The 44,825-nt window shown below is 69.8% G+C and carries 42 protein-coding genes and 3 pseudogenes; 16 read left to right on the top strand and 29 right to left on the bottom strand.

Annotation, left to right across the window (positions count from 1 at the left end):
• Nucleotides 1-306 precede the first annotated feature (306 nt).
• Nucleotides 307-1,596, top strand: a complete 1,290-nt coding sequence (locus ACFYO2_RS45030; RefSeq protein ID WP_388362057.1) for an FAD-dependent monooxygenase — start codon at nucleotides 307-309, stop codon at nucleotides 1,594-1,596.
• Between the two features lie 435 nt (nucleotides 1,597-2,031).
• Here the strand turns inward: ACFYO2_RS45030 and ACFYO2_RS45025 are convergent, their stop codons facing one another.
• Nucleotides 2,032-2,439, bottom strand: a complete 408-nt coding sequence (locus ACFYO2_RS45025) for a hypothetical protein (protein ID WP_388362054.1) — start codon at nucleotides 2,437-2,439, stop codon at nucleotides 2,032-2,034.
• A 328-nt stretch (nucleotides 2,440-2,767) separates the two neighbouring features.
• On the opposite strand from ACFYO2_RS45025, the gene ACFYO2_RS45020 reads away from it, so the two are divergent.
• Entirely contained in the window at nucleotides 2,768-3,985 is a 1,218-nt protein-coding gene (locus ACFYO2_RS45020) for an ISAs1 family transposase (protein WP_388362050.1), read from the top strand.
• 243 nt (nucleotides 3,986-4,228) lie between these two features.
• Here ACFYO2_RS45020 and ACFYO2_RS45015 read toward each other — a convergent pair whose 3' ends face one another.
• The gene (locus ACFYO2_RS45015) at nucleotides 4,229-4,663 is read right to left on the bottom strand and encodes a DUF4345 domain-containing protein (protein WP_388362047.1); all 435 of its coding nucleotides are present in this window, start codon (nucleotides 4,661-4,663) and stop codon (nucleotides 4,229-4,231) included.
• A 104-nt stretch (nucleotides 4,664-4,767) separates the two neighbouring features.
• On the opposite strand from ACFYO2_RS45015, the gene ACFYO2_RS45010 reads away from it, so the two are divergent.
• Nucleotides 4,768-5,373 (top strand): TetR/AcrR family transcriptional regulator, encoded by a 606-nt coding sequence (locus tag ACFYO2_RS45010; RefSeq protein WP_388362044.1) that lies wholly within the window; start codon nucleotides 4,768-4,770, stop codon nucleotides 5,371-5,373.
• 215 nt (nucleotides 5,374-5,588) lie between these two features.
• Entirely contained in the window at nucleotides 5,589-6,494 is a 906-nt protein-coding gene (locus ACFYO2_RS45005) for an alpha/beta fold hydrolase (RefSeq protein WP_388362041.1), read from the top strand.
• A gap of 4 nt (nucleotides 6,495-6,498) precedes the next feature.
• Here the strand turns inward: ACFYO2_RS45005 and ACFYO2_RS45000 are convergent, their stop codons facing one another.
• Nucleotides 6,499-6,948 (bottom strand): hypothetical protein, encoded by a 450-nt coding sequence (locus tag ACFYO2_RS45000; protein ID WP_388362038.1) that lies wholly within the window; start codon nucleotides 6,946-6,948, stop codon nucleotides 6,499-6,501.
• The gene (locus ACFYO2_RS44995; RefSeq protein ID WP_388362035.1) at nucleotides 6,945-7,484 is read right to left on the bottom strand and encodes an RNA polymerase sigma factor; all 540 of its coding nucleotides are present in this window, start codon (nucleotides 7,482-7,484) and stop codon (nucleotides 6,945-6,947) included. The genes ACFYO2_RS45000 and ACFYO2_RS44995 overlap by 4 nt, the downstream gene beginning before the upstream one ends.
• Before the next feature lie 293 nt (nucleotides 7,485-7,777).
• On the opposite strand from ACFYO2_RS44995, the gene ACFYO2_RS44990 reads away from it, so the two are divergent.
• Entirely contained in the window at nucleotides 7,778-8,182 is a 405-nt protein-coding gene (locus tag ACFYO2_RS44990; RefSeq protein ID WP_388362032.1) for a PaaI family thioesterase, read from the top strand.
• Complete coding sequence (locus tag ACFYO2_RS44985; protein ID WP_388362030.1) at nucleotides 8,175-8,852, top strand: TetR/AcrR family transcriptional regulator; 678 nt, start codon at nucleotides 8,175-8,177, stop codon at nucleotides 8,850-8,852. Before ACFYO2_RS44990 ends, ACFYO2_RS44985 begins: the two co-directional genes overlap by 8 nt.
• On the opposite strand, the gene ACFYO2_RS44980 is transcribed toward ACFYO2_RS44985, so the two are convergent.
• The 5 genes and pseudogenes from ACFYO2_RS44980 to ACFYO2_RS44960 form a co-directional block, all read right to left on the bottom strand.
• Entirely contained in the window at nucleotides 8,840-9,070 is a 231-nt protein-coding gene (locus ACFYO2_RS44980; RefSeq protein WP_388362028.1) for a Tn3 family transposase, read from the bottom strand. The two genes, ACFYO2_RS44985 and ACFYO2_RS44980, sit on opposite strands and share 13 nt — an antisense overlap.
• Nucleotides 9,067-9,932: pseudogene (locus tag ACFYO2_RS44975) on the bottom strand (OB-fold nucleic acid binding domain-containing protein); the annotation flags it as partial. The pseudogene ACFYO2_RS44975 and the gene ACFYO2_RS44980, both read right to left, overlap by 4 nt.
• Nucleotides 9,933-9,995: 63 nt before the next feature.
• A pseudogene (locus ACFYO2_RS44970) lies at nucleotides 9,996-10,711 on the bottom strand (prepilin peptidase).
• A gap of 211 nt (nucleotides 10,712-10,922) precedes the next feature.
• Entirely contained in the window at nucleotides 10,923-11,300 is a 378-nt protein-coding gene (locus ACFYO2_RS44965) for a fic family toxin-antitoxin system, toxin component (RefSeq protein WP_388362024.1), read from the bottom strand.
• A complete protein-coding gene (locus tag ACFYO2_RS44960) occupies nucleotides 11,297-11,545 on the bottom strand; it encodes a plasmid mobilization protein (RefSeq protein WP_388362021.1) in 249 nt (82 codons plus the stop codon). Before ACFYO2_RS44960 ends, ACFYO2_RS44965 begins: the two co-directional genes overlap by 4 nt.
• Before the next feature lie 1,131 nt (nucleotides 11,546-12,676).
• Between ACFYO2_RS44960 and ACFYO2_RS44955 the strand changes: the two genes are divergently transcribed.
• Nucleotides 12,677-14,824, top strand: a complete 2,148-nt coding sequence (locus ACFYO2_RS44955) for a protein kinase (protein WP_388362018.1) — start codon at nucleotides 12,677-12,679, stop codon at nucleotides 14,822-14,824.
• Nucleotides 14,825-14,826: 2 nt separating this feature from the next.
• Nucleotides 14,827-17,112 carry a protein kinase gene (locus ACFYO2_RS44950; protein WP_388362015.1) on the top strand — a complete coding sequence of 762 codons (2,286 nt, stop codon included), beginning with the start codon at nucleotides 14,827-14,829 and terminating at the stop codon, nucleotides 17,110-17,112.
• A gap of 6 nt (nucleotides 17,113-17,118) precedes the next feature.
• On the opposite strand, the gene ACFYO2_RS44945 is transcribed toward ACFYO2_RS44950, so the two are convergent.
• The 3 genes from ACFYO2_RS44945 to ACFYO2_RS44935 all read right to left on the bottom strand — a co-directional run bounded on the left by ACFYO2_RS44945 (nucleotide 17,119) and on the right by ACFYO2_RS44935 (nucleotide 21,505).
• Complete coding sequence (locus ACFYO2_RS44945; protein WP_388362012.1) at nucleotides 17,119-18,042, bottom strand: serine/threonine-protein kinase; 924 nt, start codon at nucleotides 18,040-18,042, stop codon at nucleotides 17,119-17,121.
• Between the two features lie 82 nt (nucleotides 18,043-18,124).
• On the bottom strand, nucleotides 18,125-20,032 hold the full coding sequence (locus tag ACFYO2_RS44940) for a P-loop ATPase, Sll1717 family (protein ID WP_388362010.1): 1,908 nt from the start codon (nucleotides 20,030-20,032) through the stop codon (nucleotides 18,125-18,127).
• A 942-nt stretch (nucleotides 20,033-20,974) separates the two neighbouring features.
• Nucleotides 20,975-21,505 (bottom strand): RNA polymerase sigma factor, encoded by a 531-nt coding sequence (locus ACFYO2_RS44935; RefSeq protein WP_388362008.1) that lies wholly within the window; start codon nucleotides 21,503-21,505, stop codon nucleotides 20,975-20,977.
• A gap of 601 nt (nucleotides 21,506-22,106) precedes the next feature.
• Here ACFYO2_RS44935 and ACFYO2_RS44930 point away from each other — a divergent pair.
• Nucleotides 22,107-22,340 carry a hypothetical protein gene (locus ACFYO2_RS44930; RefSeq protein WP_388362005.1) on the top strand — a complete coding sequence of 78 codons (234 nt, stop codon included), beginning with the start codon at nucleotides 22,107-22,109 and terminating at the stop codon, nucleotides 22,338-22,340.
• Nucleotides 22,341-23,313: 973 nt separating this feature from the next.
• On the opposite strand, the gene ACFYO2_RS44925 is transcribed toward ACFYO2_RS44930, so the two are convergent.
• Both ACFYO2_RS44925 and ACFYO2_RS44920 read right to left on the bottom strand, forming a co-directional pair.
• Nucleotides 23,314-24,426: an alkene reductase gene (locus ACFYO2_RS44925; protein ID WP_388362002.1), complete on the bottom strand. Its 1,113-nt coding sequence runs from the start codon at nucleotides 24,424-24,426 to the stop codon at nucleotides 23,314-23,316.
• A 112-nt stretch (nucleotides 24,427-24,538) separates the two neighbouring features.
• Entirely contained in the window at nucleotides 24,539-25,888 is a 1,350-nt protein-coding gene (locus ACFYO2_RS44920) for an aldehyde dehydrogenase family protein (protein WP_388361999.1), read from the bottom strand.
• A 173-nt stretch (nucleotides 25,889-26,061) separates the two neighbouring features.
• Here ACFYO2_RS44920 and ACFYO2_RS44915 point away from each other — a divergent pair, with 173 nt between their 5' ends.
• Complete coding sequence (locus ACFYO2_RS44915; RefSeq protein ID WP_388361996.1) at nucleotides 26,062-26,985, top strand: helix-turn-helix domain-containing protein; 924 nt, start codon at nucleotides 26,062-26,064, stop codon at nucleotides 26,983-26,985.
• Nucleotides 26,986-27,197: 212 nt separating this feature from the next.
• Here the strand turns inward: ACFYO2_RS44915 and ACFYO2_RS44910 are convergent, their stop codons facing one another.
• The gene (locus ACFYO2_RS44910) at nucleotides 27,198-27,806 is read right to left on the bottom strand and encodes a TetR/AcrR family transcriptional regulator (protein WP_388361994.1); all 609 of its coding nucleotides are present in this window, start codon (nucleotides 27,804-27,806) and stop codon (nucleotides 27,198-27,200) included.
• An 88-nt stretch (nucleotides 27,807-27,894) separates the two neighbouring features.
• On the opposite strand from ACFYO2_RS44910, the gene ACFYO2_RS44905 reads away from it, so the two are divergent.
• The 4 genes from ACFYO2_RS44905 to ACFYO2_RS44890 all read left to right on the top strand — a co-directional run bounded on the left by ACFYO2_RS44905 (nucleotide 27,895) and on the right by ACFYO2_RS44890 (nucleotide 29,628).
• Nucleotides 27,895-28,614, top strand: coding sequence for an SDR family NAD(P)-dependent oxidoreductase (locus tag ACFYO2_RS44905; protein WP_388361991.1), 720 nt, complete (start codon nucleotides 27,895-27,897; stop codon nucleotides 28,612-28,614).
• Between the two features lie 147 nt (nucleotides 28,615-28,761).
• Entirely contained in the window at nucleotides 28,762-28,890 is a 129-nt protein-coding gene (locus tag ACFYO2_RS44900) for a hypothetical protein (RefSeq protein ID WP_388361989.1), read from the top strand.
• Between the two features lie 96 nt (nucleotides 28,891-28,986).
• Nucleotides 28,987-29,148: a hypothetical protein gene (locus tag ACFYO2_RS44895; RefSeq protein ID WP_388361986.1), complete on the top strand. Its 162-nt coding sequence runs from the start codon at nucleotides 28,987-28,989 to the stop codon at nucleotides 29,146-29,148.
• 30 nt (nucleotides 29,149-29,178) lie between these two features.
• Nucleotides 29,179-29,628: a hypothetical protein gene (locus ACFYO2_RS44890; protein ID WP_388361983.1), complete on the top strand. Its 450-nt coding sequence runs from the start codon at nucleotides 29,179-29,181 to the stop codon at nucleotides 29,626-29,628.
• 133 nt (nucleotides 29,629-29,761) lie between these two features.
• Here ACFYO2_RS44890 and ACFYO2_RS44885 read toward each other — a convergent pair whose 3' ends face one another.
• The 7 genes and pseudogenes from ACFYO2_RS44885 to ACFYO2_RS44855 all read right to left on the bottom strand — a co-directional run bounded on the left by ACFYO2_RS44885 (nucleotide 29,762) and on the right by ACFYO2_RS44855 (nucleotide 34,935).
• Nucleotides 29,762-30,001 (bottom strand): integrase core domain-containing protein, encoded by a 240-nt coding sequence (locus ACFYO2_RS44885; protein WP_388362060.1) that lies wholly within the window; start codon nucleotides 29,999-30,001, stop codon nucleotides 29,762-29,764.
• A 64-nt stretch (nucleotides 30,002-30,065) separates the two neighbouring features.
• Nucleotides 30,066-30,167, bottom strand: a pseudogene (locus ACFYO2_RS44880) (hypothetical protein); the annotation flags it as partial.
• 35 nt (nucleotides 30,168-30,202) lie between these two features.
• On the bottom strand, nucleotides 30,203-30,631 hold the full coding sequence (locus ACFYO2_RS44875; protein WP_388361981.1) for a hypothetical protein: 429 nt from the start codon (nucleotides 30,629-30,631) through the stop codon (nucleotides 30,203-30,205).
• Between the two features lie 234 nt (nucleotides 30,632-30,865).
• The gene (locus tag ACFYO2_RS44870) at nucleotides 30,866-31,828 is read right to left on the bottom strand and encodes a sugar phosphate isomerase/epimerase family protein (protein WP_388361978.1); all 963 of its coding nucleotides are present in this window, start codon (nucleotides 31,826-31,828) and stop codon (nucleotides 30,866-30,868) included.
• Between the two features lie 74 nt (nucleotides 31,829-31,902).
• On the bottom strand, nucleotides 31,903-32,922 hold the full coding sequence (locus ACFYO2_RS44865) for a Gfo/Idh/MocA family protein (protein ID WP_388361976.1): 1,020 nt from the start codon (nucleotides 32,920-32,922) through the stop codon (nucleotides 31,903-31,905).
• A 90-nt stretch (nucleotides 32,923-33,012) separates the two neighbouring features.
• On the bottom strand, nucleotides 33,013-34,032 hold the full coding sequence (locus tag ACFYO2_RS44860; RefSeq protein ID WP_388361973.1) for a sugar ABC transporter substrate-binding protein: 1,020 nt from the start codon (nucleotides 34,030-34,032) through the stop codon (nucleotides 33,013-33,015).
• Between the two features lie 120 nt (nucleotides 34,033-34,152).
• A complete protein-coding gene (locus ACFYO2_RS44855) occupies nucleotides 34,153-34,935 on the bottom strand; it encodes a TIM barrel protein (RefSeq protein WP_388361971.1) in 783 nt (260 codons plus the stop codon).
• 181 nt (nucleotides 34,936-35,116) lie between these two features.
• Here ACFYO2_RS44855 and ACFYO2_RS44850 point away from each other — a divergent pair, with 181 nt between their 5' ends.
• Nucleotides 35,117-36,151 (top strand): LacI family DNA-binding transcriptional regulator, encoded by a 1,035-nt coding sequence (locus ACFYO2_RS44850; RefSeq protein WP_388361968.1) that lies wholly within the window; start codon nucleotides 35,117-35,119, stop codon nucleotides 36,149-36,151.
• A 487-nt stretch (nucleotides 36,152-36,638) separates the two neighbouring features.
• Here the strand turns inward: ACFYO2_RS44850 and ACFYO2_RS44845 are convergent, their stop codons facing one another.
• From ACFYO2_RS44845 to ACFYO2_RS44825, 5 genes are all read right to left on the bottom strand, one after another.
• The gene (locus ACFYO2_RS44845; RefSeq protein ID WP_093911856.1) at nucleotides 36,639-37,061 is read right to left on the bottom strand and encodes a hypothetical protein; all 423 of its coding nucleotides are present in this window, start codon (nucleotides 37,059-37,061) and stop codon (nucleotides 36,639-36,641) included.
• A complete protein-coding gene (locus ACFYO2_RS44840) occupies nucleotides 37,058-37,327 on the bottom strand; it encodes a hypothetical protein (RefSeq protein WP_388361965.1) in 270 nt (89 codons plus the stop codon). Before ACFYO2_RS44840 ends, ACFYO2_RS44845 begins: the two co-directional genes overlap by 4 nt.
• A 263-nt stretch (nucleotides 37,328-37,590) precedes the next feature.
• The gene (locus ACFYO2_RS44835) at nucleotides 37,591-39,162 is read right to left on the bottom strand and encodes an integrase (RefSeq protein ID WP_388361962.1); all 1,572 of its coding nucleotides are present in this window, start codon (nucleotides 39,160-39,162) and stop codon (nucleotides 37,591-37,593) included.
• Complete coding sequence (locus ACFYO2_RS44830; protein ID WP_388361959.1) at nucleotides 39,159-40,871, bottom strand: hypothetical protein; 1,713 nt, start codon at nucleotides 40,869-40,871, stop codon at nucleotides 39,159-39,161. Before ACFYO2_RS44830 ends, ACFYO2_RS44835 begins: the two co-directional genes overlap by 4 nt.
• Before the next feature lie 38 nt (nucleotides 40,872-40,909).
• A complete protein-coding gene (locus ACFYO2_RS44825; protein WP_388361956.1) occupies nucleotides 40,910-41,236 on the bottom strand; it encodes a hypothetical protein in 327 nt (108 codons plus the stop codon).
• A 192-nt stretch (nucleotides 41,237-41,428) separates the two neighbouring features.
• On the opposite strand from ACFYO2_RS44825, the gene ACFYO2_RS44820 reads away from it, so the two are divergent.
• The gene (locus ACFYO2_RS44820) at nucleotides 41,429-42,130 is read left to right on the top strand and encodes a 2-phosphosulfolactate phosphatase (RefSeq protein WP_388361952.1); all 702 of its coding nucleotides are present in this window, start codon (nucleotides 41,429-41,431) and stop codon (nucleotides 42,128-42,130) included.
• A gap of 58 nt (nucleotides 42,131-42,188) precedes the next feature.
• On the opposite strand, the gene ACFYO2_RS44815 is transcribed toward ACFYO2_RS44820, so the two are convergent.
• The gene (locus ACFYO2_RS44815) at nucleotides 42,189-42,650 is read right to left on the bottom strand and encodes a hypothetical protein (protein WP_388361949.1); all 462 of its coding nucleotides are present in this window, start codon (nucleotides 42,648-42,650) and stop codon (nucleotides 42,189-42,191) included.
• On the bottom strand, nucleotides 42,647-44,587 hold the full coding sequence (locus ACFYO2_RS44810) for a site-specific integrase (protein ID WP_388362062.1): 1,941 nt from the start codon (nucleotides 44,585-44,587) through the stop codon (nucleotides 42,647-42,649). Before ACFYO2_RS44810 ends, ACFYO2_RS44815 begins: the two co-directional genes overlap by 4 nt.
• Nucleotides 44,588-44,825 lie beyond the last annotated feature (238 nt).

Raw genomic sequence — 44,825 nt, 5'->3', positions numbered from 1 at the left:
CCGAGCATCCGGTAGCAGTGCACGTGCAGCTCCCGCCGGTGCCGCTCCGCCAGCCCTGAGAACGCCGGCTCATCGACCTCGCCCAGACCGCTCACACTCAGGCGGCGGCCTAGCTGACAGGCTGGTTCGCGTGGTTTACACCAGTTTGGGTTGATGTGAGTCTCATCGGAGTTGGCGTTTCTCATCAATGTCTGCCGTGACCGATGAGTTTCGTGCGGATCCGTGGTCGACACGGCTGGATACACCGACAGCAGTGGGCCTGTGCCTGGGACGTTCCAGCGCGGGAGGAAGCAGATGGAGGCTGTGATGAGCGTCGACGACTCCGAGCACGAGCACACCATCCAGACTGGCGAGCCGGGGACGCGGGTGAGCGGTCCCAGGGTGTTGGTGGCGGGAGCGAGCATCGCGGGACCCGCGCTGGCCCACTGGCTGCGCCGGCGGGGGGCTGAGGTGACCGTGGTGGAGCGGGCTCCCGAGCTGCGTCCCGGCGGGCAGGCGGTGGACGCGCGCGGGGTCGCCAAGGAGGTCATCGGGCGCATGGGGCTGGACGCGGCGGTGCGCGCAGCGTGCACCGACACCGCCGGCGCGCACACCGTGGACGCGAACGGGCAGGTGCTGGAAACCTTCCGTGCCGACGACGACGGTGGCGACGGGTTCATCGCGGACATCGAGATCCTGCGCGGGGACCTGTCCCAGGTGCTCTACGACGACACCCGCGACGGCGTCGAGTACGTCTTCGGCGACCGAATCGCCGAGCTCGCCCAGGACGCGGACGGGGTCGACGTGGTCTGCGCGGGCGGCAACCGGCGGCGCTTCGACCTGGTGGTCGGGGCAGACGGGCTGCACTCGGAGCTGCGAGCGATGGTCTTCGGGCCGCATGAGCGGTTCCTCCGCCACCTCGGGCACGTGCTGGCCTTCTACAGTGTGCCCAACGAGTTCGGGCTGGACCGCTGGCTGCTGGAGTACCAGGACCAGGAGTCCGGGCGCTCCGCCCTCCTGCGGCCCATCCAGGACGCTACCCGGGCGATGGCCATGTTCTACTTCCCCTCGGCTGACTTCGACGTCGACCACCGTGACGTCGCGGCCCAGAAGGTCCTGCTGCGGGAGCGGATGGCGGGCCTGGGCTGGTTGACCCCGGACATCCTCGCGCACCTGGACGACACTCCGGACTTCTACCTCGACCAGGCCGCCCAGGTGGTGATGGACCGCTGGTCGAGTGGACGGGTGGGGTTGCTCGGGGACGCGGCGTTCAGCTCGTCGCCGATGTCCGGGCAGGGCACCGGGCTGGCCCTGGTCGGTGCCTACCTGCTGGCCGGAGAGCTGGCCGCTGCCGGATGGGACCCCGACGCCGGGTTCGCCCGCTACGAGGCGCGGATGCGCTCGTTCGTCGAGGCCAACCAGGAGATCGGCGGGTTGAACGCCCGCAGCCGCGACGTCCCCGGGCCAGACGCCGAGCCGCGCCCTGATTTCGCCAGCGAATGGTTCACCGAGCTGGTCGGGCGCGCGATCAACGGCGTCGAGCTGCCCGACTACGCGGGGGTGCCGGACTCCGCAGCCCCGGCCGGATCGCCGATCACCTCGTCGGCCAAGTCGTAGGTGTCACATAACGTGTCGAGAGAGACCACGCTTCAGTAGGACACCGCCGGACGACCTCCGCTCATGCCGCATGGTGCGCGTTGGAGCGCCCGTTCGGCGGCCAGGCCACGTTCCGATGAGGCGGTGTTGGCTCGGAAAACTACAAGATCGATGAGATTCCACCGCGCGGGGTCTCTGTGGTTCTGTCACTTGCCTGGTCGGCGCTCACCGAAGCTGACAAGACCATTGGGACATCGACCCCGTGACGTCCAAGCCCATTGATCCCCAGCCGGATCGCTCGCCCGTCTTGTCTCAAGGCAGTTGTCAGTGTGCGCAGCTCGCCGACATGGCTCCCTGACACGATGGATGAGAACGGACATCGATGCCGCGGTGGTGGCGCGGTCTCTACTCGGGGTGCCGGTAGGAGCCGTGCCACCCGCCGCAATCTGGGGAGGGTCAGGTTGTGGGGCCTTCGTCCAGCCAGCGGGCCACCGCATCGGCGAAGGCCTTCCGATCCATCCACAGTCGCTCGCCCGCCAGCTGATAGCGTTCCCGGGCGCTTCGGCGCCAGACTAGGATCTTGCCGGTTTCGACGGCGTGCTCCAGCCCAGGCATGTCGAGCAGCTCACTATATTGGTTCAGCTCTTTCCTTGCTCCGGCCGTCGTCAGGCTCCGGCCCCCGTCGGCATACGCGGCCTCCTGTTCGGCGTGCGATTTGTTCAGGCAGTCCAGCGCGCCACGGAGCATTTCGTAGTCCTCCATCGCCCGAAACTCCCACTCGGTGTACGCCTCGACACCAGTCTCCTGGTGCTGCCGCTTCACAGCCTCGGCACGCGAAAGGGCGTGGACCAGTTTGTCGAGCATCTGTTCGGCGGGGGCGCGGGGGGGGCGGCGTCGCAGGTCTCCTGCATCTCCCGCAAATTCTCCACCAGGGCGCTGGCGCGGCCCCTGACGTCCTCGGCGGCCTCGGTCCCCTGGAACGCCAGTATCCGGACCGTCAGGTAAGCGGCCTCGACGGCGGTCAGGATGCAGGGCTCCGTCGTTCTCGCGGTCAGCCCAAAGTCGCCAGTATGGGCCCGATACCCCAAGTCGGCGGTGGTGGGCGGTTCGTGATGGGCGGCGGATACGCCTGCAGGAACGGCTTCCGGTGATCATGGAGTGTCGAGTTCGCTGATCACCACAACGGAAGACCGTGCCTGCTGCGCCATCATCACTCATCCCCGCCGGGCTGGGCCAACTCGCGGGCCGTGATCCGGCCTGCCCCGACGAACTGCCCGACCTGCTGGCCCGGCTGTCCCCCCTGCCCGACCCGCGCCGCCGCCGGGGCCGGCGCCACCCGCTGCCGTACGTCCTGGCCGTGGCCGCCTGCGCGGTCCTGGCTGGAGCGAAGTCCCTCACCGCGATCGCCGAGTGGGCCGCCGATGCCTCTGACCGGCTGTTGTTTTGCTGCGGGGCCGCGCTGCGCGATCCGGACCGTCCCTGCCGGGCGCCCAGCAAGGCGACCGTGCGCCGGGTACTGCAGCGCATCGACGGCGACGCGTTCGACGCGGCCATCGGCGGCTGGCTCACCGCTCGTGCCGCCGCCTCCCGCGCCGCCGACCAGGACAGACACCCGCCGGCCCGCCCGGTGCGGGCAGCGGTCGCGGTGGACGGCAAGTCCCTGCGCGGCGCGATTCGCGCCGACGGCCGCTGCGTCCACCTGCTCTCCGCGCTGCGCGGCGACGGCATCGTGCTGGCCCAGCACGAGGTCGACGCCAAGAGCAACGAGATCACCGCGTTCCGGCCACTGCTGGACCCGCTGGACCTGACCGGCGCGGTGGTGACCTTCGACGCGCTGCTGACCCAGACCGACCACGCGAAGTTCCTGGTCGAGGAGAAAGACGCGCACTACATCGCCGTACTCAAGGCCAACCACCCGACCCTGCACACGCTGGTGAAGGATCTTCCCTGGAAGGAAGTACCGCTGATGGACCGCACCCGGACCGCCGCCCACGGCCGCGACGAGATCCGCCGCCTGAAGGCCGTCACCGTGCCGAGGCTGCCGTTCCCGCATACTGGCCAGGCACTGCAGATCGTCCGCCGGCGGCGCACGGTTCGCACCGGGAAGGTGTCGCTCGAACGCGTCTACGCGGTCACCAGCCTGACAGTTCACCAGGCGACAGCCGCTGACCTGGCCGAACGCGTACGCGGGCACTGGGCCATTGAGAATCGGGAGCACCACGTCAGGGATGTGACGTTCGGGGAAGATGCCTCGCGGGTGCGGACCGGCAGTGCGCCGCGGGCGATGGCCTCCCTGCGGAACCTGGCCATCGGCGCGCTCCGCCTGGCGGGGCGGGACAACATCGCCGAGAGCCTGCGCCATCACGGGCGGGACATGACCCGTCCGCCGGCCGCCCTCGGACTCACGTGATCATTCCGCGCCGATCGCGGGAACGACGGAGCCCTGGTTGTCATACGCATCTCCGACTGATCCAATACTCGCGCCCTCTCCGAGGGACTTTTGAGACAGGCTCCGGCCTTGGACGACAGGCTGACACGCGCCTCCACCGCATCCGGTCCGCTGCCGGCGTCGACGCCACCGCCGCCCCTGTCGGCGTGGGCCTCCCAGCACCATCGTCCCGCCGGGCGCCATCCCGTCGGAGCCCGCGATCCGTCACAGGTCCCGGGCCGGGGAGCGGTACAGTCCTGCGCCACGTTCCGCCGTCCGCGGCGCCGCGCGCTCCTCGGACGGGGCGAGCCAGAACAGGACGGGCGGAAGGCCGAGCTCGATCACCGCGAGCGCGATCTGGAACCACTGCGGCCAGCCGTGGACCGCCAGGGAGATCAGCCGGCCGAGCCCACCGAGCAGGAAGGCGGCGGAGAGGGCGCGCACCGCCGTCGCCGGGATCGGCCGCTGCCGGGCGGCCCAGAGCCAGGCCAGTCCGTAGCCGACGAAGCTCGCCCCCATGAACCGCCCCCAGCTGTCGACGGTCGCCCCGGCAGAGCCCGCGCCCGGGATGGCCGCGTTGCCGAGGGCGACATGGAACAGCCCGATCGCTACACACGCCCACCCCATGAGCTGTACGAGTACGCGCAGAGTCCTGGCCATGGTCCATCACCCTGTCTTGGTCCGACGCCATAGTTGACGTGTGTCTACTAAGCTCGACATCAGCGTGAGCGAGTAAGTAGACGCGTGTCAAGTAAACTTTCGCCGTGCCTCCCCGCCAGCGCCTCAGCCCCGCCGACCGCCGCGCCCAGCTCCTCGCCGTCGGCGCCCGGATGTTCGCAGCCCGCCCCTACGAGGACGTGCTGATGGACGACGTCGCCCAGCAGGCCGGCGTCTCGCGGGCCCTGCTCTACCGTCACTTCCCGAGCAAGCACGCGCTCTTCGCCGCGGTCTACCAGCAGGCCGCCGACCGGCTGCTCGCCGAGACGAAGCTCGACCCCGCCGACTCGCTCGTCGGGCAACTCGTCCAGGGGATGGACATCCACCTCGACTACTTCGTGGCCAACCGCCACGCCGTCCTCGCCGCGAACCGGGTGCTCGCGGGCGACCCGGTCATCCAGACGATCATGACCGGCGAGTTGGACGCGCTCCGCGCCCGCCTGCTCGCCGTGCTGCCCCTCGCGGACGAGAGCGCGCGCCGAACCGTCTCAGCCGTACTGAAGAGCTGGTTGGTCTTCGTCCAGATCCTCGTCGTCGACTGGCTCACCGAGCAGACCTGCTCCCGCACCGAGCTCCGCGACATCTGCATCGGCGCCGTCCTCGGCGCCCTGCGCCCCCTGCTCCCTGCGGACCGCGTGCCGAACTGGCCCTAAGCGGCCTGCCCCGGCCCGGTCGCCGCTGACCGGACTCTCGGGTGAGCCGACCGCGGGGTCGGCTGCTGGGGCCGGGTGCCGCCGGCGCGGATGGCGGGGACGTGGATGGCGGGGACGCTCCAGCCGGGTCGCGGGGAACGTTTCGGCCCGGTCCCGCCTCCTGACATGCCGAAGCGGGCCCGCATGAGACCCGCCGCAGGCGAGAGGTGTTTCCCATGACATCGAGCACAACGTCGGCCACGGCCGCTGCCAGCAGGCCGCTCCCGAACGCCGAAGGGGCGGAGCATCGCTGGGTGGAGGTGCGCGGCATCCGGCTGCATGTCGCCGAGTACGGGACCGGGGCGGCAGTCCTGCTGCTGCACGGCTTCCCGCAGCACTGGTTCGCCTGGCACCGGGTCGCCGTCCTGTCGGCCGCCGGACCACGGCTGATCTGCCCGGATCTGCGGGGTCTCGGCTGGTCGGAGCAGACCCGGCGCGGCTACGACATCGACGGCCTGTCCGAGGACATACTCGCGCTGCTGGACGCACTCGGGCTCGACCGCGTGGGCCTGGTCGGTCACGACTGGGGCGCCCACGTCGGTTTCCGGCTGTGCCTGCGGGCACCGGAGCGGTTCAACGGCTTCCTGGCGCTCAACATGGCGCACCCGTGGTCCCGGCAGCGGGCCATCCTGCCGAACCTGTGGCGGCAGTGGTACACCGCCTTCGTCGAGTACCCGGTCATCGGCAGGGCCGTGCTGCGCCACTGGCCTGCGTTCAGTCGCTTCCTGCTGCGGCACCAGGTCGCCGACCCGTCGGTCTGGCAAGCCGGCGAGCTCGCGGAGTTCAGCGCCGCGGCCCAGGCCGGCGCGCATGCCGGGCAGGCCATGTTCTGGCAGTACGTGGTCCGCGAGATCCCCGCGCTGCTGCGCGGCACATGGCGCGGGCAGCGGCTGACCGTCCCGACCCTGCTGCTGGGCGGTGAGCGGGACAACGTGATCCCGCCATCCATGCTGGCCGGAGGCGAGAGCCACGCAGACGACCTCACCGTACGGATCGTGCCGGGCGTCGGCCACTTCCTGCCTCAGGAGAGTCCCCAGGTGGTCGCTAAGGCGATGAACGAGCTGTTCGCGACGGGCAGTTGAAAGGCTACGAGCGCAAGGCCGCCCGCTCCGCGACCTTCCGGATGAAAATCCGCCCGTGGCGGGCCCGGAGAGCGTACGCCCACTGAACCGGCCGCAGGGCGGCGGGACGCGCCGCGCCGAGCATGGCGAAGCGCGTGCCGTCACCCTCCGGAACGGCCGCCATACCCCCCACCACGAGCCGCGACTGCATCAGGCACCATCCGGGAGCCAGCCGCACCTCGAAGGCGCTGCGGCAGCCCAACGGGCCCATCGCCAGTGCGCCTTTGCGATCGGCGTCGCCGGGAGGAACGCGGAACTCGCGCAACAGGGGCACCAGGTGCGGCAGTTCGCCCGCCAGATCCGAGGCTACCGCCCACACCTTGTCGTACGGCAGCTCCAGGCGCCCCTCCGCGTACATCGTCGTGTGCAGGCCCGCGGCCAGGAGCCGCAGCCGGGTCACGGCGTCAATACTCATTGCTGCCACGCCTTCCGGAAGGCCGAACGGGCGCGGTGCAGCCGGGACTTGACCGTTCCCGGCGCAATGTCCAGGATCTCGGCCGCACTTCGTTCATCAAGCTCCTCGAGCTCGCGCAGGACCAGCACGGCGCGATGATGCACCGGCATCCGCGCAAGCACGTCCCGTACCTGTGCCGACAACTCCCCGTCGCCGACGAGACCGGGCAGGCCGACGAACTCCTCGGGATCGACCGTCCGCTCAACCGCGGTGAGCCGCGCCACCCGCACCGCCTCGCGCACGGTGACGGTGCGTACCCATCCGTAGAACGCCCGCGGATCGCGCAGTCCCCGCAACCCGACGAAGACCGCGGTCAGCGCCTCCTGGACGGCGTCCTCGCAATTCGACAGGGCAATCGGCCGACACAGCCTGGTCACGTACGGCGCCACCACGGTCAGTACCTCGTCCATCGCCAACACATCGCCAGCCTGCGCCGCCCGCACCGTCGCGGCCAGGGCGTCCCACGGCGGCTGAGGTTCTCCTGCTGAGCCGTCCATCACCGCGGACCGTACATCATCCAGGCTGAGCGCATGGCGCGATGGCGGCTCGGCACTCCATGATCACCGGAAGCCCTGCCTGCAGGCGTATCCACCGCCCGTCACGAACCACCGAATTGGGGTATCTGGCCTATACCGGCGACTTCGGGCCGACCGCGAGAACGACGGAGCCCTGGGTCAGGATCCGGAAGACTGCACAGCCCCGCAGCCTCGCGCCACAGGCGTGGACACGAACCGTGACGTCCGCATAACATGTCACCGTTAACTTAACGGCGACAACCTGAGGGGCCGCAATGACCATCACCGAGCAAGACGTCTACACCTTGACGCCGTTCGCCAGGACGCTCGGGATACGCTTCGGAGCCCTCAAGGCCGACGCTGTCACCGCGCAACTCGCCTACACGCCCGAGCAGTCCACCGTCGGCGCCGCGATGCACGGCGGGGCACTGATGGGGCTGGCCGATGTAGCCGGCGCCGTGTGCGCCACGCTGAACGGGACCGCCGACACCGCCCCCGCGACCATGGAATCCACCACCCACTTCCTGCGGCCCGTACACGGCACCGGCGCCTTCGCGACTTCCCGCCCGCTGCACGTCGGCAAGTCAACGGTCGCCGTGGAAATCGACATCAGGGATGACAAGGACCGGCTCTGCGCCCGCGTCACTCAACTCGTCGCCCTCCGGAGGCGCCATGACTAAGGGACCCGGCCAGACCACGACCGACGGCCGCGCCGGCACAACCGAAGGCCGTCGGCGCAGTCGCGCCAAGCGAGGCCACGGCGGCCGACTGAGGGACGAGCTCATCGAAGCGGCCGGCACGCTGCTCGACGACGCCGGCGAGGACGGCGTGACCATCCGCGCGGTGGCACAGGCTGTCGGGGTCAGCACCCCCTCGGTGTATCTGCACTTCGACAACCGACTGGAACTGCTGCACACCGTGTGCCTCGGTATCTGGGACGAGCTCGGCCGACGGATGCTGAGCATCAGCGCCCAGACCACCGACCCGTTCGCCGAACTCCACCAGCGCAGTGTCGCCTACATCAAGTTCGGGCTCGACCATCCCCTGCGCTACCGCCTGGTCGCGACCGGACCCGCGACAGCCGCCACTGAGCAGGTCGCCGACGCCTGCTTCCGATTCCTACGGGAAACGGTGCAGCGATGCGCCGACGCCGGCGTGTTCCACGGCGATGTGACGGCGCTGACCCGGGCCATCTGCGCGTGCCTGCACGGTGCCGTCTCGCTGCTGATCCTCCAGCCGACCTCGAAATGGCCCGACGACATCCCCCAATACGCAGACGATGCCGCCACCCTCGCCTGCCAGGGCGCCGCCGCCCTCTCACGCGCGCACCATGGCCGCTACGGAACGTGAACTGTTCTGCCCTGGGCAACGCTCCCGCTACGCCTCGCTGGCGTCCTCATCGGCCGACGGTTGGCGCAGCGGTCGGCGGCCGGCTGCGCGGGGCGGAAAAAGGGCTGGTCCTCCATGCCCAAGCGGTAGTGCTGGCGCAGTTCGCCGCGCTGGCCGAAGAAGATCCGCCGGGCCAGGCGGTGGCGGGCGTCGACGATGTTGAGCTGCTTGCCGATCATGTGCCGGTTTTGAAGTGGCCCAGACAGCGAGCTGATGTCTCATGAGACACATCAAAGTCTGGAGAACCGGGGCTGCGGTGTCCCAGCCGGCGCAGGTCGGCGGATCGGCTGCCGGCGGGCTGGAGGTCGGCGTAGGGGTGCAGGCGGGCGCCGGCGGTGCCGTCGGCGAGCGTGCGTTGGGGTGCGGCCGGTTGGGCCGGGGTGGATGCGGGGGTGGGGCTGCCGAGCAGGTCGAGGGCGGCCTGGGGGCCGTGGTCGCGGCGGGCTCCGGCGATCTCGTCCAGGTCCCACACCATCTCGCCGACGACCGTACGGCGCGGGCCGCGGGCTTCGACGGTGCCGCGCACCAGGAGCAGCCCGGAGTGGAAGACGGTGTGGGCGCAGGCCTCGTGGGAGTCTTCGAAGAAGGCGATGTCGACCAGGCCGGAGCCGTCCTCGAGGGTGACGAAGATGACCCGCTTGCCGGACGGGATGGGCGGGGTCTGGGTGGAGGCCCGTACCCCGGCGACCAGTACCTTCTGCCCGGGGATCATGCCGCGTAGGTGGGCGGCGTCGGTGGCGCCGAGCTCGCGCAGCAGCCGGTGGTGGTGCTCCATCAGGTGGTGGGTGACGTCGATGGACAGCGTCTCCAGCTCGGCACTGAGCTTGTCGCGGCACGGCGGGTCAGGTCGCCGGCGAGCGGGCCGAGGGCGCCGATGCGGATCAGGCGCTGTGCGATCGGCAGGGAGGGGCGGGCGCGTTGCCACAGGTCCTGCAGGCCGGTGTAGGGCTGGCCGGCCGCCAGGCGGGCGACTTCGTCCTCGCGGATGCCCTTGACCGTGGACAGGGCCAGCCGCACGCCGAAGCCGTGCGGCGCAGCCTCCGTGCCCCCTGGGTCAGACAGGGGACAGCACCATCTGGGCAAGGGGCGTCAGAGACTGGAAACCTACAAGGAGCCCAGGAGTACGGCGGCCAGCGACCCGGCGAGCAGGAACGGGCCGAACGGGATCCTGGTCGTCCGGTCGGCCCGGCCCGCGAAGATGAGACCGATGCCGTACACCGCGCCGAGCAGGTACCCGGCGAAGGTCCCGACCAGGACGATCGCCCAGCCGTACCAGCCCGGGACAGCGCCCAGGACGAGGGCGAGTTTCACATCGCCGAACCCAATGCCCTTGCTGAGGAGGAAGAGCACGAAGTAATTGGCGCCCAGGATGAGCGAGCCGAGCAGCGCCGACGTCCAGCTGGCGCCGGCGTCGGGCAGCACCGCGGCGACGCCGAGCAGGACGAGCGCGGCCGCGGCGAGCGGCAGGGTAAGCACGTCGGGCAACCGGTGCGCCCGGAAGTCGACGGTGGCGAGCAGCACGGCGGCCGGGGCGAGCAGCAGCCGGACCACCAACTCGGGGCGGGCCCCGGTGGCGGCCGCCAGCCGCAGACCACGGCCGTGACGGAGGCGACGGACAGGGTGCTCGACCCGTAGACGTCCCCGGCGGGGCAACGGGCACGCCCCAGCCATCCGCCGCCGGTCCCGGTGCTGGTGAGGGGATGGCCTGCCGGGCACGCCGACCGCCAGGGTTCCTCGGGCGGCACCGAGAACCGGTACGCGGGACGGGGTATAAGCACGCCCGTGCCGCATCCCCACACAGCGCTCGCCGCGATGATCAGCAACGTCTCCACCGGACGGAGCCTAATCCGTGATTAAGGGCGTCCCGATGGAGCGGATGTTGCTCGGGACGTTCGAGTACGGGGCTGCGATGTCTCTGGCCAGCCGGGTCTGCTGAGGCCTTCGCATAGAGCGGCACGCAGCCCCTGCTCGTGGTGGCGGCTGCGCGGGCGTCGGGCGGATGCCTAGACGGAGCCGGGCCCACTGCACTGCTTAGCCTCGGCCCGCCCAGCCCTTGATCTCCTCGGCGACCAGGCGCACGTCCAACCCGTCACGGGCGATCCGCTCGGCCAGGTCCCCGGCCTGCTTGAAGTCCGCTGTCACCACGACCCCGGACACCGTCAGGTACGAGGCGGCCACGACCGCCCCGAACAGCTCGTTGCCGAACTCCAGCGCCGGACAGCGGATGAGCTGGTGCATGAGCGCGGCCGCCCGGTGGTGCACCTCGGGATAGACGGGCCGGTCCATCACCTTGTCGGCGTGCCTGGCCACCGCGGCCTGAAGGGTGCCGAAGTCGGTGACGTCCGGATCGCCGGGCAGGCTGCGGTGCGCGAGGTCCAGCAGCCACGCACGGTCGATGTGCAGGATCACGCGGCTTTCCCGCGCGTCTCGTGCTTGGCGGGCGCGGGGTGGCCGAACCTCTCGGCGAAGTGGTCGCCCCACTCCTCGCTGAAGTGCGCGCCGGCGCTGAGGAACCGGTGCCGCAGGTCGTTGCCCTCGTCGGCGAGCACCGTGCGGGCGTAGTCGGGCACGTCCATGCCGGCCGCCCTCGCGCGCTCCTCGATGGTGGCGTACACGTCTTCTTCCACTCGTACGTTGATCTGCTTCTTCGCCATGCGTCCAGCGTAGCGGCTCGTACGCGCCGCTACAGCAAAATGGGCATGCGGACCGTGAAGCCTGCCGCCGTCAGCTCGGACAGGTGTTGGACGACTCTCTGCATGAGCATGTAGCCGGGGGTCGGCGACGCTCGCGGTGGACAGTTGGTCTGGCCTGCGCATTCACGCCGTCTTCCAATAGCCGGGGTCAGGCCCTGGAGGTGTCCGGCGCGGCGCGTCTGGTCGGCGGTAGGCCTTGCCTGGGTCCAACCTGGCCTTTCTCGGCCTCACCGCAGCAACGTGCTGCTACAAGCGATTCGTCCGCCTCACCACGTAGGACACCGTCAAATGCGTTCGGTGATCTCGAGGTACACCAAGCCGTTGACGAGGCGCTGCTGTTCGGTGCCGGCGAGCGTGCCGCAGCTGCCGAGGAGGGACCAGGTACCGCAGAAGGCTCTCGAAGGCGCTCCCGGAAGGTCCTCGGAGGGTCTCGGCTTTGACCCGGGTCTCTCGGAGGACGTTGCGGATGTTCCTGCGGTCGGCTCCCGGGCGGGGCGTGATGAGCATGCGCTGATCCTGCCGGGCAGGGCTGACAGTCCCGTCAAGGGCGAGGATCGCTTCGGCCCGCTCTTGACTCCCTCGGTGGTCCGGGTTTCGGCGGCGGCCGCTTGCACGCTGAGGCAATGGCCGAAGTGGGTGCCAAAGGTGCGTTCTTCGCGCTCAGCATGTCTCATGAGACACGTGGCTTGGCGCCGGCCACGTGATTGGCCTGGAGGGCAGCGGCGTTGGTGAGAGCCTGCCGGGGCGGTGGCGAAATGGAGGCTGAGACGTCTTGGCCGACACCATGCGTGAGGTCCGCCCGTCGCGGCCCCGACGCCTGATCAACGCCCCCTGGACGATGAGTCTGTCCCCGGCCCGCAAAGTTGAATGAGCGCGGTCACGCACAGGTACTAACTGCGAATGTTGGCCAGTACGGGTCGGCCTTGTAGGTGTCAGCCGGAAGAACAGACTTGGCGCCAGTACCACGCCACGGCATTGGCGCCCATGCCCCGAGTCCGCGTCAGGCGAGGTGTTGATTCGCGCGTTTGCTGTGCGGCAGGATCAACGCTCTTTAATCTGTGAGACAGACGGGCCACGGGGGAAGGGCGTTCAGTGCGGCAGCTCGACGACACCGATCCGCGCACTCTGGGCCCCTTCACACTGCTGGGCCGCCTCGGTGCGGGCGGCATGGGCACGGTCTACCTGGGGCGGTCGGCGGGGGGCCGGACCGTCGCGGTGAAGGTCGTCCGCTCCGACCTCGCGGCGGACGACACGTTCCGGGAGCGGTTCCAGGGCGAGGTGCGGGCGGCCCGGCAGGTGTCGGGCGCGTTCACTGCGCCGGTCGTGGACGCCGACACCAAGGCCGACGTCCCTTGGCTTGCCACCACGTTCGTACCCGGGATGTCGCTGCGCGACGTCGTGGCCCGGCACGGCCCGCTGCCCGAGGCGGCGCTGCGGACGCTGCTGTCCGGGATCGCCGAGGCGCTGGTCCATGTGCACGCGGCCGGGCTGGTCCACCGGGACCTCTCGCCCGCGAACGTGCTGCTGGCGCCGGACGGCCCGCACGTCATCGACTTCGGCATCTCCCGGCCGGTCGACGAGGCAGTGGTGACCGCAGCTGGAGCGTTCGTCGGCTCACCCGCGTACCTCTCTCCGGAGCAGGCGCTCGGCGAACCCTTCACTGCGGCGAGCGACGTGTTCTCCCTCGGGTCGACCATCGCGTACGCGGCGCTCGGCAGGCACCTGTTCGGCGAGGGGCATCCGGTCGCGGTGGCCTTCCGGGTGGCGAGCACGCACCCTGACCTCTCCGGGGTCCCGGACAGCATCCGCCCGTTGCTGGAGTCCTGCCTGGCCAAGACTCCGGCAGCCCGCCCGGCGCCGGCCGACCTGATCGCGTCGGCCGGGCAGCCAGAACGCCCGCCGGAGTCCGGCTCCTGGCTACCCGAGGCGGTGACCGCCGACGTCGTCGCGGTGCGGCGGGTCATGACGGAGCTGCGGGAGCAGAACCCGGCCCCTGAGAAGCCGCCCCCGCCGTCCGGCCCGCGCCGTCGCGGTGTGCTCCTCGGGCTGGCCGGGGCCACCCTGGCGGGCGCGGCCGGTACCTCGTACGCGCTGCTGGGCGGCGAGAAATCCGAGGCGGCGAAACGGCCCTCGGCCGCCGACGTGCCCGAGGCGACCCTCGCGTGGCAGCAGAACCTGCGAAAGCCCTGCCCGCAGGTGCTGACCGCCAAGGGCCTGGTCATGGGCATCGGGCTCCAGAACGTGTGGGGGATCACCACGCAGGGACAGGTCACCTGGACGGCTGACAGCGCAGGCCAGGACGTGGCCATGGCGAGCGGGACGAGCCCGAGCGCGGTCGCCTGGCTGGACGGCACGCGTCTGTACGTGGGCGGGCAGCACGCCAGTACACCTCTCGGGGCAGCGATCCTCGCGCTCGACACGACGTCCCGGAAGTTCCTCTGGAAGACCGTGCTCGACAAGTCCGCCGACACCACGGGAGTCCTGCGCTGGTGGGGAATCCGGGACGGGACGGCGTACCTGACAGTCGGGACGAAGAGCGGATCGACGTCGATCGTCGCGTTCGACCTGGCCTCCCGCAAGGTCCGCTGGTCCTACCCGAACCCGTCCGACGCCATCCCGGTCTACGGGACGCTACCGGACGCCTCCGCCAGCCCCTTCGTCTTCGGCTCCATGAAAGGGCTCACGGCGCTCACCGCCGACGGCAAGCGCGCGTGGACGCGGACCACGCCCGCCGGACTGATCGCCACCGCCGGACGCCACCTCGTCGTCGGCACCACCGATCTGCGCCTCTCCGAGCTGGACCCGGCGACGGGTGAGCCCCGCTGGTCCCAGGCCGGCATGTTGGCGTCCGCGACCCTCGGCACCGGAGTCGCCACCGACACGGACGGCACGACGCTGTACGCCTTGCGGCTGGACGACAAGAAGGGCGTCGACTTCTCCCTGCTGGCCCTGGACCCGGCCACGGGCCGTACCCGCTGGACCGCCCCCCTCCCGACCGACGGCAAGGCCATCGGGGCGGCCGGCTCCCGGCTGCTGTACGCCGACGGCAATCTGTACCGGATGGACGGCGCCTCGGTCGTGTGGGCGCTGTCCCCCTCGAACGGCAAGCCCCGCTGGAAGTACACGGGCCTGAGCAGCCGCGCCCCCATGGACCTGACCTGGGACGCCGGGAACGGCCACTTGTGCGTGACCGACGCGGAGGCCGGCACGATCGCCACTCTCAACGCGAACGGAGCGTGACCATGAGGGAGTTGGACCCCTTCGACCCGGTCGCCGTCGGCCCGTACACGCTGCTGGGCAGGCTCGGGGCGGGCAGCATGGGCACGGTCTACCTGGGTCGGTCGGCGGGCGGCCGTACGGTCGCGGTGAAGCTGGTGCGGGCCGAGCTGGCGCACGACACGGCGTTCCGGGAACGGTTCCGGCGCGAGGTGGAGGCGGCCCGGCAGGTGTCGGGCGCGTTCACCGCGCCGGTTGTGGACGCCGACACCGAGGCCGACGTCCCGTGGCTGGCCACCACATTCGTACCGAGCCTCACACTGGCGGAGGCGGTGGAGAGCGCTGGCCCGCTGCCTGACCGGACGTTGCGCGCGCTGACCGCCGGGATCGCCGAGGCCCTGACCGCCGTCCACACGGCCGGGCTGGTGCACCGCGACCTGAAACCGGCCAACGTACTGCTCGCACTGGACGGCCCGCACGTCATCGACTTCGGCATCGCGCGCGCCGTGGACGCGAGCACGGCGCTGACCGCCACGGGCCGCCGTCTCGGCACGGCTTCGTACATGGCGCCGGAGCAGGTGCGAGGTGAGCCGGTCACCCCGGCGGGGGACGTGTTCGCGCTGGGCGCGACCATCGCGTACGCGGCCGGTGGCAAGGACCCCTTCGGCGCGGCCGGGGACCCCGGGACGCCGGGCCGGGTCCTGTCGGCGGAGCCGGACCTTTGCGCCGTACCCGCGGGGCTGCGGCTGATGGTCGCGGCGTGTCTGGTGAAGGACCCGGCGGGGCGTCCGGCGCCGCACGAGATCGTCGCGTTCGTGGCGCGGGACGCGTCCCCGCAGGGCGGGGCCTGGCTGCCGCGCGCGCTGACGGAGGCGGTCGAGCGGGCGGCGGCGGTGCTGGCGCCGGCTGGGGCCGCGGACGAGGGGCCGCAGGACCCGCCCGAGCCTGCCGCCCGGCCCGCCCGGCGCAGGCTGCTGCTTGGGCTGGCCGGCGGGGCGGTCGTCCTGGCGGGCGGCGGTACGGCCCTGGGGCTCGCCATGCGGCGCGGCGAGACGTCGCAGGCGGCCGAGCGGGCCGCGCGGCTCGTCGACCCGAAGCGCTCGCTCGACACGAAGACGGTGGCGAAGCCGCTGTGGACGGCTCCGCTCGACGCGGCGCTGATCCAGCTCGTGGGCGCGGGCGACACGGTCCTCGCGATTGGTGAGAGCGGCCTTCAGGGCCACGACCGCCGCACCGGCCGACGGACGTGGGGCCCGCTGGCGAACGCCTCGGAGGCCCGGATGCTCGACTCGGGCGGCAACCCCGTCGCGTGCGCGGATGGCACGGCGTACGTGCTGGGCAAGGACGGGCTTGGCGGGAGTACCGCGCGCGCGTTGCGCGCCGTCGACGTCGCCACGGGCCGGGTGCTGTGGACCGGTGCGGGCCCCGGGGTGGGCTTCTACTTGGGGACGATGGTACCCGGTGTGTTGGGCGACCAGGTGTACGTCACCGGGACGTACAGGCCGATGGCCGAGGCCGGGACCACGGCCCGCAGAGGCAGCTCGGCCCTGGTCTGGGCGGTCGACCGGGCGTCCGGCGACCTCCTGTGGACGCGCACGGACCCGGGCGACGACCCGGCCCTCGGCGCGGGCGCTCCCCGGCTCTTCGTGCCGTCCTCGGGCACCCGCGTGCTGTGGCAGACCAGCAACCCTGACCGCAGCTCGCGCAGGCTCGCCGCGCTCGATACGACCGCCCGCGGGAAGATCCTTTGGAAGGAGCCCGCGCCGGGCGGGATCGCGAGCTCCCTGACCTGGCTCACGAGCATGACCGCCACCACGTACGACCCCGCGCACAGCTACGCGGGCGGTTTCTTCCTCTACCTGAGCGACCGCCTCTACGCGGTGGAACCGGTCACCGGCCAGACGGCTTGGCGCAGCGAGCAGCGACCGCTGCCGTTCCTCGCGGTGGTCGTGTCCCCGGACCGGAAGACCGTCTACGCGGTGACCCGCGAGTACCCGACGGGAGTCGTCGTGTACGCCTTCCACGCGGCGACCGGAGAGGTCCGCTGGGCGGGCAGCCTCCCCTCGGCCTCGAAAAGATCCCTCCAGATGGTGCTGGAGTGCGGGGACGACACCATCTACCTGTGGGTGGCGGGCCGCACCTGGGCCCTGGACATGGCCGACGGCCGCGCCCGCTGGACCTTCGACTTCGTCGGCGGCGAGACGACGAACGACCCGGCGCCGGTGGCACTGTGGGCCGGCGGCGGCAGGCTCTACGGCACGACGGACAACCGGTTGGTGGCGATCGCGGCGGGCAACTCGGCGGCCTGGTGACCGGGTCTACCGGGCCCACACCTTCTTCAGGAGTTGCCCGGCGGCCGAGTCCGCGTGCCCTAGGTGTACGACGTCCAGGTCGTCGGCCTTCAGGAGGACGCCGGTGAGGATGTCCAGCACGGTGGCGCCGTCGGCCGGGCGGTCCCCGGGGGCCTTGGCGAGCAGGTCGACGACGAGGTCGTCGAGCGCGGCGGGCAGCCCGGCCATGAGAGCGCCCGGTGGGACGGGGGCGTCGTTCATGTGCATGCGCAGGACGTTCACGAGGTTGGCGTCGTCGAACGGCGGGCTTCCGGTGAGCGCGTGGTAGAGGAGGCAGCCCAGGGAGTACAGGTCGCCCCGGTGGTCGGTCTCCGGGGCGCCCAGGGCCTGTTCGGGCGACATGTAGTGTGGTGAGCCGAGCAGTTGGCCGGGGGCGGTTAGGTGGCGGGCGCTGAGGGTGTCGCCCAGGAACTTCGCGACTCCGAAGTCCAGGACCTTGACGGTCCCTTCGGGGGTGAGCAGAGCGTTGGCGGGCTTGATGTCCCGGTGTACGACGCCCCGGCGGTGCGCGACGTCCAGCGCCTGCGCGATCTGCGCGGCCCAGGCGACGGCGACCGGCCAGGGGGGCGTGGACTCGCCGAGCCGTCGGTGCAGGGAGACGCCGGGGACGCGCTCCATCACGAGGTGGAGGAACTGGCGGCCCTCGACCGACACCTCGCCCCAGTCGTGCACGGTCACGACGTTGGGGTGGGAGAGCCGCCCGGCGAGCTGGACCTCGCGCTCGAACCGGGCCCGCGTCGCGGCCTCGTCGGTGCCGAGCAGCGGGTGGACGAGCTTGACCGCCACGTCCCGCCGCATGCGCTCGTCCTGCGCGGCCCAGACCTCGCCCATGCCGCCCGCGCCGAGCCGGTCCGTGATCCGGAACCGCCCGGCGAGCAGTGTGCCCCGCACCGGTGACCTCCCCCGCCTCGTAATCCATCACGAGTATCACCGTGCCCGGCCCGCCCCGGGCGTTCTTCACCGTTCCCGCGCACTACGTGAGACTGCCGTACGACCCGCCCGCCACCCCGCGTAGCCGTCGCGCCTCCTCGTCCAGGCGGCGGGCGACGCCTCCGACGCCGCCCGCGCCGTCGTCAAGGCCGCTGGCGCGGAGTTGGGCGGCGAAGGAGGCGAAGTAGCGCGCGGTGCTGAGGAGATGGCCCTCCATGTCCATGGACCCCGCGTCGTGGGGGATGCAGCCGACGTCGTCGAGGACGTGCTCGATCCGCTCCCTGATCATGCTCCTGACGTCCGGGGTGAGCAGCACGGCCCGGTCGACCTGGGAGAGGACGGAGCGGCAGGACCGGCGCAGTTCGTCCAGCAGGCTGTCGTCGCGGTTGCGGGCACTGCGCCCGAACACGATGGACCCGAAGCCACGGGCCTGGACGATACGGTCGCGCGCCACGAGGGGCTCGTACGGCCACAGGTGGATCGCGTCGGTCGCGCCGATCGCCTCGCGGAAGCACGGATGGATGTGGAACTCCGTCTCGTGCGGCTGCGCGGGCAGGGCGTCGTCCCCCGCGAACACCACGTCGTTGCCGCGCCGCACGCCGAGGAAGCCCACCGCGTGCAGGACGTCGACGATCCCGGTGGGCGTGAGCGTCCCCGCGTACGCGGGGAACCGCCCGTGCAGGGTCTCGCGGGCCCCCTCGAAACGCTCGGTGAGCACGGCACGGGTGACCACGTACCCGGCGTTCTGGAAGAGCGGGAAGAGGTTGGCGAGGAAGGGGTGGGCGACCAGGTACTCCTGGGACAGGTCCTTGAGCTTCCACGCGGAGAACAGCCGGCCCGCCTGACGGACGTCCGCCTCCGTGATCCGGTCCCGGCCCGGGGTCTCGCGCGCCGTGTCCAGACAGCGGTTGAGGAACTGGATGGCGTCGCGCGGCCGGGGCAGACAGCGGCGGAAGAGGTACTCGGCGATCTCCTCGCCATCCACCTCCGGCGGGAACACCTCGCGCCACAACCGCTGTTCGGTCAGCTCCGGCCCGGCGGAGGCGCGTGCACGGGCCATCGCCAGGTCGCGCAGCGCCTGCCGGGTCCAGGAGATGCGCAGTTCGTCTCCCCGGTACTTGTCGCCCTCCCCGAACGACAGCGAGTCGTAGATGTCCGAACGCAGGAACAGCAGGAACCGCGCGAACCGCCCGTAGACGCTCGCTCCGTGCCGCGCCGCCAGCAGCAGCCCGATCACCATGGAGTCGCTGTCGGGCTCGGCCGACCACACCTGTTCCAACTGGTCGACCATGAGCAGCAGGGGCTCGTGCGCGGTGTCGCAGCCGAGTTCGGCGAACGCCTGCGCCACGCCCCTCTCGACGACCTCCAGCTGCCCGCCTGCGTGCGCGCCTTCGGACGGCGACTGCGCGAGGTCGAGCCCCGCCTTGACGCCGAACGCCTCCAGGGACAGCGAGGTCTGCAGCCCCCTGGCGCTCTGTGCCAGCCGGCTGCCGAGCTGGGCGCCGGACGCGTCCGGCAACTCGCCGTTCTTCTTCAAGAACCGCCGCAGCGCCCGCACCGCCGCCGGTCTGCGGTCGTGCGCGTCCTCGGCGTGCGCCACGAGGAACCGGGCGGCGTGCAGGGCGAACACGTACCGCCAGATCAGCGCCTTGGCCGAGGCCCCCGGCAGCCCTTCCAGCTCGAACCGCCGCAGTTGCTCGCCCGCGGCGTCGTCCGGGGTGACCAGGACCCGCCCCGGGCGGTCCGTGCCGTCGGCCATCAGCCGCATGCACACGGCGCTCTTGCCGGACCCCTTGCGGCCGATGATCAGCATCTTCCGGCCCGACACGGCCGCGTCGTGGGCGGCGTTGGGCAGGAACCCGCCCCGCAGCAGCAGCCCGCGCCCGTCCCGCGCGTCCCGCTCGGCGTCGTCACGCCCGAAGTGCAGGCGGGCGAGCAGGGGCTCGTCCATGCCGTCTCCCTAGCTGTCGGAGCTGGTCAACACCATAGCCATACGGTCAAGTTCAGGCGTTCCGCCCGGCCACCGGGCACTCGAAGCGGCCAGTTCCTCGAGGTCGAACTGGGGCGGGCGGGCTGCTACTGGTCCCCCTCCGCGAGGGGCGGCATGGTCCAGCGTGCTTCCCGAGGAGTAGGCGATCCTGCAGATGGTGTCCGGTTCTGCGGCGCTGCTCAAAGTCGGGGAGGTCAGAGTGAAGCTGGGCAAGGGAACGCTGCCCGGCCAGATAGCGAGGGTGCGTGCCCGCACCATCAATTCCTGCCACGAGTCGTGCAACGACCCGCCGCAGAGCCACACCCCCGAGAACGAGTCCCGGGAGCTCGACGAACCCACCTCACCCACGTCACACCACACCCGATCCACCACCAAAGAAGCCGCCTCGTGCGCGGCACCCGCGTATCCACGACGACGCGTCCTCTGCGATGGACCTCACCGCACGCCACCCGCGCACCGGTGACCTGCTGTCCACGGTGAAGGTCATGATGCAGACCCTCGCCGCCGTCGCGGCAGGGGAAGACCGACGCCGTACGCACCGCGTACCTGGAGGGCCGGTCCATCGCCGCCCCGGCCCGCGAGCACGGCGTCAGCCGGGGCGCCATCCGCACGGCCGTCGCCGACCTCATGCCCGAGCACACCACCGCCGACAACGAGGACGCCCCGCCCCGGAGCCGCCCGTCACTGCGTGGCCAGGGCTACACCCTGCGCGGCAGCGCCAAACCCTCGGTCCACCGCCAGTTCCTCGCTCGCTGCCAGCCCCTCGACGGCGCCCGGATACCTTGGCGATCTCGGCACAGCGCAAGGCCCGCCGCGAGTACGAGAACCGCGTCAACGCCCTCTCGGGCGACATTCCGTAGCGAGTCGTCCGGAGGCCGCGCCCCTTCCAGATGTGGGCCGCAGTCACTCAGTGTTTCTTACGGGTGCTGACAGGAAACGCGGTCGGACCGTCCCGTAGGAGATGCCCATCAACTCCGCCACCCGCCGCATGGGGTGGCCGAGCACGAAGCACAGCAGAATCACGTCGTACTGACGTTCCGGCAGCCGGGCGATCGCCGTGTACAGACCCAACTTGGACTCCAGGACGGTGAACCGGGACCGGGAGGCATGGCGCACGGCGGCGAACGCGGCCGTCTCCACCAAGGCCAGGGTCCGTCCCTGTATCTCCAGACGGCGGACGACTTCCTCTTTCAGGGCAGCCCACGCGTACGCATCGACATTGGGTTGCTGCAGCACATGCGTCCGCGCCAGCTGAACGAAGACGTCTTCGACGACCTGCTCGGCCCCCTCACGGCTGTCCAACTGCACATGCGCGTACCGCAGATACGCCTTGTGCTGCCTGCTGTAGAACGCGACGAACGTAGTCGGCAGTACAGCGGCCAGATCATCGCGCACCGCCTGATCCGCCCACGGGTCGGGCTGCTGACCACTCACCGGGCCTCCCCCGAACCCCCGTCACCGGCGCCACTCCGCCGTCTCGCGGTCTCCCCCCGCCGGTACTGGGCGGCGAGCTGCGCCACCCCGACCCGTACACCAGCGCTGAGCAGGCGCCTGCCCACCGCGCGGACGTCACCTGCGAAAACCCGCACGGCGACCACCCCCGTCAGCAGGCGAGCAGCCATATCGAGATCCAATTGCCTCGAAACCCTTCCCGTTCGGCGGCCGTTGCCGACCCCCACCGTCGACACGGAAGAGCGGTAGCGCCCTCACCCATCAGCCAAGCGAATCGAGGAAGCAAGTGTGCACGCCGACCCAGGAATTCTTACGTACCGTATACATTCCATCACGCACACGCCCCCGAGTCGTCGCGTGCGCCGCCCCCACGCCGAACGGCGCCGCTGCAGATCTGCAAGCCTCATGCCGCAGCGGCGGCCGCCACCAGCTCGGGGAACCGCTGCTCCCAGCACGTGCGTAGCGGCTTACCCACGGCGATCCGCAGCCGCGGCCGCCATCGGTGGGATCCCGGCTTGCGACGTCGGCCTCCCTGATGCTCATGTACTGCGATGCGGCGGCATCTATCGTTGACCATGGGCGATTGGGGGTCGTCGTAGTGCGGGACACGCGGCTGGTGCACGCGGCAGTGATCGGGGATGAGCACTCGGACGTGCCCGTCGTACTGCCGACCGAGGCCATCGAGCTGGACGGGTTCCGCCGCTCGCATGCCCACGACACGTTCTGGTGCGGGCTCCTGCTCGGCGGCTGTGGAGCCCAGCTGGCGCACAAGTTGTACGTCGACAGGCAGTGTTCCCTGTCAAGTCGTGCGTGTTGAGGGGCTCTCAGCCCGCTTGCCGGCCTCACGGGGTCCACTTCGGGAGGCCCCTCACGGGTTCCGGGCTGCGTCAGCCGGCCTGGAGCGCGGGATAGATCTGCTCGACGCGGTCGCTGCAGGTCAGGGTGTGCAGGCGCTACCCGAGAAGATCTCGATCTTCACGCCGCCAAGCCCCACCTGGCCGGGGAGATGATCGTCGCCGCGTTGGACGCCGGAGTGACCGCGTCGTGGGTGACCGGCGACGAAGCCTACGGCCAGGACCCGCAGTTGCGCGCACGCCTGGAGCGGGGAGCGAAGGGCCCGCGCGTCTACGACTGGGCGTGGCTCCACACCGGCACCGGTGTCCATCGTCACCTGCTGATCCGACGCAACCGGACTACCAGTGAACTCGCCTTCTACCTGTGCTGGTCGCCCACTGAGGTCGCCCTGTCCGAGTTGGTCCACGTCGCCGGTGGAGTGCTTCCAGGCCGCCAAGAGTCAGGTCGGCCTGGACGGTGGCGCCGCTTTTGTTCCGTAACCAGCCCGCCTCGTCACCGGACAGGGTGAAGTAGTCCACCACCCCATCCAGACCCAGATGCCGTCCCGCCGACAGCCTCTTTCGTCACCCCCGTTCCCAGCGTTCGGGCTGGACGGTATGGGCGCCGGTGTACAGCGGGGACGGATATCGGCGACGGACTCCCTTACGAAAGGCGGACCTGGTGGATGGGCCGCCGCCGGAAAACTGTCATAGGCGTCAGCTGTGGCCGAAGGCCGCCGCGGTGGCCGCGCACAAGAGCGATGTGCTCGACGAGGTCACCGAACGCAGGCTGACCAGGAACTTGCGGACCGTCAACGCCCTGACGGACCCGACGGTCCTCGAGCCGGTGATCGCCGGTGTGACCGCGGGCTCAAAGAGGCGGGCACAGTGTCGCCGGTCGGGCGCCTGTCCATGGGTGAGTGGGGCTGCCGCATGGACAGGCGTGACTGTGGTGCTTCAAGCCGCTTCGAGGAAGGGGTAGTCGGTGTAGCCCTCGGCGCCCGGCCCGTAGAACAGTTCCGGCCGCGGCTCGTTCTCCGGGTGGCCACCCTGCCAGCGCTCGACCAGGTCGGGGTTGGCGATGAGGGCCCGGCCCACGACCACGGCGTCGGCGTGGCCGGCCTCGATCTGCTGGAGCGCCTGCTCGCGGGTGGTCTGCCCCCCGAAGGGGCCGCTGTTGACGATCAGCTTGCCGTCGAAGCGCCGCCGCAGCTCCTGCACCAGGTCGCCGCCCGGCTCGGCGTGCAGTACGGAGAGGTAGGCCAGGCCCAGCGGGCGCAGTTGGTCGAGCAGGGTGCCGTAGGTGGCCAGGACGTCGTCCCGGTCGGTCTCGAAGACGTCCCCGAGGTCGACCTCCGGCGAGATCCGCAGCCCGACCCGCTCGGCACCGACGGCCTGGGCGATGGCCGTGACGACCTCGACGACGAAGCGGGCGCGGTTGTGCGGCGAGCCGCCGTATCCATCGGTGCGCTGGTTGGCCGCCGGGGAGAGGAACTCCTGGAGCAGGTAGCCGTTGGCGCCGTGGATTTCCACGCCGTCCGCTCCCGCCTCCATCGCCCGGCGGGCCGCGGTGACGAAGTCCTCCAGAGCTGCACGGATCTCTGCGGTGGTCATCGCTTCCGGTACGGGGTAGGGCTGCTCGCCCTTCTCGGTGAACGTCTTGTTGTCGATGGCGATCGCGCTGGGGGCGAGGATGCGGCGGCCGCCGTTGATGTCGGGGTGGGTGCCGCGGCCGGCGTGCATGATCTGCAGGACGATGCGGCCGCCCTCGGCGTGCACCGCCTCGAACACCCGCTGCCAGCCGGCCGCCTGCTCGTCGGTGGCGATGCCCGGCTCACCGACATACCCCTGCGACGCGTGATCGGGGTAGGTGCCCTCGGTGATGATCATTCCGACGCTCGCCCGCTGCCGGTAGTACTCGACCATCAGATCCCCGGGGATGCCGGAGGAACCGGCCCGGACCCGGGTCAGCGGTGCCATGACGATGCGGTTGGCGAGCTCGATCTTCCCGAGAGAGACGGAGGAGAAAAGTGACGGGACGGGCGAAACTTCTGAAGTGTTGACAGGCATGGGTTGCTTTCTTTCTGCACTACGGAGGAAAACGGGATGAAGGTCAGCGACGCAGGGGGTCCACGCTGTCCCGGCGGATCGGGGTATGGGGGCGTCGGCAGAAAGCGCGAGGCTAGCTGAGCGGGACGTCCGCGACACCCTTGAGGTGGCTGAACGTCTCGAGGGAGTACCGGCCGTGGTACCGGCCCATGCCGCTTTCGCCGACGCCCCCGAAAGGCAGGCCGGGCATGAGCAGTTGCATCACCGGCTGGCCCCAGGCGACGCCGCCGGAGGACGTCTCGTTCACCAGGCGCGACTTGGTGGCCTCGGACTCGGTGAAGGCGTAGAGCGCGAGTGGCTTGTCGCGTTCGTTGATGAAGGCGATGGCGGCATCGAGGTCTTCGACTTCGACGACGGCGATGATCGGGCCGAAGATCTCTTCCCGCATGACCGGCGACGCGGGGTCGACATCGGTGAGCACGGTCGGTGCGATGAACAGGTCGTCGCGATCGTGCCGGCCCCCCACCGCCACCTGGCCGGAGTCCAGCAGAGCGGTGAGCCGGTCGAAGTGCCGCTCGTTGATGATCCGGCCGAAGCCGGCCGAGGTCTGCGGGCTGGTGCCGAACTGAGCTTCGATAGCCGCACGCAAGGCGGGAACCAGTGCGGCGGCGGTGGCGGGATCGGCCAGCACGTAGTCGGGGGCTATGCACTGCTGCCCCGCGTTGCCGAACTTGGCGCCGACCAGCCGCTTGGCGGTCTCGTCCACGTCGGCGTCGGGCGCCACGAAGACCGGCGACTTGCCCCCGAGTTCGAGCGTGACGGGGGTGAGGTTCTTGGCGGCTGCGGCCATGACGATCCGGCCGACCGTGCCATTGCCGGTGTAGAAGATGTGGTCGAAACGCTCTGCCAGGAGGGCCGTGGTCTCCTCGGCGCCCCCCTCGACCACCGAGAGCACGTCAGGGTCGAAGTACTCTCGCAGGAGGCGTGAAGCGACCGCCGAGGTGTGCACCGAGATCTCGCTCGGCTTGGCCACCACGGTGTTCCCGGCGGCCAGTGCGCCGATGATGGGGTCGATGAGAAGGTGCAGCGGGAAATTCCACGGAGCGATCACCAGGACCACCCCGAGCGGGTCGTACGTGGTGTAGGCCGTGGTCGTGGGACCACCGAAGTGGGCGGGAACCTCCACCGGGCGGGGCTGAAGCCAGCTCTCGAGATTCGCCAGCGTCTCGTCGATGTCGGCGACGGTGAAGTCGATCTCCTGCGTCTTCGCCTCGGCGGGGTTCTTCCTCAGGTCCGCCCAGAGCGCTTCGATCAGCTCCTGCTCGTTTTCGACCAGCAGTGCCCGCAGCCGCTGCAGCTGGTTGACGCGCCAGTCCAGTCCGCGGGTGACGCCGGTGTTGAACGTCGCACGAAGGCGGCCGACCACCTCCGCGGCCGTTTCGCTCTGGTGCGTCCTCGACTCGGTCGCCTGTGTTGCGGTCATGGGGTGTGCTCCGTTCTTGATGCAAGCCACGCCCCGGCTGCCTTCCAGCCGGGCACGGTCTCCAGCGTGCTGGGCGGTCCGGTATTCACCCAGGTCACGGCTTTGCGTATGCCGGCGATGCCTACCACTGGCTGGGTCAGGCTGGTGTGCGTGCGACCGTGGATACTCGAGGCATGGACGAATACCCCGAACCGGTGCACGAGCCCGCCGCCGGCGCGCTGGACCCGCGTGCCGAGCTCAGCGAGTTCCTGCGCACCCGGAGGGCCCGGCTGAAGCCGGAGGACGTGGGGCTGCGGAGCTTCGGACGGTACCGGCGAGTGCCGGGGCTGCGCCGCGAGGAGCTGGCGCAGCTGGCCGGGGTGTCCGTGGCGTACTACACGCGGCTGGAACAGGGCAACGGGCGGCACGTGTCGGCGGAGGTCCTCGACGCCATCGCCCGCGCGCTCAGGCTGAGCGACGCCGAGCACGCGCACCTCACGCACCTGGCGAAGCCGAAGCAGCAGAAGAAGAAGCCGGCCGGCCGCGCCCAGCACGTGCGGGGCCCCCTGCGGACGCTGCTGGACACCATGGACGGCGTCCCGGCGATCCTCGTGGGGCGGCGCTCGGACATCCTCGCCTGGAACCGGATGGCCGCGGCGGTCTTCGGCGACTGGGCCGAGCTGCCGGCGCACGAGCGGAACTGGGCACGGCTGGTGTTCCTCAGGCCCGAGTACCGCGACCTGTTCGTGGACTGGGAGCACAAAGCGAACAACGTCGTCGCTCAGCTGCGCATGGACGCCGGCTCCCATCCCAACGACCCCCGGCTGTCCGCGCTGGTGGGCGAACTCTCCGTGAAGAGCGAGGAGTTCCGGCTGCTGTGGGCCACCCACGACGTCAAGGACAAGTGCTACGGCATCCAGCGCCTGCACCACCCGCTCGTCGGCGAACTCGACCTCCACCCCGAGTCATTCCACCTGGCCGACGACCACGAACAGACGCTGGCGACGTACCACGCCGAACCCGGTTCCCCGTCGGCGGAGGCACTACGACTGCTGGCCAGCTGGGGCACCGACGCGACAAGGGCGGGAGCCGGGATGCCGCCGGCACGCACGGCTTGATGAACAGTTGATCATCGGTAGTTGACTGCGCGCCTCGGCCCCGGCACGCGCTGTCTCGCCAGCCCCTGTCGAAGCGTCGGCATCCCGCGCACCCTCGGAACCGCCCACTACCGCCGCACCCGCAGCTCGTCCGCCCGTCGCGCCAGTCACGCCGGCCTCGCGCGAACCACGGAAAACCGAAGTACGTGCGCAGATCCGGGCTGACTGGCTGACTACGGCTTTGGCCAGCTGCCCAACGCGAGATTCGCGACTTGCAGCAGCTCAGGGCGGGAACTACCACTCGCGGCCTGGACGGCAATCCCATTGGCGACTGTTCTCAGGTAGAGCGCGAGAAGATGAGGATCTGTGGAAGGCGGAAGGTCACCGGCGTCCACCGCCTGTTGAAACCGGCGCGTCAAGTGGGCTATCCCGTCCTCACGCCATGCGATGAGTGCGTCTCGGACCGGGCGGCTCTCATCCCCGGTAGCCAACGCACCATGCACGCCAAGACAGCCCGTGGGCAATCCCGGCATGGTTGCCGCCTCGACCGTCCCGTGGAGCACGGCAGTAGCCACTGCTGCACTTGTGGGCTCTGCCAGAGCCCGAGCGAAGTAGGAGGTCAAGCCCTCGGTGTACCGCTCCAGCGCCTTGTAGAAGAGGTCTTCTTTGCTGCCGAACGCCCTGTACAGGCTGGGGCGGCTGATACCCATCGCCTCGGTGAGGTCGTCAAGGCTGGCACCCTCGAAACCCTTTGACCAGAACACCAGGACTGCACGATCGAGTGCCTCGTCGATGTCGAACGCGCGAGGCCTGCCAGGAGGGACCGGTGTCGTCGAGGTCATTTCTTCATCCTACCCCTTCGGTACCGATCGGTACGGATGTGCTAACGTGTTTCGTACCAATCGGTACGCTATACGGAGAGGCGACATCATGTCACAGACCGTACTCATCACGGGCGGAACCTCAGGCATCGGCTTGAGCCTCGCGCAATCCTTCGTGGAGCTCGGGGCGTCTGTCGTCGTTTGCGGGCGTTCGCAGGCTGCGCTTGACCGATTCGCGCAGGCACACCCGCAGGCGCTGGCCGTGCAGGCTGATGTGACGAACGCAGCTGATCGGGCAGCGTTGTTGCAAGCAGTCGCTGATCGCTTCGGGAGTCTGGACGTGTTGGTCAACAACGCCGGTACGTTCGAGGAACGAGACTATGCAGTCGGCAAGAACCCCAATGCGACTCTCGATGCCGAGGTGGCGTTGAACCTCACCGCCCCCATCCACTTGACGGGTGAAGTGCTCGAGCGATGGCCATCGCCCGACGCGATCGTATTCATCACCTCAGGGTTCGCTCTGGTCTCGCCCACTCGCGCACCTACCCACGGCGCGGTGAAGGCCGGCCTGCACGGCTTTGCGGATGGCTTGCGCCGTCAACTCGCCCCGCAGGGCACCCATATCCTCGAGGTCCTCCCCCCGTCCACGGACACGCCCATGAACGCCGAAGCCACGGGGAAGAAACTGACTCCCGAGCAGGTGGCGGCGGTCACGATGAAGGCTCTTCGGCGGGGGCGGAACATGGCATTCCCCGGTCAGACGAAAGTCATGCCCGCCATGCTGCGCATCGCGCCGGGCACACTGCGACGCGTCGTCGCCGAGCTCTGAACCCCATAGAAAACCCTGTTCCCGCCGTCATCGGCGACGAACGCGTAGCACGCCACACACCGCAATCTGCGCCCGCGCGGAGTGGCGGCCATGGTCGTCGAATACCCCGTGGTGCCAAGCGGCTCTGCCAGACTGCGCCTACAGGTCATGCCGTCCCACACGCCCGAACAAGCCGGGCAGGCCGCCGCCGCGATCGCCGCCGCGGTGTCCGAGGCCCGAACCGCCATCGACAGCCTCGACGCCGCTTCGGGCCTCGCCCGCCCCGACTCGCGCTGAAGCGTCCCAGGATGAGCGGCCTGCCGGAGTCGCGTGGTTGCGGCTCCGGCAGACCGCCCGGTGTGTCAAAGCGCGGGATGTGATCTTCCGTCATCGGTGACGCCGGCAGCGGAAACCCTGGCCTACGCCCGAACTGCCCCGCGCGGTGAGGTAAAACGATACGACGCCGACCATTTCGAATTCTACCTGGGGGAGCCGTTCGACGCCGTCGTTGTGGACCAGGTCGAATTCCTGACCCGCCACCTCCTGAACAACTGACCGGCCCGTTCCGGATTGAAAGGATTCTCCATGTCCAAATTCCCCCTCCACCTGGTTCCTTCCCGCAGAGCGCTGACGACCGGGCGCTTCATCGTCGCGGCCACCCACTTGTTCACCCCGCGGCTGGCCGCGCGGTTTTTCCAGCTCACGGCTAGCGGTACCCCCGCGATCCCTTATTCGCGGATGTTCGCGATCCGCAACGCTGCTCTCGGGCTTGGACTGCAACGGATGGACAGTTTCACCCGGCCCCAGCAGCAGCAGTTTCTTGCGGTGAACATCGTCATGGACTCGGTCGATGCCGCCGCTTTCCTGGCTGCGGGCCTGCGGCGCGACGTCAGCCGTACCTCGACCATGCTGTCCGCCGCCGTGGCTCTTTCTGCGGTGGTAGCCGGTACCACGGCCCTCATCGAGCACAAGCAAGCGGCCGCCCAAGAAACGGAGCCAACAGCGATGGCGCCATCGAACAGCGACTGGAAGTGACCGCACCGGCGTGGCACCGCAGCTGATCCACCGCACCGCCTCCATTGGCTGGAGGCCGCCGAGGACGGGTTGGCGGTCTCTGTCGAGTTCAGCATCAGTCCCGATGTCAATGCCCCGGTTTCGTGGACCCTTCCTATGCAGCCAGCTCCTCGGTGAAGCCGGCCCGGTAGCCGTGTTCGTAGTCGATCGGGCTCTTCCAGCCGCACACGCTGTGTAGCCGACGTGCGTTGTAGAAGCCGGTGATCCACGTGGCGATCTTCAGCCGGGCCTCGGTACGCGTGGCGAAAGTGTGCCGGTGGATGTACTCGACCTTGAGCACGCTGTTGAACGCCTCGCTGACGGCATTGTCGAAACACGGCGTGACCCGGCCCACGGACTGGGTCACGCCCGTGTTTCCGGCAGGTCTGGCGGAAGCGGCGGGAGGTGTACTCGCTGCCGCGATCACTATGGAAGATCACGCACTTGACGTCGCCGCCGCGGGTGGCGACGGCCATGTGCAGGGCGGCGACGACCAGTTCGGCGTCGTGGAGTTCGCCCATCGCGTAGCCGAGCAGGCGGCGGCAGAACAGGTCGATCACGGTTGTAGGTAGAGCTTGCCCTCACCGGTGTCGATCTCGGTCATGTCGCCGCACCACACCTGGTCCGGTGCGTCGGCGGTGAAGTCCCGGCGCACGAAGTCCTGGGCGGCTGCCCGCCGTCCGGGCCTGCTCAGGCTGCGGCGCCGGCGGATCTCACCGCCCGGTTGGGGGAACTCGACGCGGAGAGCGAGAACTTGCGCATCACCCGCAAGACCCTCCTCGACATCCCCGCACCGGCCCCCACCGACGAACCGGCCCGACCCGACGTCCCGGACCACCCCGCCTACCAGCAGATCCTCACCACCTTCGCCGACACCGGAAAGCCGCTGCGTGCCCGCGACCTCTGCCAGGCCCTCGACCTGCCCATCGTCCCGAAGAACACCGAAGGCATCCGCTCCAAGCTGAAACGCCTGGTCACGGGGCATCCTCACCGAACCCGAGCCCGGCCTGTTCGCTCAGCCCTGCCCCTGACCGTCCACTCGCCCCGCCGACCAGGGCTCCTAACCCAGGCCCAACCCCGAAACGGACATCAGCTCACATCCCGCACTCTCAGTTCCTCATGCTCGGCGGTGGTCAACCCGTCGTCCCGCTCGCCGCGGTCGACCTCGGCCTGGCGGACCCAGCCGCGCGGAACTTGTTTCCGTGCGGCTTCGGACGGCTCAGATCTCCTGGGGCTTGTAGGAGCTGGGGTCGCGCAGGATGACGCGGCGCAGGAGATCGACGGTTTTGGTGACGCCCTCGACGGGGGCCACAAGAGCGTCCTCGTGCTCGATGCTCAGGACGTCGTCGTAGCCGGCTCGGCGCAGGGCGAGGCAGAAAGCGCGCCAGAACGCGTCGTCGTGGCCGTAGCCGAGGGTGACGTAGTTCCAGGAGCGTGCCTTGGCGGCCATGACCGGCAGCGTCTCCAGCCTGCTGGTCAGCGCCTGCCGGGAGGGTTCCAGCCGGGTGTCCTTGGCGTGCACGTGGTAGATCGCCTCGCCCAGGGCCTCGATGGCGGCCAGCGGGTCGGCACCCATCCACATCAGGTGACTGGGGTCGAAGTTGGCCCCGACCACGGGCCCGACCTCCTCGCGCAGGCGCAGGAGGGTGGGGACGTTGTAGACCGCCTGGTGGGCGTGCATCTCCAGAGCGAGTTTGGGTACGCCCCGGTCACGGGAGTGGGCGACGAGGTCTCGCCAGTACGGGAGTACGGCTTCGGACCATTGCCAGTCGAGGATCTGTGTGGTCTCCGGCGGCCAGGAGACCGTGATCCAGTTGGGGTTGGCGTCGCCCGGCCCGCCCGGCAGCCCGGACATCATCACCACGCGGTCGACGCCGAGGAGCGGGGCGAGAGCGATCGTCCTGCGCGCGACCTGGTCGTGCTCGCGGCCGCTGGGCCCGGGGTGCAGGGGATTGCCTGAGCAGGTGAGGGCGCTGATCGTGAGCCCTCGGTCGGCGACCTTGGCCAGCAGTTCGCGGCGCGCGCCGTCGCTGTCGAGAAGCCGGTCAATGTCGATGTGCGGGGCCGTGGACCAGGCGCCGGTGGCGAACTCCACGTGGTCCAGGCTGAGTTCGGCGGCCAGGTCCAGGGTCTCGTCGAGCGTGAGCTGCCCGACGCTGTCAGTGTTCAGACCGATCTTCATGTTGCGTCCCGTCTGCGGTGTGGTCGGGCGGGGAGCGGTCGTTCCCCGCTGGTTCGGTGTGCCGGCGGTGGGGGTCAGATGTAGAGGGCTGGGCGGTCGGCCAGTTCCACCTCGACGCGCCGGCCCTCGGTCTGGGCGCGGATGCCCGCCTCGCAGACCGCGGCCACGGCGTAGCCGTCCCAGGCGCTGGGGCCGGTGACCTCGCCGCGTCGGGTGGCGTCGACCCATGCCTGGACCTCGCGGTCGTACGCTTCCTCGAACCGCTCGACGAAGCCGGGGGTGACCGTGCCGCCCCAGCGTCCGCCGGTGCTGACGAGCACGTCGTGCCGGTCGCCGATGCGGGCGGTGCCGTGCTCGCACACCGCCTCGGCCTGGACCTGATAGCCGTAGCGGGCGTTGACGTAGATCTCGACGTCGACGAGGGCGCCGCCGTCGGTTTCGAAGACGACGAACTGGGGATCGGCCAGTCCTTCGGGCGCGTTGCCGGAGGGCCGCGGCCGCATGACGGTGACGGAGGTGATCTCCTGGCCGAGCAGCCAGCGGGTGACGTCCATCTCGTGGGTGACGGAGTCGTTGATGAGCATGGCGCTGGTGAAGTCCGGCGGGCACGACGGGTTGCGGTGCCGGTTGTGCAGCATCAGCGGCCGGCCCAGTTCCCCGCTGTCCAGCAGCGCTTTGAGCTTGAGGTACTCGTGGTCGTAGCGGCGCATGAAGCCCACCTGCACCCGGCGGTGCCCGAGCCGCTGCTCGGCCTCCAGTACACGCAGGGCGGAGGCGGCGTCGGGGGTGAGGGGCTTCTCGCACAGGACGGGCAGGTCGTGCTCGAACGCGGTGAGCAGTGCCGCCTCGTGGGCGATGCCCGGGGAGGCGAGCACTACGGCGTCGACGTCGGGTGAGGCCATCGCTTCGGCGACGTCGCCGTAGGCCGCGCATCCTTCGACGTCGGCGGCGACCGTCTTGGCGCGATCGATGTCGACGTCGACGACGGCGGCCACATGGGCGCCGCTGGTCACCTCGCTGATCCGGCGTACATGGTCGGCTCCCATGCGGCCGGCGCCGATCACGGCGACTCCGAGGGAGGTGTGGTGGGTCATGTGGTTCCTTGCCTTGGGGGGGCGGCGGTGACGGTCAGCAGTGGGCCGGCCGGACCCACATGGGTCCGGCCGTGACCCGGGTCGTACGCGTCACCGTGTTCCCTTGGCGGCGAACGCGGCGACGGCGGCGACGTTGGACTTGTCGACGAAGGCCGGGCCGGTCAACACGGGCGCGACGCCGCCGCCGCTGTAGTTGCCGTTGTTCTTGTAGAGCCAGAGGGAGTCGACAGCCAGGTAGCCCTGCAGGTAGGGCTGCTGGTCGACGGCGAACTGGATGCTGCCGTCCTGGATGGCCTTCACGAGTTGCTTGTTGAGGTCGAAGGTGGCGACCTTGGCCTTGCTGCCGCCGTCGGACACCGCCTGCGTGGCGGTCAGCGCGACCGGGGCGGCGAGGGTGACGACGTAGTCGATGGAAGGGTCCTGCTTGAGCTTGGCGGTGACGGTCGACTTCACGGACGGCATGTCGGCGCCGTTGACGAACAGGTTTTCCGTCGTGCCCGAGAAGCCCTTCTTGACGCCCGCGCAGCGTGCCTCGAGGGCGACCTGGCCCTGTTCCTGAATGACACAGGCGACCTTCTTGGCACCGAGGGAACTCAGCTTCTTCCCGACCGCCTCGCCCGCGACGGTCTCGTCCTGGCCGAAGTACTCGAGCAGGCCCTGCTTCTTCCAGTCGTCCACACCGGAGTTGAAGCCGACCACGGGTATACCGGCCTGCACCGCCTTGGCCACGGTGCCCTTCATGGCATCGGGCTTGGCGAGGGTGACGGCGATGCCGTCGACCTTCTGGTCGATCGCGTTCTGCACCAAGTTGGCCTGGTTGCCCCCGTTCGGGTCGGAGGAGTAGACCAGCTTGACATTGTCCTTCGCAGCGGCGGCCTGGGCGCCCTTGCGGATGGTGTCCCAGAACGTGTCACCGGGGACGGCGTGCGTGATCATCGCGATGGTCATGCGGGGCGTGGTGGCCTTGCCGGCAGAGACGCCACCGGCGCTCTCCTCCGACTTCTTGCCGCCCGAGCTGCTGGAGCAGCCGGCGACCGTGAGGACTGCGGTGGCGGCCATGGCCACGAGCATGGTGAATCTGCGGGAGCGGGAGGGAAGCGAGCGGTTCATTTCGGCACCTCACTGTGCTGACTTGCGGGAAGGGGTGACCCACTGGCGGGACACAACACATCCCGTTGTGGGTCGGACGGGGAGCTACTGGGTGGCCGGCTGTGCGGCTCGGGGTGGGGATCAGAGGGTGAACGCGGCGCGGAACCGCTCCATGGCGGTGTGACTGTCGCCGGAGGGCCATGCCTCCAGGGCGATCGTGCCGTCGTAGCCGAGGTCGGTGAGGGCGCGGGCGACGGCCGGATAGTTGATCTCTCCGGTGCCGGGTTCGCGGCGGCCGGGCACGTCGGCGACCTGGATCTCTCCGATCAGCCCCGCGCCATGCGCGCGGCGGATCAGCTCGATGAGGTTTCCCTCGCCGATCTGGGCGTGGTACAGGTCCAGATTCATCCGCAGACCGGGCCGATCGACTGCCGCGACCAGGGCGAAGGTGTCGTGGGCCCGCGCGAACGGGACGCTGGGGTGGTCGACGGCGGTGTTGAGGTTCTCCAGGGTGAAGGTGACGCCCGCGCTTTCGCCCAGTTCGGCCAGGCGGGCGAGCGTGCGGTGGGCGTTGATCCACATTTCGCCGGTGGCCTCGCCGGTCACCGGCACCACGGGCAGGCCCTCGCCGTCCAGGCCGGTGCCGTGCAGGTTGAGCCGGGGGCAGCCGAGATGCTCGGCGGCCTTGATTGATTCCTCGGCTGTGCGCAGGAGTTCGGCTGCGCCGTCCGGGTCGGTCAGGGTGCCGCGGATGTAGCCGGTCATCGAGGAGAACTCGGCGGGGGTCTTGGCCAGTGCGTTCAGGTCGTGCCGGGTCCAGTCCCAGATCTCCACCTGGAAGCCGGCCTCGTGGATGCGCCGGGCCCGCTCCTCGATGGGCAGGTCGCGGTAGACCATCTCGGCACAGACCGCCAACGTGTACATCACAGCTCCAGACTTATAACGTTCTAAGAGAACAGGAGCAGTACGCCAGGCGCGGGGCAGCCTGTCAAGGGTTTGTGCGGACATTTGATTTATAACGTTGTAACAACATTGACCAGTGCGTGTCCTGCTTGGCCCGGTCTACGATCACCTCGGAGAAGACCCTCGAGCAGGAAGGCCGACGGTGCCATCGCGCTCTGCCGTACCGGACGGAAAGCGGCCGACGCTCAGCGACCTCGCGGCGCGGGCAGGTGTCTCCGTGCCGCTTGCTTCCATGGTCATGCGCGGTGCCAAGGGCCCCAGCGCGGCAAGTAGCGAGCGGGTGCTGCGGGCCGCGCAGGAGATCGGCTACCGGCCGGACAGCAGGGCCCGCCTCCTGCGCAGCAGCCGCTCGCACCTGGTGGGAGTGCAGTTCGACCTGCGACAGCCCTTCCACGCCGACATGGTTGAGGCGCTCTACGCCGCGGCGGGGGCGGCCGGCTATCAGATCGCGCTCAGCGCCGTCGCCGCGAGCCGCAGCGAACAGGAGGCGGTGGAGATGCTGCTCGCCGACCGCTGCGAGGCGCTGATCCTGCTCAGCCCCCATGCCCCGGCGGCCCGGCTGGCAGAAGTCGCGGCGCAGCTTCCCGTCGTCTCCGTAGCCCGCCGGCTGCGTCCGCTCGCCGACGGCGTCGACGTCGTCCGCGCGGCCGACGACGAGGGCGCCCGCCAGGCGGTCGACCACCTCGTGGCACTCGGCCACCGCGACATCGCCCACATCGACGGGGGCAGGGCGCCGGGCGCGGCCGACCGGCGCCGCGGCTACAAGTCGGCCATGAAGCACCACGGCCTCACCGACCGCGTCCGCCTCGTGCCGGGCGGGCTGACCGAGGACCACGGCGCGGCAGCCGCACGAACACTCCTCGCCGCGGCTGCCCGCCCCACCGCCGTCCTCGCCTTCAACGACCACTGCGCCATCGGCGTCCTCGACACCTTCCTGCGCGCCCGTATCCCTGTGCCCGACGAGATCTCGGTCGTCGGCTTCGACGACAGCCACCTCGCCCGCCTGGCCCACGTCCAACTCACCACGGTCGGGCAAGAAGCCCGCCAGCTGGCGCGCCGGGCCGTGAGCCGGGCCGTCGCCCGGCTGGAGGGTGGGGCGACGGACGACGAACGAGAAGTCGTCGTCACACCACACCTCGTCATACGAAGCACCACCAGGGCACCTTGCCGCTCCTGACCCGCGCTGCTCCACGTCGCGGCTCGATCTGGTCGAAGTTCCACCGCGCCCCCATGGGACCACCCGCGGCTGCCCGCCGAGGAACCCGCCTCCATCCAGGCGGACGCGCGAGCCAAGGAGGCAGGCAAGCGGACGAACGCGAGCAGCTGCCGTGGATCGCGCTGTTCAGACACCGCACCACCTGGGGCATCAGGTGCCGTCGAATGTCTCTTCAGCAGCGATCACGGGAGCTCGTGCTTTTCCGGTGCGGTGTTGTCCGTACTGACCGCGGCCATGCGGTCCTCCACAGCGTGTGGTTCTGAAGCAGCTCTCCGTCGGCAGGCTCGCTCGGGTGCCGAGCCGCGTGCTGCTGAGGGGAACGTCAGCCTCGTCGGCCAGGAACTCGCCGTACTGGACATATCGTCCGCCGAGAGAAGCGGGAAGCCACCGTACGGCGATGCGGCAACCGCGAGTCCACCTGAGTCCCGCCGAGTGACCAAGGCAGTTCTCAGAGCATCCGGTTCGGGTGCGGTTGGGTTGGCAACACTCGAACGGGGGAGGTGGGCTGTGACAGTGCACCGCGCAGTTGTCGGTTCTCCACGGTCAGTTGGTTAACAGCGCGGACCAGGTGATCGACATCGGTCCGCAGCTGGGACAGCTCCTGTGCGTCCTTGGCTCGGAGCTCCTTGAGTTTGACGATCTGTTGGCGCAGGCGGATCTCGGAGTCCGGCGTCTGTCCGCGCGCCCTGACCTGCGCGTAGAAGTCGTTCTTGAGGTCCGGGTGACGCTGGGTGAGCGCGTTGCGCGGTAGGCCGGCTTCCTGGGCCAGGGCGACGATCGTCAGCGCGCCGTTGGAGTGCTGCGCGGTTCCTTGCAGGATGCGGTCCATGGCCGCGCGGATACGGTCGCGTTCGTCGGGTGCGGGGCTCATGCGGTGCCGTCCTGAAGGGTGGTGCGGGTGCGGTGGTGGGTGTCGGCGAGGTCGCGCAGCCGGGCAGCGTTGCTCTGTAGCCGTTCGCCCAGCGGGCCGGGGGTGTGGCCTGCCTGCTGGTCAAGCGAGGTGGCGCGGAGGCGTAGGCCGGTGGCGTGTTGGTCGGTGCGGGCGATGTTCGCGCAGGCGGGGATGCAGTGGTCGAGGCTGGGGGTGTCCTTGAGGCCGCGGTGGCACAGGGCCTTGTCGCGTTTGTAGACGCACATCAGCAGCGTGTGGGGATTGTCGTAGACGGCCAGGTGGGGGTTGGTGAGGATCTGTCGGGCCTGCCGTGCGGTGATGACGGTGCCGGTGTACTGGGGCGCGGTGGCGGCGGCCTTGATGGCGCGGCGGGCGGCGGGCCCGGAGATGCCGAGGCCGTCCTCGAGAGCGGCGTTCAGGTCGGCGACGGTGTCGATGGTGGCGCGGGCCGTCTCGACGTCGAGGAGGTCGTGGATGCCGTCCCGGCTGCGCGCGGCATATCCGGCCGCTACGGAAGTCCGCAGATGGCCGTACTGAATCGCGAGCGCGACCAGGCCCCGGGACGGCGGGCGATGTGCCAGGCCAGGCTCCTGCGGAACCGCTCGGTACCGATCCTGCCGTGCGGATCCGGCGGGATGACCTCGTGGACCAGCCCGCGGGCGGCTGCCTCGTGGTTGGCCCAGGTGATGAAGTCCTCCACCCGGGTTCCCAGGGTGTGCACGGTGAGGGAGCCGGTGCCGGCCCGGGTGCCGCGCAGGTCGTGGGCGTGGTGGTCGAACAGCAGATGCCCTTGGGGAACCATGCGCTCCAGCACACGGATGGCGTTCACGACGGGGGCGATGGCCACCCAGGGAGCATCGCGGACCTGGCCCTCGGAGCGGTGGTTGCCGTCGTCGTCGCGGGCGGTCTTGTACACGGTGCTCGTGATCAAGTGCCGCCCCGTGCGCCCAGCGCTGTCCGGCTCCGGGTCGGGACAGCAGCCGCTGCGCAGCCCGGCCGCCTCGCCGGGACGCATCCCGGTCAGGTAGGCGATGACGATGAAGCACGCCGTGCCCAACTGGCGCATCAGAAAGCCTGCTTCGGTGTAGTCGACAGCCTCCCTCCACGGGGCTCCGCCGAGTGTGCCGGTGACCGGCACACGGAGCCGGCAGGGGCCGGGCCGGTCCAGGGCGGCCTGCCGCCAGCCGTGATCACGGGTGGTGCTGTAGACCTGGCCGAGGGAGGCGCCGGTGAGCGCGGCGATATAGGCGCCGGCGATCGTGGTTCTGCCCAGCCACTGTGTGGTCGGAATCGGTAGTTGGCCGGCGTCGATGCGGTCCATGAAGGCCCGAAGGGCGGCTCTTGAGGCGGGCGTGGCGCTGTTGGCGGCAGCCTGCGCATGCAGACGGTTGCGTTCGGTCCAGGCGGCCAGGATGTCGTCGCTGTACTCGTCGACCGTGCGGATCGCCCACACGAGCAGGGGGCCCATGGTCTGCTCGGCGATCGCCTCGGCGGCGTTCTCGCCGCCCGGCGTCGCCGCCGGCAGGTAGTCGTCCAACCTCTCGGTCTCCCACGGCGGACGGCCGATTCCACTGGGACGGGCATTGAGCTGGTCGAAGACCCACAGCCGGGTCAGCGACGACAGCACGCTGTGCACCGTGATGCGGGCCGCCCCACTGTCGCGCACGTGAAGGCCGTACTCACCCAGTACCTGTGTGGTGCAGTCGCTCAGTGTGGTGATGCCCCGGTCGGTGAGCCACTCGGCGAGCCGGCACCAGGTCCCGATCGTCTGGCAGAGCACCTTGGGCGCCTGGCGTGAGCGCCAGGTGGGATGACGCTCACGCAGGAACACGGCGGGCAGTTCGCCGTTGATCAAGGTCCAGGCGGCCAGCCGCATCTCCTCACGGAACGTGTCGGGGAACCTCGGCCAGTGGATGGTGCTGTGCGTGACGCCCGGGTTGGCGTTCATGGGGATCAGAGGCCAGGCCGGCGCCGCGTAGCGCGCGATAGGGCCGGTGTAGCCGCCGGCGATCCGGTGGGCGGGGATGACGGGGGTGTCGGGTCCGGGAAGGACACGGACGGGAGCCGGGGTGGCCGTCACGGGTCGAGGTCTCCGTTGAGCAGCAGGGCGATGAGTTCGCGGTCGGTGTCGGTCACGTCGGCCAGGGCGCGGGTCCACACTGCGGTGCCGAGCTGGCCCTTGAGGTGTTCCAGGCGGGCGTGTCCGTCCTCCCACTGGCGGTGCCACTGGCCTGGGTCCAGGGCGGTGCGCAGGTTGTCGAGTGCGTGATGCAGGTGGGCCAGGCGGCTGTGGTGGGCGGGGTGGATCCGGGCGTTGGGGCAGGCCAGGCACATCAGGAACGAGGCGCCGCAGCCGCCGCCGGGGCTGGGATGGGGGCTGTTTTCGTAGTCATGGCAGTCGGCGGTGGCGGTCGGTTGGTCGGCCGGATCGGCTCCCTCGCGCAGTTCGGCGGCGAGCACGGTTGCGTGGGCTCGGGTCACGACGGCTTCGGCTGCCTCGGCGATGACCGGGATCGCGTCCTTGCGGACCTGGGGATCGGTCAGCGTGTAGACGCGGTCGTGGGTGGCCTGGCTGTTCTGTCCGGGCGCGCGCCGGTGCAGGGTGTTCACCGTCCGTCGCCCCCTGCGGAACGGCGAGGAGGAGAAGCCCTGCTGGGTCGCCCAGCCCTTGGCCGTACTGCCGGATATGCCGAACCCGAACACTCCGATGCCCGACTTCTTGCCGCTCTCGGCGGGCGGGTGCTCCAGCGGAGCCTTGGCGGAGCGCCAGATCAGGAAGCGGTCCGTGCCGGGGCTCAGCGTGTGCACGGCCGCGCGGGCGAACACGGTGGCCTCCAGGGCCTGCGTGATGAGCCGCCCGGGGGAGGCGGCCCCGTCGTCGGTGAGGTTGCGGGTCTCGAAGTACCGGCCGGCGCCCCGCTTGTGCTTCTCCAGCTCGACCCGGTAGATCCGCGGGCCGTCGCTGCCGGCATCCGGGGCCGCTTGCGGCACCTTCAACCGGTTGATCACCGACAGGTTCCAGCCGTGCTCGGCCAGCAGCAGCACCCCCAGCGCGACCGTCTCCATCCGGGTCAAGAACAGCCGCTGCCACGTGTGCTCGGGCCGCTCCCCGCCCAGCACCCGCGCATAGCGGGCGAGCACCCGGCCACGCTGGCGACGCACCCGGGTGTCGTGGGGTGCCTCACCGGTCCGGGCCAGACAGTCCAGCGCCTCACCCAGCAGCCATGCCTCGCTGCCGCGAGCGAACGTTCCCGACCGCCATTGGGCGAGGTGGCGGGCGTTGCCCGTAATCCGCAGATGCGCGGCACGGAACATTCGCCGCGCCGTGGTGACGATCGCGTCGAACTCGGCCTCCTGGAAGGACACTTCCTTGGCCCTGGGCTGCAGGACGCGGCGGGCGAGAGCTTCCCGTGCCGCCGCGGACAGCCGCGGGTCGTCCAGCAGCAGCCCTCGCACGGTGGTGATCTGGCGGTAGCCGAAGCGGGTGTTCTGTCGACTGAGCCGCCACTGCTTCCACACCCCCGCGGTCAGCTGGTCGAGGTCGGCAACCGGTGCGTCCAGCGTGGCCAAGTACGCGGTGAACGCCTGCAAGGGAAGCCAGAAGTACCTGCTGCTGTGGTGCGAGCTCCACCGGCTCGGCACGCACCGCGCGGCGAACAGGCGGGCCAGCGACCGGCGCAAGGCATTCGTGACAGGCAGAGTGCGGAAGTCGTAGACCGCGACGGCTCCCGTTCGATCTCGGTGCTCGACGACGAGGCCGTTGCCCGTCAGAACCGGTGGTCTGCGCACCGGCGCTGTCGGCAGAGGCGCCGTACGCCCGCTCCGGCTCATCCTGTCGTCCGCGGGGTGACCTGCAGCTTGGCATCGATGTCCTGGATGCCCTCGGCCTCCCGCGCCAGACGCGCGAACACCTCATCCATCTCCCGCGTCGGCCGCTCCCCTTCGCGGAACGGGGGCGCGGTGGTCAGCAGCGACCGCAGCCGCAGGTCGGCGACGGGGGCCAGATACCGCTCGCGGGTCGTCTCAAGGAACGCATGACCCAACAGGTCCTGCACCATCCGCCACGGATCCCCGTACAGCAGCCGGTAGTCCCGCCGCTCCTCCGGGCTCAGACCGAACCGCCGGTCCATCAAGTGGTGCAGGATCACCAGCATGTAGAGGGCGAAGCTGTGCCTTGTGTCCGCAGAGGCCTTGTGCGGGTGACCCCGTGTGGCGATTGAGCAGGCGGGTCGTTGCGGACCACTTTCGCGACGCAGGCAGCCGGAGGTGTTGCATTGAGAGACCATCGATGTGATGCGTATCACCCTCCGGGTGCTTCGGTTCGGGCATGCGCGATCATGATCGGAATGGACTCTCGTTTCCTTGGCATCGCTGAACTGGTCGAAGCCCCGCCCGTGGCGGTCGTGGTCGACGTCATGCGTGCTTTCACCGTGGCTGCCTGGGCCTTTGCCCAGGGGGCGGAAAAGATCGTTCTTGCTGAGTCGCTGGACGAAGCCCTGGCGCTCAAGGCTCGCCACCCGGATTGGGTGGCGCTCAAAGACGGTCCGCCCGCGCCCGGGTTCGACACCGTCAACTCGCCGGGCCGGCTGCGGTCTATTGACCTTGGCGGACGGACCGTTGTGCAGAAAACCACGGCAGGAACGGTCGGCGCCCTTGCGGTCAAGGAGGCCTCGCTGGTGCTGTGCGCCAGCTTCGTGGTGGCGGAGGCAACGGCTCAGCTCTTGCGGACATGCGAGAGCGACAGTGTCACGTTCGTGGTCACTGGCGACGATGGGCAGGCCGATGAAGATCTGGCGTGCGCTCAATACATCGCTCGGAGAGCCACCGAGGCTGAGACGGATGCTGCTGAGTTCCTCCGCCGCGCTGCCGAGTCGCGCGCCGCCGCCGAACTGGCGGAGGGGGTGCGCCAAGGAGTCCATCCCGATGACGTTGCACTCTGTCTTGAGCTCGACCGGTTCCCCTTTGCCATGGTGGCGACCTTGGAAGGCTCGCTCATGGTCCTGCGTCCACGCGCGATGCCTTCGCTGACTGACGAGGACCCGGTCTGATCGCTGGTGAGGTCTACTTTCAGCATGCGAGAGCGAGCACCCTGTCGGGCTTGCGGTATCAACTGCATGTCCCGATGGCGGTGGTTCGGGGCGGCGGCAGGCGGCTGACCCGAGTCGTTGCGGCGGCGGCTTCGCGGAGCCGGATGATCTCCTCGTGCTGGGCGGCCAGCCGGGCCAGGGCCTGGCCGCGGAAGTCCGCGAGCTCTGCAATCGTCTGCTCCGACTGGGCCAGCCGTTCCCGGAGCTTGGTGTTTTCTGCCTTGAGCCGGGCGATCTGGGCTTCGCGGGGATCGGGGATCTCGCCAGCCTCTTGGATGGCGTGCAGGCGTCGTTCGAACTCAACTCGTAGGTGGGAGTAAGGGCGAGTGCCGTAGAACGCGGTCCGGTCGACTGCGGCTTCGCGGGCGAGGGTCTTTATGTCACAGGTGCCGCCGAGCGGGATCTCGCCGCGAAGGAGCCGGTCCATGGCCGCCCGGATGCGGTTCTCGTTCTCGGTCCGTTGTGCTGCGGTGATCCTCATACGGAGTCCTCGTCGAGTTGGTCGAGGGCGACTGCGTCGATCTCGGCGACGACCCGAAGCGCCCGGTCATGGTCGTTCTGCAGACGGGCGTGTTCAGTCTTGCGCGTCTTGCCCAGGCCGCCGAGGAACGTCTTCGTCCGTTCGGCGTGCTCGGCCCAGACGGGCCGGTGGCAGGGGTGGTGTGTGGCTTGCGGGCAGCGGGCGGAGTCACACATCCCGACCAGCGGACGGTCGGCGGTGGGGGTGCCGGCGAGTTTGAGGCAGAGAGCCCGGGACGGATCGGTGAACCAGCAGTAGTTGGCCGGGCCGATGTGCAGGGTCTTGGCGCGCTTGGTCAGCAGGTTCAGCACATCCCGATCACTGCGCTGGATTTTGGGTGCCGATGCTGCTGTCGGTTCGAGCTTCTCGTCGATGCTGGCGAAGAACTCGGTGAGGCTCCGGGCGCCGGGCCCGGCGGGCAGAATGCCTTCTTGGTAGTTGCGAAACTCGGCCAGGACCAGGTCCAGGTTGCGGTCGCTCTCGTGCTTGTTGACCTCGGCCAACAGCTCGGCCTGGGCCCCGCCGGGGCGCGAGGCATACCCCTCTGTTGTCGCGACAGCGACATGCTTTAGGTGAATCTTGGAGGCCAGCACACCGCCGGGACGGTAGGCCATTTCCAGGGCCAACGTCCGTCTGAGCATTCTCAAGTTGACCTGGCCGTCGGGGATTTCAGTGAAGCCGAGCCGCTGTCCGGCTGGGGAGTTCACCCAGTTCTTGAACCACCGGTAGCGGACGGTGAAGGCGAACCGGCCGAAGAGCGGGGCTCCGTCCTTTCGGTCGTCGTGCAGGTCCTCAGCGAGTTCGGCGGCGCGATAGACCGGCTCGATGACGACCCACTCGTCGTCGGTGCCACCGAGCGGCTGTCCTTTGACGACCTTGCTGGCGAGCCGGTAGCGGTGCAGGCCCGGGACCGGTTCCTCGGGTGTCTTTCGGCAGCCGATCCGCAGTTCCATCAGCTCGCTCGCCCGCATGCCTGAGACCGTCGCCAGGACGATGATCGCGGCGGTGCGGACGATGCCGACCAGGGCGACGGCCTCAAGCCGATGCAGCGGCATGGTCCAGGGCAGCAGGGAAGACGCGTCCACGGCGGTGATCTCGACGGCGTCCCGGCCGAAGACCTCCTTCACCCCGACCGCTGCGACGGCGTTCTCCAACGGGCCGCGCAGACGGGGCATCCACCGTGCCCAGAACTGGCTGACCCCGATCTGGCGGGCCAGCACTCCTGTGGCCACCGGCAGGAGCGGGTCCTTGGGAGACCAGCCGTCTGCGAGCCGGTCGGTGACGTGGTGCTCGGCCAGCATCGGCAACGCTGTGCACGTTCGCCTGTACTCGTCCAGCAGCTCGGCGAACTCGGCCACTGGAGCAGAGCCACCGACGCCGAGCCCTTCCGTCTTCCGGGAAGAGAGCCGGTCGGCCTCCCGGACCTGCCGGGCCAGTTCGACGGCATGCGGCCCGAGCGTCGAGACCAGGAAGAGGGCTGCCGCGAGCATCGGCTGGAGGACGTCGTCCTCAACTGGCGTGGTCTTGTTCTGTGTCCGGCCGCTGGGCATCTCGGCGACCGCCGAGGCGGTGGCACCGCCCCAGGGGCGCAAGTCCGCCGCGACGCGGTCGGTGGTGAACAACTCGCGGTAGTTGACCAGATCGACGACGACCTGCGCGGCTGAACGCCGTGTTCCGTGACTCTGCTCGCCGACGACGACATCGTTCTTGTCGAGGATGTAGCGCCGGTGGGCCAGATACGCCTCGCAGTCCTGCGTATCGATCCGCTCCAGGCCGTCGAAGAGGACCGCGATGGCGAGCCCGAAGCCGATCATCTTGATCACGGACTCGCCGGCGCCGATGAAGCCGGAGAACACCGCCCTGCGGTCGCCGTCACCCACGACGACGGAGACGACCACGTCGCGTCCATGAGGTCGTCGGTGAAAGGGCCGTACGTCGGGCGCTGTCACGTTGTTGGGTGGGTAGGTGTTTGATGGGGTGTCGCGGTGTGGTGGAGCCCGGTTCCGGGCTGTGCTCAGGCCGTGGTGGACAGGCCGGCAACTAGTACTCCAGCAGTACTTTGATGTTTGACCTGGGGAAACGTCGAGCGGTGGGAGTGTAGAGGCCGATCGGCGGTCACGGGCGGGTTCCGTGCAC

The organism is Streptomyces sp. NPDC006602 (assembly GCF_042870385.1).
Lineage (GTDB): Bacteria > Actinomycetota > Actinomycetes > Streptomycetales > Streptomycetaceae > Streptomyces.
Note: the sequence above shows the minus strand (reverse complement) of the source record. Positions and strands in the feature narration are given on the sequence as shown.

Bases quoted from the DNA above. Each gene is read 5' to 3' on its own strand.
- ACFYO2_RS45030 (WP_388362057.1), top strand. From the start codon at position 307: ATGAGCGTCGACGACTCCGAGCACGAGCACACCATCCAGACTGGCGAG.
- ACFYO2_RS45025 (WP_388362054.1), bottom strand. From the start codon at position 2,439: ATGCTCGACAAACTGGTCCACGCCCTTTCGCGTGCCGAGGCTGTGAAG.
- ACFYO2_RS45015 (WP_388362047.1), bottom strand. From the start codon at position 4,663: ATGGCCAGGACTCTGCGCGTACTCGTACAGCTCATGGGGTGGGCGTGT.
- ACFYO2_RS45005 (WP_388362041.1), top strand. From the start codon at position 5,589: ATGACATCGAGCACAACGTCGGCCACGGCCGCTGCCAGCAGGCCGCTC.
- ACFYO2_RS45000 (WP_388362038.1), bottom strand. From the start codon at position 6,948: ATGAGTATTGACGCCGTGACCCGGCTGCGGCTCCTGGCCGCGGGCCTG.
- ACFYO2_RS44995 (WP_388362035.1), bottom strand. From the start codon at position 7,484: ATGGACGGCTCAGCAGGAGAACCTCAGCCGCCGTGGGACGCCCTGGCC.
- ACFYO2_RS44990 (WP_388362032.1), top strand. From the start codon at position 7,778: ATGACCATCACCGAGCAAGACGTCTACACCTTGACGCCGTTCGCCAGG.
- ACFYO2_RS44985 (WP_388362030.1), top strand. From the start codon at position 8,175: ATGACTAAGGGACCCGGCCAGACCACGACCGACGGCCGCGCCGGCACA.
- ACFYO2_RS44980 (WP_388362028.1), bottom strand. From the start codon at position 9,070: ATGATCGGCAAGCAGCTCAACATCGTCGACGCCCGCCACCGCCTGGCC.
- ACFYO2_RS44960 (WP_388362021.1), bottom strand. From the start codon at position 11,545: ATGGCGAAGAAGCAGATCAACGTACGAGTGGAAGAAGACGTGTACGCC.
- ACFYO2_RS44950 (WP_388362015.1), top strand. From the start codon at position 14,827: ATGAGGGAGTTGGACCCCTTCGACCCGGTCGCCGTCGGCCCGTACACG.
- ACFYO2_RS44940 (WP_388362010.1), bottom strand. From the start codon at position 20,032: ATGGACGAGCCCCTGCTCGCCCGCCTGCACTTCGGGCGTGACGACGCC.
- ACFYO2_RS44925 (WP_388362002.1), bottom strand. From the start codon at position 24,426: ATGCCTGTCAACACTTCAGAAGTTTCGCCCGTCCCGTCACTTTTCTCC.
- ACFYO2_RS44920 (WP_388361999.1), bottom strand. From the start codon at position 25,888: ATGACCGCAACACAGGCGACCGAGTCGAGGACGCACCAGAGCGAAACG.
- ACFYO2_RS44915 (WP_388361996.1), top strand. From the start codon at position 26,062: ATGGACGAATACCCCGAACCGGTGCACGAGCCCGCCGCCGGCGCGCTG.
- ACFYO2_RS44910 (WP_388361994.1), bottom strand. From the start codon at position 27,806: ATGACCTCGACGACACCGGTCCCTCCTGGCAGGCCTCGCGCGTTCGAC.
- ACFYO2_RS44905 (WP_388361991.1), top strand. From the start codon at position 27,895: ATGTCACAGACCGTACTCATCACGGGCGGAACCTCAGGCATCGGCTTG.
- ACFYO2_RS44900 (WP_388361989.1), top strand. From the start codon at position 28,762: ATGCCGTCCCACACGCCCGAACAAGCCGGGCAGGCCGCCGCCGCGATC.
- ACFYO2_RS44890 (WP_388361983.1), top strand. From the start codon at position 29,179: ATGTCCAAATTCCCCCTCCACCTGGTTCCTTCCCGCAGAGCGCTGACG.
- ACFYO2_RS44875 (WP_388361981.1), bottom strand. From the start codon at position 30,631: ATGCCCCGTGACCAGGCGTTTCAGCTTGGAGCGGATGCCTTCGGTGTT.
- ACFYO2_RS44870 (WP_388361978.1), bottom strand. From the start codon at position 31,828: ATGAAGATCGGTCTGAACACTGACAGCGTCGGGCAGCTCACGCTCGAC.
- ACFYO2_RS44865 (WP_388361976.1), bottom strand. From the start codon at position 32,922: ATGACCCACCACACCTCCCTCGGAGTCGCCGTGATCGGCGCCGGCCGC.
- ACFYO2_RS44860 (WP_388361973.1), bottom strand. From the start codon at position 34,032: ATGAACCGCTCGCTTCCCTCCCGCTCCCGCAGATTCACCATGCTCGTG.
- ACFYO2_RS44855 (WP_388361971.1), bottom strand. From the start codon at position 34,935: ATGTACACGTTGGCGGTCTGTGCCGAGATGGTCTACCGCGACCTGCCC.
- ACFYO2_RS44845 (WP_093911856.1), bottom strand. From the start codon at position 37,061: ATGAGCCCCGCACCCGACGAACGCGACCGTATCCGCGCGGCCATGGAC.
- ACFYO2_RS44840 (WP_388361965.1), bottom strand. From the start codon at position 37,327: ATGTGCGTCTACAAACGCGACAAGGCCCTGTGCCACCGCGGCCTCAAG.
- ACFYO2_RS44825 (WP_388361956.1), bottom strand. From the start codon at position 41,236: ATGCTGGTGATCCTGCACCACTTGATGGACCGGCGGTTCGGTCTGAGC.
- ACFYO2_RS44820 (WP_388361952.1), top strand. From the start codon at position 41,429: ATGGACTCTCGTTTCCTTGGCATCGCTGAACTGGTCGAAGCCCCGCCC.
- ACFYO2_RS44815 (WP_388361949.1), bottom strand. From the start codon at position 42,650: ATGAGGATCACCGCAGCACAACGGACCGAGAACGAGAACCGCATCCGG.